At 57.1% G+C, this 54462-nt stretch carries 50 protein-coding genes (1 of these 50 cut by a window edge); 34 read left to right on the top strand and 16 right to left on the bottom strand.

What is annotated here, in order from left to right; translation table 11 throughout:
- The first annotated feature begins 462 nt into the window (after window positions 1-462).
- From RTU33_RS12120 to RTU33_RS12100, 5 genes are all read left to right on the top strand, one after another.
- Entirely contained in the window at window positions 463-1956 is a 1494-nt protein-coding gene (locus tag RTU33_RS12120) for a diguanylate cyclase (RefSeq protein ID WP_312627629.1), read from the top strand.
- An 82-nt stretch (window positions 1957-2038) separates the two neighbouring features.
- Window positions 2039-2803: an EAL domain-containing protein gene (locus RTU33_RS12115; protein WP_312627627.1), complete on the top strand. Its 765-nt coding sequence runs from the start codon at window positions 2039-2041 to the stop codon at window positions 2801-2803.
- Window positions 2804-2970: 167 nt separating this feature from the next.
- A complete protein-coding gene (gene cbpA, locus RTU33_RS12110; protein ID WP_312627625.1) occupies window positions 2971-3903 on the top strand; it encodes a curved DNA-binding protein in 933 nt (310 codons plus the stop codon).
- On the top strand, window positions 3896-4192 hold the full coding sequence (gene cbpM / locus RTU33_RS12105) for a chaperone modulator CbpM (protein WP_312627624.1): 297 nt from the start codon (window positions 3896-3898) through the stop codon (window positions 4190-4192). Before cbpA ends, cbpM begins: the two co-directional genes overlap by 8 nt.
- Before the next feature lie 99 nt (window positions 4193-4291).
- Window positions 4292-5254 carry a nickel/cobalt transporter gene (locus RTU33_RS12100; RefSeq protein ID WP_312627623.1) on the top strand — a complete coding sequence of 321 codons (963 nt, stop codon included), beginning with the start codon at window positions 4292-4294 and terminating at the stop codon, window positions 5252-5254.
- 109 nt (window positions 5255-5363) lie between these two features.
- On the opposite strand, the gene proP is transcribed toward RTU33_RS12100, so the two are convergent.
- Window positions 5364-6866 carry a glycine betaine/L-proline transporter ProP gene (gene proP / locus RTU33_RS12095; protein WP_312627622.1) on the bottom strand — a complete coding sequence of 501 codons (1503 nt, stop codon included), beginning with the start codon at window positions 6864-6866 and terminating at the stop codon, window positions 5364-5366.
- A gap of 732 nt (window positions 6867-7598) precedes the next feature.
- On the opposite strand from proP, the gene kdgT reads away from it, so the two are divergent.
- A complete protein-coding gene (gene kdgT / locus RTU33_RS12090; protein WP_312627620.1) occupies window positions 7599-8594 on the top strand; it encodes a 2-keto-3-deoxygluconate transporter in 996 nt (331 codons plus the stop codon).
- A gap of 92 nt (window positions 8595-8686) precedes the next feature.
- Here the strand turns inward: kdgT and RTU33_RS12085 are convergent, their stop codons facing one another.
- Window positions 8687-9559 (bottom strand): diguanylate cyclase regulator RdcB family protein, encoded by an 873-nt coding sequence (locus RTU33_RS12085; RefSeq protein ID WP_312627619.1) that lies wholly within the window; start codon window positions 9557-9559, stop codon window positions 8687-8689.
- Window positions 9556-11901, bottom strand: coding sequence for a clamp-binding protein CrfC (gene crfC / locus RTU33_RS12080; protein ID WP_312627618.1), 2346 nt, complete (start codon window positions 11899-11901; stop codon window positions 9556-9558). The genes RTU33_RS12085 and crfC overlap by 4 nt, the downstream gene beginning before the upstream one ends.
- 429 nt (window positions 11902-12330) lie before the next feature.
- On the opposite strand from crfC, the gene RTU33_RS12075 reads away from it, so the two are divergent.
- The 13 genes from RTU33_RS12075 (at window position 12331) to phnP (ending at window position 21735) form a co-directional block, all read left to right on the top strand.
- Complete coding sequence (locus RTU33_RS12075; protein ID WP_312627616.1) at window positions 12331-12666, top strand: zinc ribbon domain-containing protein YjdM; 336 nt, start codon at window positions 12331-12333, stop codon at window positions 12664-12666.
- Window positions 12667-12850: 184 nt separating this feature from the next.
- Window positions 12851-13282, top strand: a complete 432-nt coding sequence (gene yjdN / locus RTU33_RS12070; protein WP_312627614.1) for a VOC family metalloprotein YjdN — start codon at window positions 12851-12853, stop codon at window positions 13280-13282.
- Between the two features lie 267 nt (window positions 13283-13549).
- A complete protein-coding gene (phnF, locus tag RTU33_RS12065; RefSeq protein WP_312627637.1) occupies window positions 13550-14275 on the top strand; it encodes a phosphonate metabolism transcriptional regulator PhnF in 726 nt (241 codons plus the stop codon).
- The gene (gene phnG / locus RTU33_RS12060) at window positions 14276-14728 is read left to right on the top strand and encodes a phosphonate C-P lyase system protein PhnG (RefSeq protein ID WP_312627613.1); all 453 of its coding nucleotides are present in this window, start codon (window positions 14276-14278) and stop codon (window positions 14726-14728) included.
- Window positions 14725-15321 (top strand): phosphonate C-P lyase system protein PhnH, encoded by a 597-nt coding sequence (gene phnH, locus RTU33_RS12055; RefSeq protein WP_312627612.1) that lies wholly within the window; start codon window positions 14725-14727, stop codon window positions 15319-15321. The genes phnG and phnH overlap by 4 nt, the downstream gene beginning before the upstream one ends.
- A complete protein-coding gene (locus RTU33_RS12050) occupies window positions 15321-16385 on the top strand; it encodes a carbon-phosphorus lyase complex subunit PhnI (protein WP_312627611.1) in 1065 nt (354 codons plus the stop codon). The genes phnH and RTU33_RS12050 overlap by 1 nt, the downstream gene beginning before the upstream one ends.
- The gene (phnJ, locus tag RTU33_RS12045) at window positions 16378-17223 is read left to right on the top strand and encodes an alpha-D-ribose 1-methylphosphonate 5-phosphate C-P-lyase PhnJ (RefSeq protein WP_312627610.1); all 846 of its coding nucleotides are present in this window, start codon (window positions 16378-16380) and stop codon (window positions 17221-17223) included. The genes RTU33_RS12050 and phnJ overlap by 8 nt, the downstream gene beginning before the upstream one ends.
- On the top strand, window positions 17220-17978 hold the full coding sequence (gene phnK / locus RTU33_RS12040) for a phosphonate C-P lyase system protein PhnK (RefSeq protein ID WP_312627609.1): 759 nt from the start codon (window positions 17220-17222) through the stop codon (window positions 17976-17978). The genes phnJ and phnK overlap by 4 nt, the downstream gene beginning before the upstream one ends.
- Before the next feature lie 103 nt (window positions 17979-18081).
- On the top strand, window positions 18082-18762 hold the full coding sequence (gene phnL, locus RTU33_RS12035; RefSeq protein ID WP_312627608.1) for a phosphonate C-P lyase system protein PhnL: 681 nt from the start codon (window positions 18082-18084) through the stop codon (window positions 18760-18762).
- Window positions 18759-19895 carry an alpha-D-ribose 1-methylphosphonate 5-triphosphate diphosphatase gene (gene phnM / locus RTU33_RS12030; protein ID WP_312627607.1) on the top strand — a complete coding sequence of 379 codons (1137 nt, stop codon included), beginning with the start codon at window positions 18759-18761 and terminating at the stop codon, window positions 19893-19895. Before phnL ends, phnM begins: the two co-directional genes overlap by 4 nt.
- Window positions 19895-20461 (top strand): ribose 1,5-bisphosphokinase, encoded by a 567-nt coding sequence (phnN, locus tag RTU33_RS12025; RefSeq protein WP_312627605.1) that lies wholly within the window; start codon window positions 19895-19897, stop codon window positions 20459-20461. The genes phnM and phnN overlap by 1 nt, the downstream gene beginning before the upstream one ends.
- The gene (phnO, locus tag RTU33_RS12020; RefSeq protein ID WP_312627604.1) at window positions 20451-20882 is read left to right on the top strand and encodes an aminoalkylphosphonate N-acetyltransferase; all 432 of its coding nucleotides are present in this window, start codon (window positions 20451-20453) and stop codon (window positions 20880-20882) included. The genes phnN and phnO overlap by 11 nt, the downstream gene beginning before the upstream one ends.
- Before the next feature lie 94 nt (window positions 20883-20976).
- Complete coding sequence (gene phnP / locus RTU33_RS12015; protein ID WP_312627603.1) at window positions 20977-21735, top strand: phosphonate metabolism protein PhnP; 759 nt, start codon at window positions 20977-20979, stop codon at window positions 21733-21735.
- Here the strand turns inward: phnP and yjdP are convergent.
- Together yjdP and RTU33_RS12005 are read right to left on the bottom strand one after the other, a co-directional pair.
- Window positions 21732-22064, bottom strand: coding sequence for a DDRRRQL repeat protein YjdP (gene yjdP, locus RTU33_RS12010; protein ID WP_312627602.1), 333 nt, complete (start codon window positions 22062-22064; stop codon window positions 21732-21734). The two genes, phnP and yjdP, sit on opposite strands and share 4 nt — an antisense overlap.
- 73 nt (window positions 22065-22137) lie before the next feature.
- Window positions 22138-24417: an ATP-binding protein gene (locus tag RTU33_RS12005; protein ID WP_312627601.1), complete on the bottom strand. Its 2280-nt coding sequence runs from the start codon at window positions 24415-24417 to the stop codon at window positions 22138-22140.
- Window positions 24418-24679: 262 nt separating this feature from the next.
- Here RTU33_RS12005 and RTU33_RS12000 point away from each other — a divergent pair, with 262 nt between their 5' ends.
- From RTU33_RS12000 to RTU33_RS11975, 6 genes are all read left to right on the top strand, one after another.
- Window positions 24680-26200: a sugar ABC transporter ATP-binding protein gene (locus RTU33_RS12000; protein WP_312627600.1), complete on the top strand. Its 1521-nt coding sequence runs from the start codon at window positions 24680-24682 to the stop codon at window positions 26198-26200.
- The gene (locus RTU33_RS11995; RefSeq protein WP_312627599.1) at window positions 26197-27204 is read left to right on the top strand and encodes an ABC transporter permease subunit; all 1008 of its coding nucleotides are present in this window, start codon (window positions 26197-26199) and stop codon (window positions 27202-27204) included. Before RTU33_RS12000 ends, RTU33_RS11995 begins: the two co-directional genes overlap by 4 nt.
- A gap of 111 nt (window positions 27205-27315) precedes the next feature.
- Entirely contained in the window at window positions 27316-28257 is a 942-nt protein-coding gene (locus RTU33_RS11990) for an ABC transporter substrate-binding protein (protein ID WP_312627598.1), read from the top strand.
- A 130-nt stretch (window positions 28258-28387) separates the two neighbouring features.
- Window positions 28388-29083: a D-lyxose/D-mannose family sugar isomerase gene (locus RTU33_RS11985; RefSeq protein ID WP_312627597.1), complete on the top strand. Its 696-nt coding sequence runs from the start codon at window positions 28388-28390 to the stop codon at window positions 29081-29083.
- Between the two features lie 127 nt (window positions 29084-29210).
- On the top strand, window positions 29211-30071 hold the full coding sequence (locus RTU33_RS11980; protein WP_312627596.1) for a ketose 1,6-bisphosphate aldolase: 861 nt from the start codon (window positions 29211-29213) through the stop codon (window positions 30069-30071).
- Complete coding sequence (locus RTU33_RS11975; RefSeq protein ID WP_312627635.1) at window positions 30068-31078, top strand: carbohydrate kinase family protein; 1011 nt, start codon at window positions 30068-30070, stop codon at window positions 31076-31078. Before RTU33_RS11980 ends, RTU33_RS11975 begins: the two co-directional genes overlap by 4 nt.
- A gap of 88 nt (window positions 31079-31166) precedes the next feature.
- Here RTU33_RS11975 and RTU33_RS11970 read toward each other — a convergent pair whose 3' ends face one another.
- A complete protein-coding gene (locus tag RTU33_RS11970; RefSeq protein WP_312627595.1) occupies window positions 31167-31898 on the bottom strand; it encodes a response regulator transcription factor in 732 nt (243 codons plus the stop codon).
- Window positions 31899-32160: 262 nt separating this feature from the next.
- Here RTU33_RS11970 and fdhF point away from each other — a divergent pair, with 262 nt between their 5' ends.
- Window positions 32161-34308: a formate dehydrogenase subunit alpha gene (gene fdhF, locus RTU33_RS11965; RefSeq protein ID WP_312627594.1), complete on the top strand. Its 2148-nt coding sequence runs from the start codon at window positions 32161-32163 to the stop codon at window positions 34306-34308.
- A 125-nt stretch (window positions 34309-34433) separates the two neighbouring features.
- Window positions 34434-35102 carry a tetratricopeptide repeat protein gene (locus RTU33_RS11960; protein WP_409438246.1) on the top strand — a complete coding sequence of 223 codons (669 nt, stop codon included), beginning with the start codon at window positions 34434-34436 and terminating at the stop codon, window positions 35100-35102.
- A gap of 162 nt (window positions 35103-35264) precedes the next feature.
- On the opposite strand, the gene gltP is transcribed toward RTU33_RS11960, so the two are convergent.
- Complete coding sequence (gene gltP, locus RTU33_RS11955) at window positions 35265-36578, bottom strand: glutamate/aspartate:proton symporter GltP (protein WP_312627592.1); 1314 nt, start codon at window positions 36576-36578, stop codon at window positions 35265-35267.
- 417 nt (window positions 36579-36995) lie between these two features.
- Here gltP and acs point away from each other — a divergent pair, with 417 nt between their 5' ends.
- The 3 genes from acs (at window position 36996) to actP (ending at window position 41136) form a co-directional block, all read left to right on the top strand.
- Window positions 36996-38954: an acetate--CoA ligase gene (gene acs, locus RTU33_RS11950; RefSeq protein WP_312627591.1), complete on the top strand. Its 1959-nt coding sequence runs from the start codon at window positions 36996-36998 to the stop codon at window positions 38952-38954.
- A gap of 221 nt (window positions 38955-39175) precedes the next feature.
- Complete coding sequence (locus RTU33_RS11945; RefSeq protein WP_312627590.1) at window positions 39176-39487, top strand: DUF485 domain-containing protein; 312 nt, start codon at window positions 39176-39178, stop codon at window positions 39485-39487.
- Entirely contained in the window at window positions 39487-41136 is a 1650-nt protein-coding gene (actP, locus tag RTU33_RS11940; protein WP_312627588.1) for a cation/acetate symporter ActP, read from the top strand. Before RTU33_RS11945 ends, actP begins: the two co-directional genes overlap by 1 nt.
- A gap of 116 nt (window positions 41137-41252) precedes the next feature.
- Here actP and RTU33_RS11935 read toward each other — a convergent pair whose 3' ends face one another.
- Complete coding sequence (locus RTU33_RS11935) at window positions 41253-41942, bottom strand: LrgB family protein (RefSeq protein WP_312627587.1); 690 nt, start codon at window positions 41940-41942, stop codon at window positions 41253-41255.
- Window positions 41935-42345 carry a CidA/LrgA family protein gene (locus RTU33_RS11930; RefSeq protein ID WP_312627586.1) on the bottom strand — a complete coding sequence of 137 codons (411 nt, stop codon included), beginning with the start codon at window positions 42343-42345 and terminating at the stop codon, window positions 41935-41937. Before RTU33_RS11930 ends, RTU33_RS11935 begins: the two co-directional genes overlap by 8 nt.
- Before the next feature lie 102 nt (window positions 42346-42447).
- Here RTU33_RS11930 and RTU33_RS11925 point away from each other — a divergent pair, with 102 nt between their 5' ends.
- Window positions 42448-43335 (top strand): LysR family transcriptional regulator, encoded by an 888-nt coding sequence (locus RTU33_RS11925; protein WP_312627585.1) that lies wholly within the window; start codon window positions 42448-42450, stop codon window positions 43333-43335.
- 7 nt (window positions 43336-43342) lie between these two features.
- Here RTU33_RS11925 and RTU33_RS11920 read toward each other — a convergent pair whose 3' ends face one another.
- Entirely contained in the window at window positions 43343-44197 is an 855-nt protein-coding gene (locus tag RTU33_RS11920; protein WP_312627584.1) for an SIS domain-containing protein, read from the bottom strand.
- A 216-nt stretch (window positions 44198-44413) separates the two neighbouring features.
- Between RTU33_RS11920 and murQ the strand changes: the two genes are divergently transcribed.
- Window positions 44414-45325, top strand: a complete 912-nt coding sequence (murQ, locus tag RTU33_RS11915; protein ID WP_312627583.1) for an N-acetylmuramic acid 6-phosphate etherase — start codon at window positions 44414-44416, stop codon at window positions 45323-45325.
- 2 nt (window positions 45326-45327) lie between these two features.
- Complete coding sequence (gene murP / locus RTU33_RS11910; RefSeq protein ID WP_312627581.1) at window positions 45328-46767, top strand: PTS N-acetylmuramic acid transporter subunit IIBC; 1440 nt, start codon at window positions 45328-45330, stop codon at window positions 46765-46767.
- A gap of 96 nt (window positions 46768-46863) precedes the next feature.
- Here murP and RTU33_RS11905 read toward each other — a convergent pair whose 3' ends face one another.
- The 4 genes from RTU33_RS11905 to soxR all read right to left on the bottom strand — a co-directional run bounded on the left by RTU33_RS11905 (window position 46864) and on the right by soxR (window position 51874).
- The gene (locus RTU33_RS11905) at window positions 46864-48510 is read right to left on the bottom strand and encodes a Na+/H+ antiporter (protein ID WP_312627579.1); all 1647 of its coding nucleotides are present in this window, start codon (window positions 48508-48510) and stop codon (window positions 46864-46866) included.
- A gap of 227 nt (window positions 48511-48737) precedes the next feature.
- A complete protein-coding gene (gene ghxP / locus RTU33_RS11900; RefSeq protein ID WP_312627577.1) occupies window positions 48738-50084 on the bottom strand; it encodes a guanine/hypoxanthine transporter GhxP in 1347 nt (448 codons plus the stop codon).
- A 392-nt stretch (window positions 50085-50476) separates the two neighbouring features.
- Window positions 50477-51145 (bottom strand): glutathione S-transferase, encoded by a 669-nt coding sequence (locus RTU33_RS11895; RefSeq protein WP_312627576.1) that lies wholly within the window; start codon window positions 51143-51145, stop codon window positions 50477-50479.
- Between the two features lie 267 nt (window positions 51146-51412).
- Entirely contained in the window at window positions 51413-51874 is a 462-nt protein-coding gene (gene soxR, locus RTU33_RS11890; protein WP_312627574.1) for a redox-sensitive transcriptional activator SoxR, read from the bottom strand.
- 86 nt (window positions 51875-51960) lie between these two features.
- Here soxR and soxS point away from each other — a divergent pair, with 86 nt between their 5' ends.
- Window positions 51961-52290, top strand: a complete 330-nt coding sequence (gene soxS / locus RTU33_RS11885; protein WP_312627572.1) for a superoxide response transcriptional regulator SoxS — start codon at window positions 51961-51963, stop codon at window positions 52288-52290.
- Here the strand turns inward: soxS and RTU33_RS11880 are convergent.
- Window positions 52275-53873 carry an EAL domain-containing protein gene (locus RTU33_RS11880; RefSeq protein WP_312627570.1) on the bottom strand — a complete coding sequence of 533 codons (1599 nt, stop codon included), beginning with the start codon at window positions 53871-53873 and terminating at the stop codon, window positions 52275-52277. The two genes, soxS and RTU33_RS11880, sit on opposite strands and share 16 nt — an antisense overlap.
- 306 nt (window positions 53874-54179) lie before the next feature.
- A protein-coding gene (locus RTU33_RS11875) for a diguanylate cyclase (protein WP_312627568.1) crosses the window boundary here: on the bottom strand, window positions 54180-54462 show its 3' end. Its footprint extends 1043 nt past the window's final position; the window shows 283 of its 1326 coding nt (coding positions 1044-1326); the start codon falls outside the window, past its right edge — the gene reads right to left on this strand; the stop codon is at window positions 54180-54182.

Below are 54462 nucleotides of genomic sequence, written 5' to 3'. Positions count from 1 at the left end.
GGTTCGATGATTCGCCGCAAGCGGCTCACCCTTCGGGCCAGCGCAAAAAACGCGCTGTTCAAACGCCTTCGGCGTTAGTCCGAGTCCGGGCACCACTATTTAAAGAACCCGCCCAAAAGGCGGGTTTTTGCTTTTGTGCTTCCGGACTCTGCATCGAATTGGTTCGATGATTCGCCGCAAGCGGCTCACCCTTCGGGCCAGCGCAAAAAACGCGCAATCGATACAACTAATCGGTTTCAACATTTTCTTAGCTTATCGTTTTAATCGATCAATAATGAATATTCGATCGTTTTTGACAATCAAAACGCGAAAGCGTAGGATCTGATCTACTCTATAAGTTATTTACCGTTTTCCTGTCGCCATTTTCATTATTAATAACCGTAATTTATTTCCAACAATTCCTTAACATACTGTGCGATCGATACCCCACAGTCAGCATCATATGAAAGTCTGGAGTAATCTGTGATCGAGAGTTTGAATTTCAGAAGGCCAATTAACATTTGCTTCTCGGTCATAGCCGCGACGTTTATTTTAGTCAGCCTTCTGATTGCCCATTTACAATGGTCAGCATCTGAAGAGGCCTACAAAAAACAAAACAGGGTATATATCAACAATATAGCTGCATTTATGGATACGTATCTGGGTGGCTATCAGAATAGCGTAAGGGAAATGGCGAGAATTGCTGCTGACCAACATAAATTTGAAGACGACGCTGACGGCAGTCGTGAGCTGAGAAGCTGGATGATCGAGCGCCTGCGCATCTTGCCGGATGCAATCTCAATCATTCATGCGGATAGCCAGGGGCGTTTCATTCGCTTGCCCTATATTGAAGGTGCTTCCAGCTGGGATCCACGCAAGGAGCCCTGGTTTACCATCTCAATTGAAGATTCTGACGAAGCACATTTCACGATTAGCAGAGATCCTTTCGCTAACAAAGAGCGAGTGATCACCATATCTCTTCCCGTCATCAATGGCACAGATGGCTCCAATAATGGCGTGCTGGCGCTCAATCTGGATATTGATAAAAGCACAAAGATATTGGATAGCATCGTCCCGCCAACAAAAAGCAGAACCTTTGTGATGAACCGTGATGGAGAAATGGTCATCAACCCAGGCTACCCGATTGATCCGGCAAAACTCAAAGCCCTCGCTCGTTACGCCCGGGATTATCGGGGTGATTTTGTCATGGATTCACACTATTACGCTTACCGTTCCATCGCATCACAATCGTGGCTGGTCGTGCATGAAGTGGATGAAAAAGAGCTTAACGGTCTGCTCTGGAATCAATGCCTCAATATTTTCTGGGGGATGTTGTTTACGCTGGTGGTGCTGTTCTTCTGCTGGTGGGCAACCCGCGCAGCGATGAATACCATTTTTATGCACATTGCCACCAGCATCAGGAACGGCGCAATCAAGCCCGCGGCTGTCGAAGAGATGATATTTGAAGAAATACATAATTCGCGGCAGCGACAGGAAAAAATATCGCATGAAGCCCTGACGGACGCATTAACCGGACTGAAAAATCGACGTTCATTTGATGCTGATGTCGTGCAATATAATAACGAACCGCTGACATACCTCGCCCTCATCGATATTGATAATTTTAAAAAAGTTAACGATACATGGGGCCATGCGGTAGGCGATATGGTGCTTAAAACCGTCTCTGAATTAGGCCTGCGGTTACGCGGGCTGGAGAATATCACCCTCTATCGTTACGGTGGTGAAGAAATAGCCGTTCTGTTTAAAGGTATCTCACAGGAAAAAGCACAAAGTTATCTCGAGAAATGGCGGATAACAGTCAGCACCCGTAAGTTCAGAGAAAATGACCTGAAGATCTCTTTTAGTGCAGGGCTATCTAAAATGGGCGGTGCATCACTTCCCGAGGTGATTGCACGCGCCGATAAGCTGTTATATCAGGCAAAGAAAACGGGTAAAAACAAAATTATTGCCAGTTAGTGTCGATACATTTACTCAGCTCATTTAAGTTGGGCCGTTTTTAGGTCGTTTTACGCTTTGTTGTTGTGATCATGAGGCTGGCATGGAAAAAAGTATTCATTTTGTGATGCAATGTGTCGAAAAAAATAAACTCTATGCGGGTATCGATTTTGTCATTCAACCCATTTTCGATCTCTCACGGTTTGTCTGCATCGGGGGCGAGATCCTGGTGAGAGGAACTCATCGCCGTCATATTGTGCCTCCTCATTTATTTATCGGTGAACTGGAAATGAACGGTGGGATCGTGTCGATGGGCGATTACATCATGGCCCAGGCCTTTCGCTATATTGCTGACCAGCTGCCGGAAGTACGGGACAAACAGCTCTTCACGCTCAATATTTCCTGGGTGCAGCTGCAGGATGCCAGTTTCGCTAAACGTGCATTAAGCATGCTTGCCCGATATAACCTCACGCCGCGCCATATCGTCTTTGAGATTACGGACAGCGATCTCCAGCCCAACGAGCAGGTTAGCCTGAATCTGCACGCCCTGCATGATGCCGGAGCTAACCTGGCATGGGACGGCATCGGCAGTCTGGAGAAACTGCAATCTCGGCTGGCGCTCTATACACCTGATTATGTGAAACTGGATCGAAGCTGTCTCGCCTCCGACAAACTCGGGCATACCTTCACCATGCTGGAATATATTGCGAACTGGGATGTTGACGTCATTATCGAAGGTATCGAAAACTACACCCACGTTTCGACGATGCTACGCCATGGGGTTCAGTATGGTCAGGGCTATCTGTTTTCTCGCCCGGTTAGCAAGGAAGCGTTTCACCAGCAATATATGCAGCCAGAACTCGGATAAGGCATTCCCGATATGTTTCAAAAAACGCCTGAGTAAATAAAGAAAAACCGGGCATCAGCAGCACCGTTTGCGTTTCTCCTCCCTCTTCCACAGGCGTATCCTACACTTACAACGTTAAGTTCTTCAGGGAACCCGTACTGTTTGTATGATGCATAAGAGATAACGCCATGGAATTAAAGGATTATTACGCCATTATGGGCGTGAAGCCGACGGACGATCTCAAGACGATTAAGACCGCCTACCGCCGACTCGCCCGCAAGTATCACCCCGACGTCAGCAAAGAGCCCGATGCCGAAGCGCGCTTTAAGGAAGTGGCCGAGGCTTGGGAAGTACTCAGCGATGAACAGCGCCGCTCGGAATATGACACCCTCTGGCAGCACCGTAACGACCCGCAGTTCCACCAGCAGGCGCACGCCGGCTCCGGTCAGCAGCACGGCTACAGTCAGGAAGAGTTCGATGACATCTTTTCCTCAATCTTCGGCCAGCGCGCCCAGCAATCTCACCAACGCCATACCGCTCGCGGTCACGATGTGGAAATTGAGGTCGCCGTCTTCCTTGAGGAGACGCTCGAGGCCCACACTCGCCCTATCAGCTATAAGCTCCCTGTCTACAACGTGTTCGGCATCGTCGAGCAGGAAATCCCGAAAACGCTCAACGTCAAAATCCCGGCAGGCGTCGGCGACGGGCAGCGCATCCGCCTGAAGGGCCAGGGCACGCCGGGCGAAAACGGCGGACCGGCGGGCGATCTGTGGCTCATCATCCGCATTGCTCCGCATCCGCTGTTTGATATCGTCGGCCACAACCTGGAAATCGTGCTACCGCTTGCGCCGTGGGAAGCCGCGCTGGGAACGAAAGTCACCGTACCGACGCTCAAGGATTCCATTCTGCTGACCATTCCACCAGGCAGTCAGGCCGGGCAGCGGCTGCGCATCAAGGGCAAAGGCCTGGTGAACAAACAGCACACCGGCGATCTGTTCGCGGTGATAAAAATCGTGATGCCGCCGAAAGGCGATGAGAAAACGGCCGCGCTGTGGCAACAGTTGGCAGATGCACAATCCACCTTTGAGCCACGCCAGCAGTGGGGGAAAAATCATGGCTAATGTGACACTCACTTTCACCGTGACGGAGTTTTGTCTGCACACCGGCGTCTCCGAAGAGGAGCTCGACGAAATTGTGGGTCTGGGCGTCATTGAACCCGACACCGGCACTGACAAATGCTGGCTGTTTGACGATCGCGCAGTCACCATCGTGCATCGCGCGCTCCGCCTGCGCCGCGAACTGGCGCTCGACTGGCCTGGCATCGCCGTGACCCTGACGCTGCTCGAGGAGAATGAACGCCTGAAGCAGGAAAACCGGCTGCTGCTCCAGCGGCTTGGGCGCTATCTCTGACGGACACCCTTTGACACAAAGCCAGCCTGCGGGCTGGCCCATTTTCGCCCACCTTCCTTTATACTTCCTCCATTCCTTTGCAGACGACGCATTCTCATCATGACGACTTTTGTTGCCAGACGTGACTGGCGTATCCCGGCAGCCATGGTGCTTATCACCATACTGATAGCCCTCGCCTTCCAGCTGCACGCCCACTGGCCCGCCTTTCTTCAGTGGTGTCTCGCCACGCAAATCACGTTGCACCGCTATCTGGTGATGTACCTGCTGCAGCTAAATAACCACCAGTACAGCGGCGGCCTGTGGCTGCTGGTTGGCTCGTTCATCTATGGTGTGCTGCACGCCATCGGCCCAGGCCACGGCAAGTTTATTGTCACAACCTATCTCAGCACCCACCAGGAGAGCCAGATGGCCGCACGTGTCGTGCCGTTTATCGGCAGCCTGATGCAGGGCGTCAGCGCTATTGCGTTCGTGTTTATTCTGGCGGTAGGAATGAATCTGGCCTCCGGCGATCTCAGTGAAAGCCGCTGGTATATCGAGAAGATCAGCGCCGTGCTGATCGGCAGCTTCGGGGCTTTCGTCATCTGGCAAACGCTGAAAAGCCTTAAGCCTGAGACCATGAATATTCACAGCCTGACGCCAGTACGGGATCACGTTCACGGTGCGGAATGCGGCTGCGGCCATCATGGCGTGGGCACCGATCTCACTCATGCCGACTGGAAAACCCGTGCGGGCATCGTGCTGGCCATCGGCGCGCGCCCTTGCAGTGGAGCGATCATGATTCTGCTGTTCTCCAATGCGCTCGGGATCGTCACCTGGGGGATCATGGCCGTGATGACGATGGCGTTTGGCACTGCGCTTTCAATTTTCGGCCTGTCTCTGGCGGTTCGCTACGCCCGCGAGCGCACGGTGGCGTGGTTTGGTGAGGGTTCGGAGCAGATTCGCTGGCTGGTACCCACGGTGAAAATCATCGGCGGAGCGCTGATTATCCTCTTTGCCGTGGTGCTGTTTTTGACGGTCATTCCGATCAGCGCCAACGGCGACTACATCGCCGCAGGCTGTTAAGAGAATTGCCCGGTGACGCAGGCTTACCGGGCCTACAAAACATCACAGCATGTTGATGTTGTAGGCCGGATAAGCAAAGCGCCATCCGGCAATACAGCGCTTCAGGAAATTATTCGTTAATGCGCGGATGCTGGTCCACCAGCGTTGAGCGTTTCGCCTGCAGCTCTTCAATCTCTGCATCAATATCTTCAATTTTCTGTTCGATATTGTCGTGATGCTCACGCAGAATTTCCTTCGCTTCCTGAATATCCGATGCCGCAGGGGTTGCGCCCTTCAGCGGTCGGTTGGCGGTTTCCTTCATGGTGATACCGGTCAGCAGTCCAACAACCGCAATCACCATCAGGTAATACGCAGGCATCATCAGATTCTGCGTGAACTCCACCAGCCATGCCGCCAGCGTTGGCGTCAGACCCGCAATCAGCACCGAAATGTTGAATGCGCTCGCCAGCGCGCTATAGCGGATATGCGTCGGGAACATCGCAGGCAACGACGACGCCATTACGCCGATAAAGCAGTTGAGGATCACCGCCAGCAGCAGCAAACCGGCAAAAATCAGCGCGGTCACGTTGCTGTTAATCATAATAAATGCCGGAATCGCACAGACGAACAGCAGCACGCTGCCCACCAGAATGAACGGACGACGGCCAAAACGGTCGCTCAGCATCCCGATAATCGGCTGCACAAACAGCATCCCGACCATGATGGCGATAATAATCAGCACGCCGTGGTCTTCAGAGTAATGCAGGTTGTGTGACAGGTAGCTCGGCATGTAGGTCAGCAGCATGTAGTAGGTGACGTTAGTTGAAATCACCATCCCCACGCAGACCAGCAGTGCACGCCAGTGCTTGGTTGCAATCTCTTTAAACGAGACTTTCGGCCCTTCCTGCAGACCCTGACGATCGCCCTGCTCCATTTTATCAACGTGCTGCTGGAACGCCGGGGTCTCTTCCAGCGCATGACGCAGGTAGAGGCCGATGATCCCAAGCGGCAGCGCCAGGAAGAACGGCAGACGCCAGCCCCAGTCGAGGAAGTTATCTTCACCAACAATGGTGGAGATCAGCACCACCAGGCCGGCACCGAGCACGAAGCCCGCAATCGAACCAAAGTCGAGCCAGCTGCCCATAAAGCCACGTTTACGGTCCGGAGAATACTCCGCCACGAAAATCGACGCGCCGGTGTACTCACCGCCTACCGAGAAGCCCTGTGCCATCTTACACAGCAGCAGCAGGATCGGTGCCCAGATACCAATCGTGGCGTAACCCGGTATCAGACCGATACAGAAGGTACTGAGCGACATGATAATAATGGTGATGGAGAGTATTTTCTGACGACCGTATTTATCGCCTAACATCCCGAAGAACAGACCGCCAAGGGGGCGGATCAGGAAGGGAACGGAAAAGGTCCCTAAAGCGGCAATCATCTGAACGCCGGGATCGGCATCCGGGAAGAAGACCTTACCGAGGGCATAAGCCACAAAGCCATAAACACCGAAATCGAACCATTCCATCGCATTACCGAGCGACGCGGCGGTAATCGCCTTGCGCAGCTTGCTGTCGTCGATGATGGTGACATCGCGCAGCGTAATCGGCTTAACTTTTTTCCTTTTTAGCATGTTGTCCTCATTAACTATCGCCGTGAGCGCACACCAGGGGAGACGAACGCAAAGGTTCGCGCGGGTGCGGTAGTGGGGCGGTAAAATGGCCGGGCCCCACATTTCAAGCGTAGCAGGTTTACTTACACTGGCTGCTCACAGCCTGTACAACCGAACCTGTTGACGCCTGCTCTGGCAGTAAAAGATTCTGACCAAAACCTCTATGTATAGTGATACTTCCTTTCTTACCCTAACAGCGTTTATATGTGTGATCAACTTCACGAAAAATGTTGCCCACTGTTAAGTTGATTCATGAAACGTCAAAAAGTTCAAATCAGCCCTAAGCCATTTCTTATTTTTGCCCCGATATTGCAGTTGCCAAAAACGTCGGCCTTTCCGCGCATTACGTATTACTAAGACTTTTATTTACATCTTAAACAACCGCTTTTCACCAACGTTTCTTTACATATCTCTTACCCCCAACAACCTTAAAAATACACGCTTAAGGCTTTTCTCCGAATATGTGATCAATACAACCAAAACACTGTTTTATTTTAATTGAATCACAATTCCAATGATCGCATTATAGCGCCAGAGCAACACCACAGCGCGCTGCGCATAAAACCAGACACGCTACCTCTGCTTAGTTTTAATCATATAAACAAACAGATACCCGATCTCACGTCGGCTATTTTGTTGACCCTATTATTTATGTCTTCCCGGCCTCAAGGCTGTGGGAAGCGAGGACCGGAAATGAAAATCAAAGCCACGATTGAACGCATCCCTGGCGGAATGATGTTAGTCCCGTTGCTGCTCGGGGCACTATTAAATACCCTCGCGCCGGACGCCGGAAATTATTTTGGGTCGTTCACAAAAGGCATGATTGGTGGAACGGTACCGATCCTCGCCGTCTGGTTTTTCTGTATCGGCGCCTCGATTGATTTACGTGCCACCGGTACGGTATTACGCAAATCCGGCACGCTGGTGCTCACCAAAATAGCGGTCGCCTGGGGGGTGGCAATGATTGCCGCAGCCTTTATTCCGGACGAAGGGATTCAGACCGGCTTCTTCGCCGGATTATCCGTACTGGCGCTGGTATCCGCCATGGACATGACCAACGGTGGCCTGTATGCCAGCCTGATGAATCAGTACGGCTCAAAAGAAGAATCAGGTGCTTTCGTGCTGATGTCTCTGGAGTCCGGCCCGCTGATGACCATGGTGATCCTCGGATCCGCAGGCCTTGCCTCCTTTGAGCCGCACCACTTTATCGGTGCCGTACTGCCCTTCCTGATTGGCTTTGCGCTGGGCAACCTCGACCACGATCTGCGCGCCTTCTTCAGCAAGGCAACGCCAGTGCTGATTCCGTTCTTCGGCTTCGCACTCGGCAACACCATCAATCTGAGCGTCATCATGGACACCGGCCTGCTGGGCATTGTGCTTGGCGTGGCGGTGATTATCATCACGGGCATTCCGTTGATCATTGCCGACCGGATGATTGGCGGCGGGAACGGGACTGCGGGCGTCGCGGCCTCTTCAGCGGCAGGCGCGGCGGTGGCAAACCCGGTGATTATCGCTCAGATCAACCCGGCCTTTGAACCGGTTGCCGCCTCGGCAACGGCGCTGGTGGCCGCAAGCGTAATTGTCACCGCGATTCTGGTGCCGATTATTACCGCGCTCTATGCCAAACGCTTCGGCAATCTACCAACAAAGCAGCCGGAAGCTGTGGCAGCAGAATCTCTTCACCATTAATAAGACACACGCCGGGTGGCGGTTCCGCCTTACCCGGCCTACGAAACAGGCAATTTTATCGCATGCCGGGCAAACGAAGTGCCGCCCGGCAATCAAACCTCATCCACAAACAGCTCTTCGATCATCGCGTCCACCAGACGAGCCGCTGAACAAAGCCGTGGCATCCCCAGCGCCACCGGCTGCCAGGTTTGCGTTACCGACCAGCACACGGGTTGACGTACAGCATCGCAGCGGCTGCCAAGCCACGCCAGCATCTCTTTATAATCCATCAGGCCGGGCGACGTGGGCGAAGCCAGCCACTGGTGGTAAAAGTGACGCGTTTCCGTCGCCGCGCCGATGCCTTCAGCGAGATATTGTGACGTCATTTTTCGCAGGCTGTCTCTCAGCAGGCCTCTCACCCCGGCATTCGCCAGCCGCCAGGCATCACCAAATGCGCCCCAGCGCAGCTCCTCCAGCACAATGAAACAGCGCCCTGCCAGCGACCAGCCGTCATACTGTCCGGCATGCCAGCGGGTAAACACCTCGTCGCTGTGCTGGCCCGACTCAACCATCAGCCCACGCTGTGTCAGCGCACGCTGCTTGTATTCGGCACGCTGGCTAAACTGCTCGCTGACCAGGCCATATTGCTGGCGCAGCTCCGGCGAGCCGTGGCTTCTGGTCTGTAAAAGCTGTAAATAGCGGCTCATGCGCGCCAGCGCCAGATGACCGGGATCGAACTGGCTGGCGAGCTTCTCCGCAAGGCCGAGACGCATGACGGGATTATCGCTAAACAGCCCCGCCACGGACCACGGCCGCAGATGGGTCTGTGCCACGATCTCATTCATCAGACGCTCACGAAACTGTTGCTGCTGAGGGGCGAGGGTGTGCTGCCGGGGGTTTTCTATCCCCAGCACCAGATCGACCATAAATCGGGCATGGAGGGATTCAAGCCAGCGGCCCGGCCCCTCCAGCAATCGCGTGTTCATCTCTGTTCAGCCGCAAAAAGGGTTTGAATATCATCGCGCAACAGGCGCGCATCCTCTTCAATCCAGCGTACCGTTGCCAGGCCCTGCGTGAGTTGCTGGCAAAGGGCGATTACCGTGGACTGATGCTGCTGGCGTAACGTCAGGCTCTCCTGCAAACTTTTCTGCAAACCACCCAGGCTTTGTGAAAACTCGGCAAAGAAGGCCGTCATGCCCGCCGTAACAGAGACATCGACATGCGCCGCCAAAGCTTTAAGGATTTGTGCGCAGAAGGTCGACACGCTGTCAATAATTCGCCCCTTAATGGCGTCAACATCAACGATATAGCGCGTTTTTGTCATCACCCAGGTGTCCGAGCCCCAAGTCGGATTGTTCAGCCAGCGGCTGACCGTTTCCCGCACCCCGCCGCGCACGTTGCCCATTGGCAAATCTTCGGTCGCAACGGTGCCGTTAAACCACTGCTGCATAGTGATTTGCAGGGAGTCTGACTGAAATACCGGGAGCGCTATCCGCGTGCGGAACCCGGCTCGCTGCAGCTCCTCTTTTACGTGAGATTCAATCGGCCTGAGCGCGTCGTCCAGCGAGCGGCTTAGCGACGTTTCCAACTGGCCCAGGCGCAGCGACAGCTCGCGAATCAGGCTTTGCTGGCAGGTGAATACCGTGCTTTCACAATCGGCGCGAATAAGGCTAAGCAGACGGTGCGCTTGCGCCTCGTCCTCCAGAATCAACTCACCACGGTTATTCTGCTGCGACCCGTTCACCTCCACTCCGTTGGCAAGACTCATCACCCGCAGATTCTCGACGCTAAAGCAGCGCTCAATCAGCTGTAAAATTTCCTGTTGTTGCCCGCTAATAAAGGCTTCTGCGGCCTCCATCGCCTGCCCGACTTCATGACTTATCTCTTCACTGACCACGCGCTGGCGCCCCCCAAACTGCGCCATATCCTCTTCCAGACGGGCAATATTCTCCTGAAGCTGCCCGGCGGCCATCGTCAGCCCTTGCAGGCGAAACTCCAGGAAATCCCGTGCTTTTTGTGAGTAGTTCAGCAGCTTATGCGAGGCCGAACGCAATGCGAACAGCGAGGCGTTGGCGTGGGCCGCGTGCAGCAGCTTATTGATCGGCTTTTCGAACAGAGAGTCTTCCCACAGCAGATCGGCGGCATGGCGAATATGAGGAACATCATCCAGATCGGCGGTGCGCCAGCGTCGCCCCAGCGCCGCCTCGGCAAAATCCTGCACCCAGCGCTGCTCCTGATGATCGGGCAGTTTTCCGTAGATATTCAGCTCATGGCGGGCACGGTTGGCCAGATAGCCCCACATCGATGACACCGGGAAAATCTGCCCCGGCGTGATAAACCCTTTCATCAGCGTGCCGGAAATCATCGCCCGAACCTGGTCTTCATCGTCGCTGTTGCGATCCTTCTGATCGAACTTATTAACCAGCGCATACAGCGGCACCGACTTGCTGATCGCGGCAATGGCCTGGCGCACTTCCTGATCGGAAATCGACTTCAGCTGGGTGTAGTCCATCACCGCCAGCACCGCGGAGGCGCGGGCCAGCTGTTCGTTGAGCATTTTTTGCAGATGTGGCTGCCCGGCCTCATTTGGCCCTGGCGTGTCCAGAAGCGTCAGTTGCCCGGCGTTTTCACCCAGCCCCGCCAGATGAACAAATTCCACCTCAATCACCGGAATATGCTCAATTGCCGCGTAGTCGGCAAAGGGAAAATCAACGTCCATTGCCCGGGAGAGGCGCACCAGATCGTTGAGGCTTTTCAGACACTGAAAAATAGGCTGCGCGCCGAGATAATGTTTTTCAAACGCGACACCGCCGATAATACGTTCGAGCAGCGCGTTCATGTCCTTATCAATTTCTAACTTAAGCGCCAGCTTTGTTCTGTCGACGTTGCCGAGTCTCTCCTGCAGCTCGTGCATTAAACGTTCTATAGGTTCAACATGAATAAAGTTCAGTACGGGTTCTTTTTGACCCGGCGCATGACGAATAAGCGTTGGTAATGCCGTCATCGGGCGATTACGGTTAGGTAAAACCTCAGTGCCGACAATGGCATTAATGGTGGTGGACTTTCCCGCTTTCATTGTGCCGACAATGGCCAGCACCATTTCCAGACGGGTAATTTTACGCAGCTCGTTATTCAGCATGCCCTGCTGCGTAGTCAATAAATGCGTTCCCGGATGACGTTCGGGCGCCCCCCCAGGCGCCCCCGTCAGGGCCTGTACGTCGCTCAACGCATGGCCCGGAAGTCCGCTCACGGTATCGAGATGTCGTAATGCCAGCTGAAGCAAACGCTCAGCTTCCTGACTCAGTTCAAATATTGTCTGTGTGTACATGGTTAAAGTATTCCCTTAACGCAAATTTTATAACTTTTATTAGTCAGACTTTTTTATTTCCCGATTTTAATTTCTTATATAATTATCCGCACCACGGCAGAATTCGCAGAGCGTAAACAATCAGGAGATATACAGAGTAGCGCCATACGCCACATCCGACAGGATATATTGCGTATAAACTTCCTGACGAAAGAGTAGGGATAAGATAGCGCCGGGTAATAATCAGATATGTGATCTTCACCATAACGTAAACTGCATTTGTCGGCAATTTGGAAACGGAGAAATTTGTACAGACGGAGGCTGATGTTACAAAGCCGAAGGTAAATAGTCCCGACAAGCATGGGGATATGCAGTATAATACTCATACTTTTAGCGCTCAGCGGCAGTTTCTCCGGTCTGTGGCGCATTTTCAATTATTATGAGGTTCCTATGTCTCTGCCACATTGCCCAAAATGCAACTCTGAATATACCTATGAAGACAACGGCATGTTTATCTGCCCGGAATGCGCCCACGAATGGAACGACGCCGAGCCTGCTCAGGACAGCGATGCGCTTATCGTGAAAGACGCAAACGGCAACCTGCTGGCCGACGGCGACAGCGTCACCGTGGTAAAAGACCTGAAAGTGAAAGGTAGCTCTTCGATGCTTAAAATCGGCACAAAAGTGAAGAATATCCGCCTCGTTGAGGGCGATCACAACATCGACTGCAAAATTGACGGTTTTGGCCCGATGAAGCTGAAATCCGAGTTCGTGAAGAAAAACTGATCCCTCGACACGATCGCCCGGTGGCGGCTACGCCTTACCGGGCCTGTGAGATAATGCGGGTTTTATAGGCCCGGCAAACAACGTGCCGCCGGGCATTTCCTCCCCCGCCCCAACTCTTACCGCCTGGTTACTTTTCCATCACATAGCTACACTTACCGGGTCAATTCAGACCGAGGTCGTGGTTATGCCTTTAAGTCCCTACATCTCTTTTGCCGGTAACTGCAAAGAAGCCCACGCTTTTTATCAGCAGGCGCTAAACGCAGAAGTCGGTTACGTCATTACCTTTGGTGAAATGCCAAAATCGGAAAACAGCGACGAAGACTGTCCGTCCGCCCTGTCTTTTCCGCCCGAGGCTATCGCCCACTCCAACGTACGTATCGCGGGCAGCGACATCATGATGAGCGACGGCACGCCCGGCAGCGTCAGCTATTCCGGCTTCACGCTGGTACTCGACACTCAGGACGTCAACGAAGGGAAGCGCTGGTTCGATGGGCTCGCGCAGGGAGGCAAGGTCGAAATGGACTGGCAGGAAACCTTCTGGGCACACGGATTTGGCAAAGTCGTCGATCAATTCGGCGTGCCGTGGATGATAAACGTCGTCAAACAGCAGCAGTAACCTCCTTCAGGGCGAGGCCACTCGCCCTGTCACACGACTCACCTTAACTCTTCATCTCTCAGTCACCGTGCCTTAACGGCGCTGTCATATTGCCTCGTCACGATGTGGACAATTCCCCCTCACCCCGCCCCTCTCCCCGGAGGGGCAAGGGAGAAAAACCACTGCACCTTGTTATACCGAAGCACCTTACTGTTCCCTCTCCCATACAGGGAGAGGGCTAGGGTGAGGGTTACAGGCCAGGCATACGTTGAAGAGGTCTACCTTATGATCAACTTGTCCAGACATCCGACCAGTTATCCGACGCGCTACGAGGAGATTGCCGCGAAGCTCGAGCAGGAGCTGCGCAACCAGTACCGCTGCGGCGACTACCTTCCGGCCGAACATCAGCTGGCGGCACGTTTTGAAGTCAACCGCCATACCCTTCGCCGCGCCATCGATCAGCTGGTGGAAAAAGGGTGGGTTCAGCGCCGTCAGGGCGTAGGCGTGCTGGTGCTGATGCGCCCGTTCGATTACCCGCTCAACGCTCAGGCCCGCTTCAGCCAGAACCTGCTCGATCAGGGCAGCCACCCGACCAGCGAAAAGCTGCTGTCGGTGCTGCGCCCGGCCTCTGGTCACGTGGCGGATGCGCTGGGTATTCAGGAAGGCGACAACGTCATTCACCTGCGCACCCTGCGTCGCGTCAACGGCATCGCGCTGTGCCTTATCGATCACTATTTTGCCGACATGCAGTTCTGGCCTGCGCTGCAGCGCTTCAACAGCGGCTCGCTGCACGATTTTCTGTATGCCGAACTGGGCCTGAGCCTGACGCGCACCCAGACGCGAATCAGCGCCCGTCGCGCCCAGGCAAAAGAAAGCAAGGTCCTCGAAATTCCGAACATGGCGCCGCTGCTGTGCGTGCGCACCCTGAACCACCGTGAAAGCGAAGCGAACGCGGCGGAGTACTCCGTCAGCCTGACCCGCGCCGACATGATTGAATTCACCATGGAGCACTGAATGCCCTTCGATACCGCAACCCGCCAGCGCTGGATGTCGGCGCTGGCCCACAGCGAGCCCGCTGCACTCGCCGCCCGCATGCAGGCGCTACGGCTCTCGCCTGAGTATGAAACCCTGCGCACGCCCGAAAGCGGGCTGGTGCAAATCCAGGCCCGGATGGGTGCCACGGGCTCCCGCTTCTTCGCCGGAGACGCCACGCTGACCCGCGCCGCTGTACGCCTGGCTGACGGGACGATCGGCTACAGCTGGATCCTCGGGCGCGATAAAGCCCACGCCGAACGCTGCGCGCTTATCGATGCCCTGCTGCAAACCGAATCCCGGTTCCGGACCCTGATGGAAACCTTAATTGCCCCGCTGGAAGCCGAACGCGAAGCGCGCATTGCCGCGCGTCAGGCAGAAGTGAACGCCAGCCGGGTGGACTTCTTTACCTTAGTGCGTGGAGACAACGCATGACGCTTTCTACCGAACTGAAAACCGCTTTCCCGCTTCCGGTGCAGGATGCCCAGCACAGTTTTCGCCGCCTGCTGAAGGCCATGAGCGAGCCCGGCGTGATTGTGTCGCTGCATCAACATAAGCACGGCTGGCAGCCGCTCTCACCTGCCACCACCAGCGTACTGCTGACGCTCGCCGATAACGATACGCCGGTGTGGCTCTCCGGCCCGCTGGACAACGACATCGCCCGTCAGAACCTACGTTTTCACACCAACGCGCCTTTAGTGGAACAGCCGCACCACGCGCTGTTCGCCGTGACCGATGCCTCTATCAGCACCGAACAGCTGAATGCGCTCTCGGCAGGCAGCGCCATCGCTCCGGAAACCAGCGCCACGCTGATTGTGCAGCTGAACAGCCTGAGCGGTGGCCGCATGCTGCGCCTGACCGGCGCGGGCATTCAGGAAGAGCGGATGATCGCCCCACAGCTGCCGGCGTGCATTCTGCATGAGCTGACCGAACGCCCGCACCCGTTCCCGCTGGGCGTTGACCTGATTCTGACCTGCGGCGACCGCCTGCTGGCCATCCCGCGTACCACTCACGTGGAGGTTTGCTGATGTACGTTGCCGTCAAAGGGGGCGAAAAGGCCATCGCCGCCGCGCACGCTTTGCAGGAGCAAAAACGCCGTGGTAATCCGGCCCTGCCAGAGATTACCGTGGAGCAAATCGAGCAGCAGCTCAACCTCGCCGTTGACCGGGTGATGACCGAAGGCGGCATCGCCGACCGCGAACTGGCAGCGCTGGCGCTGAAGCAGGCCAGCGGTGATAACGTCGAAGCCATCTTCCTGCTGCGCGCATACCGCACCACCCTTGCAAAACTCGCCGTCAGCGAGCCGATTAACACCGCCGACATGCGCATCGAGCGCCGTATCTCCGCCGTGTACAAGGACGTGCCCGGCGGCCAGCTGCTCGGCCCGACCTATGACTACACTCATCGCCTGCTGGATTTCGCCCTGCTGGCGAACGGCGAAACGCCTGACGTTCGCCCGGGCGATGAACAGCCCGCCGCCTCGCCGCACGTGTTCAGCCTGCTGACCCACCAGGGACTGGCGAAAGCCGAAGAAGATACCGGCGCCACGCCGGACGACATTACGCGCACGCCGCCGGTGTATCCGTGTTCACGCGCTTCCCGCCTGCAACAGCTGATGCGCGGCGACGAAGGCTATCTGCTGGCACTGGCCTACTCCACGCAGCGCGGCTACGGGCGTAATCACCCGTTTGCAGGGGAAATCCGTAGCGGCCACGTTAACGTGGAAATCGTGCCGGAAGAGGTGGGTTTTGCAGTGAACGTCGGCGAACTGCTGATGACCGAATGCGAAATGGTCAACGGCTTTGTCGCCCCGGAAGAGGAAGCACCTCACTTCACGCGCGGCTACGGGCTGGTGTTCGGTCTGAGCGAACGTAAAGCAATGGCGATGGCGCTGATGGACCGGGCGCTTCAGACGCCAGAGTACGATGAGCACGTTGCGGGCCCGGCGCAGGACGAGGAATTCGTGCTGGCCCACGCCGATAACGTCGAAGCCGCAGGATTCGTCTCACACCTCAAACTGCCCCACTACGTCGATTTCCAGGCCGAACTGGAACTGCTTAAACGCCTGCAACAGGAGCGCAACCGTGGCTAATCTCAGCGGCTATAACTTCGCGTATCTCGACGAACAAACCAAGCGCATGATCCGCCGCGCCATTCTGAAAGCCGTCGCCATTCCCGGCTATCAGGTGCCGTTCGGCGGGCGTGAAATGCCGATGCCTTACGGCTGGGGCACCGGCGGTATTCAGCTCACCGCAAGCGTTATCGGCGAAGCGGACGTGCTGAAGGTGATTGACCAGGGTGCCGACGACACCACCAACGCAGTCTCTATCCGTAACTTCTTTAAACGTGTTACCGGGGTCAATACCACTGAAAAAACCGAAGACGCGACGCTTATCCAGACGCGTCACCGCATTCCCGAAACGCCGCTGGTTGAGGATCAGATTCTGATTTTCCAGGTGCCGATTCCGGAGCCGCTGCGCTTTATCGAGCCGCGCGAAACCGAAACCCGCACCATGCACGCGCTGGAAGAGTACGGCGTGATGCAGGTGAAGCTGTACGAAGATATCGCCCGCTTCGGCCACATCGCCACCACCTACGCCTACCCGGTGAAGGTCAACGACCGCTACGTGATGGACCCGTCGCCGATCCCAAAATTCGACAACCCGAAAATGGACAATATGCCTGCCCTGCAATTGTTCGGTGCCGGTCGTGAGAAGCGCATCTACGCCGTGCCGCCGTACACCAAAGTGGAAAGCCTCGACTTCGACGATCACCCGTTCACCGTTCAGCAGTGGGATGAGCCCTGCGCCATCTGCGGCTCGCGCCACAGCTATCTCGATGAAGTGGTGCTCGACGACACCGGCAAACGGATGTTTGTCTGCTCCGATACCGACTACTGCCGCCAACAGAGCGAGGCGCTAAACCAATGAATCAGCCGCTACTTTCGGTCAATAACCTGACCCACCTTTATGCGCCAGGCAAAGGCTTCACCGACGTCTCGTTTGAGCTGTGGCCTGGCGAAGTCCTCGGTATCGTCGGCGAATCCGGCTCCGGCAAAACCACGCTGCTGAAGGCCATTTCCGCACGCCTGGCCCCGCAGCAGGGCGAAGTGGTTTACGAAAACCAGTCGCTGTACGGCATGAGCGAAGGTGAGCGCCGCCGCCTGCTGCGCACCGAATGGGGTGTCGTCCACCAGCACCCGATGGACGGCCTGCGCCGCCAGGTTTCGGCGGGCGGCAACATCGGCGAGCGCCTGATGGCCACCGGGGCGCGCCACTACGGCCACATTCGCGAAACCGCGCAGCAGTGGCTGGAGGCGGTGGAAATCCCGCCATCACGCATCGACGAACTGCCGACGACGTTCTCCGGCGGCATGCAGCAGCGCCTGCAAATCGCCCGCAACCTGGTCACACACCCGAAGCTGGTGTTTATGGACGAGCCCACCGGTGGCCTGGACGTCTCCGTGCAGGCGCGCCTGCTCGACCTGCTCAGAGGCCTGGTGGTGGAACTGGATCTGGCGGTGGTGATTGTCACCCATGATTTGGGCGTCGCCCGCCTGCTGGCAGACCGACTGATGGTGATGAAGGAGGGCCAGGTGGTGGAAAGTGGCTTAACCGACCGCGTGCTCGACGACCCGCACCATCCGTATACCCAGCTGCTGGTGTCGTCCGTATTGCAGAACTGACTTTTTGTCGGGTGGCGGCTTTGCCTTACCCGACCTACAGCGCCATATATTTGTAGGCCGGGTAAGCGCAGCGCCACCCGGCAATCAGAATCACGAGGCCAACATGATTCGCGTTGAAAACCTGAGTAAAACCTTCGTCCTGCATCATCAAAACGGCATTCACCTGCCGGTGCTCTGGAAAGCCGAACTGACCGTCGACGCCGGGGAATGCGTCGTACTGCATGGCCATTCCGGCAGCGGAAAATCAACTCTCTTACGCTCCCTGTACGCCAACTATCTGCCGGACACGGGCCACATTCACGTGAGGCACGGTGATGAGTGGGTCGATTTAGTCACCGCTCCGGCGCGCAAAGTGCTGGAAGTGCGCAAAACCACCATCGGCTGGGTAAGTCAGTTCCTGCGCGTGATCCCACGTATTTCGGCGCTCGACGTCGTTATGCAGCCGCTGCTGGATCTCGGCGTACCTCGCGATGAGTGCTATGTCAAAGCCGCGAGTTTGTTAACGCGCCTGAACGTGCCGGAACATTTGTGGCACCTGGCGCCCTCAACCTTCTCCGGCGGCGAGCAGCAGCGCGTCAACATCGCCCGTGGGTTTGTCGTTGACTACCCGATTCTGCTGCTTGATGAACCCACCGCCTCGCTGGATGAAAAGAACAGCGCCGCCGTGGTTCAGCTTATCGACGAAGCCAAGGCGCGCGGCGCGGCGATCGTCGGCATTTTCCATGATGAAGCGGTGCGCTCCCGCGTCGCCGACCGCCTGTACCCGATGGGAGCCGCAGCATGATTATCAACAACGTGAAGTTAGTGCTGGAAAATGAAGTGGTTCACGGCTCCATTGATATTCAGGACGGCGTGATCCGTACCTTCGCCGAAACCCAAAGCCAGAATCCGCAGGCAATGGACGGCGAAGGCGGCTGGCTGCTGCCGGGGCTCATTGAACTGCACACCGACAACCTTGATAAATTCTTCACCCCGCGCCCGAAAGTCGACTGGCCCGCGCATTCGGCAATGAGCAGCCATGACGCGCTGATGGTGGCAAGCGGCATCACCACCGTGCTGGACGCGGTGGCGATTGGCGACGTACGCGACGGCGGCGATCGCCTGGAAAACTTAGAGAAGATGATCAACGCCGTCGAGGACACGCAAAAGCGCGGCCTCAACCGCGCCGAGCATCGCCTGCACCTGCGCTGCGAGCTGCCGCATTTCACCACCCTGCCGCTGTTTGAAAAGCTGGTCGACCGGGAGCTGGTGTCGCTGGTTTCCCTGATGGATCACTCGCCGGGCCAGCGCCAGTACGCCGACCGTTCGAAATATCGCGAGTACTACCAGGGCAAATATCACCTGACCAACGAACAGATGGCGCGTTTCGAAGCCGAACAAACCGCGCTGGCAGAGGAGTGGTCGTATCCGAACAGAATGGCCATTTCCGAAGCCTGCCGCGCGCGCAATATTGCGCTGGCAAGCCACGACGACGCTACGCACGAGCATGTTGTGGAATCGCATCAGATTGGTAGCGTGATCGCAGAATTTCCCACCACGTTCGAAGCCGCGCACTCTTCCCGCCAGCTTGGAATGAACGTGCTGATGGGTGCCCCGAACATCGTGCGCGGCGGCTCGCATTCCGGCAACGTGGCGGCACATGAGCTGGCCTCACGCGGCCTGCTCGATATTCTCTCGTCTGACTATTACCCGGCGAGCCTGCTGGACGCCGCGTTCCGCATCGCTGACGACGATCGCAATGCGTTCAGCCTGCCTCAGGCGATTCACCTCGTCACGCGCAACCCCGCGCGGGCGCTTAATCTCTCCGACCGTGGCGTGATTGCCGAAGGCAAACGCGCGGACCTGGTGCTGGTGCACCGCAAAGGCGAGCACGTGCATATCGACCACGTGTGGCGTCAGGGCAAGAGGGTGTTCTGATGACGGGAAGAGTTATCTGGTTAGTCGGCCCGTCCGGGTCAGGGAAAGACAGCCTGCTGGCGGCGTTACGCCAGCAGGAGCACGCACAGATGCTGGTCGCACATCGCTACATTACTCGCCCGGCCAGCGCCGGAAGCGAAAACCATATCGCGCTCAGCGAGCATGAATTTTTCACCCGCGCCGAGCGCCAGCTTTTCGCCCTGAGCTGGCACGCCAACGCGCTGTACTACGGCGTCGGCATTGAAATCGACGTCTGGCTGCACGCCGGGTTTGACGTGGTGGTGAACGGTTCTCGCGCCCATCTGCCGCAGGCGAAGGCTCGCTATGCCAGTGCGCTGCTGCCGGTGTGTTTGCAGGTGTCACCCGATGTGCTGCGCAGCCGCCTCGAACAACGCGGAAGGGAAACGCAAAAAGAGATAGCACAGCGGCTCGATCGCGCCGCACGCTACACGCCCACCGGCTGTTTAATGCTGAACAACGACGGCAGTCTGCTACAGTCTGTGGACACCTTTTTGCAAATGATCCGCACCCATGGAAACCAGAAAGAGAGCCAGCATGTCCTGTGACCTTCGCCCCGCAAGCCTCGCCGATACCGAAGCCGTTTATGGTCTGATTTGCGAGCTGAAACAGAAAGCCTATGACCGCAACACCTTCGCGACGGGGTTTGCCGCGAACCTTAACAACCCGCAGCAGCGCTATCAGCTGGCCGAGGTAAGCGGCGAAGTCGTCGGTCTTATCGGTATCCAGATCATGTTCCCGCTGAACCTCAACTGCTGGATTGGCGAGATTCAGGAGCTGGTCGTCCTGCCGCAGATGCGCGGCCTGAACGTTGGTAAACGGCTTCTGGCATGGGCCGAAGACGAAGCCCGCAAAAACGGCGCCAGCCTGATGGAGCTCTCCAGCGGCAAGGTCCGTACCGATGCGCACCGTTTCTACCAGCGAGAAGGGTACGAGCAGAGCCATTTTCGGTTTAAGAAGACGCTGTGAACAATTGCCCGGCGGCACTGCGTTTGCCGGGCCTACGGTTTTGTAGGCCGGGTAAGGCAAAGCCGCCACCCGGCGCTCTCTGACGAGGTGACCCATGAACCTGTCCATCCGCCTGACCGGCACCGGCGGCGCGCAGCTGGTGCCCGCCTTCGGCTGTGAATGCAAAGCCTGCCAGCGCGCACGGCTCAACTCCGATTTTCGCCGTCGCCCGTGCAGCGGTGAAGTGCGCTACAACGGCGCTGTCACGCTACTGGACGCGGGGATCCCTGACCTGATGGACCATCATGCAGCAGGCAGCTTCCGCCAGTTTTTGCTCACCCATTATCATATGGATCACGTGCAGGGCCTGTTTCCGCTGCGCTGGGGCGTGGGTGATAAAATCCCCGTTTACGGGCCGCCGGACGAACAGGGGTGTGACGATCTCTTTAAGCATCCCGGCCTGCTCGATTTCAGCCACGTCGTCGAGCCGTTTGTGGTGTTTGAACTGCAGGGCTTGCAGGTCACACCGCTGCCGCTCAACCATTCAAAACTCACCTTCGGCTACCTGCTGGAATCCGCCCACAGCCGGGTGGCGTGGCTCTCGGACACCGCCGGACTGCCGGAAAAAACGCTGAAATTTTTACTCAACAGCCGCCCGCAGGTGACGATCATCGACTGTAGCCACGAGCCGCGCACGGAGCCGCCGCGCAATCACTGCGATCTGAACACGGTTATGGCGATCAACGAGATCGTACGCTGCCCGCGCGTGGTGCTGACGCACATCAGCCATCAGTTTGACGCGTGGATGATGGACAACCCGCTGCCGGAAGGCATCGAAGCGGGATTTGACGGAATGGACATTGTGGTGGATTAGCGGTCGTACTCTTCCCGCAGCTGGTTCTCTTCGTCGTCAAGCTGACGGCGCTCCTGGTCGAGCTGACGCTGCCTGTCGTCTAACTGGCGACGCCTGTCTTCAAGCTGACGGTAGCGGTCATCATACTGGCGGCTGCGTTCGGTATTCTGCGGGCGATCGCTGTCATCGTCGTCGCGATCGTCGTGATAAACGCGATCGCTGTCCGGTTTGTACGCGTCGTTGATCGCCTGCTGAATGTTGCCGATCGCATCATCAATGATATCGGCATGCGCCAGCTGGCTTGCCAGGGAGAGCGTGCAAAACAGCAGCGCCGTTGCGGGTCGTTTCATCGGATCAGGCTCTGGAGTGAACTGACCTCAGCCTAATCAATGCCCATAACGGCGAGTAGCGGACGAATCTCAATTACGTCTGCGCCTGACGCAGCGCCTGTGCAAGCTGCGTTCGGGTAAAGGGTTTTCGCAGCAGCGCCACGTCCGGCAGCTGCGGGTTGTTTGCCGGACGCAGATCCTGACCGCTGATCATCAGCACGGCGACCTGCGGATGGTAAGTGCGCGCGTGATTCACCACTTCCGCACCGCTCAGCCTGCCCGGCAGCATCAAATCACTTATCAGCATCGCTATCTCTTCTGAGGCATCAAGTAGCGCGATAGCCTGATCGCCGTCGGCGGCCTCCAGCGTCAGCCAGCCCAGCTGGTGCAGCTGTTCGCACAGAGTCTGACGCACGTCGGTTTCGTCCTCCAGCACCAGCGCCAGCCGTTCGGCGGGTAGCTCATCGGCCACGATGGCTTCCGGCAATCGTTCCACTGCCTGTAGCGTCGAACGTGGCAGCTGTAGCCGTACCGTGGTGCCCTGCCCCGGCGCGCTCTCGATTTCCACCCGCCCGCCGGACTGGCGGACAAACCCGTAGACCATCGACAGCCCGAGTCCGCTGCCGCTGCCGGTCTGCTTAGTGGTGAAAAACGGCTCGAACACCTGCGTCTTTACCTCCTGCGACATGCCGATGCCGTGGTCGATCACCTCAATGGCCACCATATCCTGCCTGCGCCCGTCGCTGCGGGTGACGCGCTGGTTCCAGGTGCGAATTTTGATAACGCCGGACTGCCCGTCCATCGCATCGCGGGCGTTCATCACCAGGTTTATAATGGCGTTCTCAAGCTGACCAACGTCGATCCACGCCGACCAAGCCGGGCTTTGGGCCTCAATATCCAGCGTTAGCGTGGAGGGCAAGGAGTGGCGCATCAGTTCGCCGAGGTTCTCCAGCAGTCCCTTCATCTCAACGGCGTGCGGATGCAGCGACTGCTTACGCGAGAACGCCAGCAGGCGCTGGGTAAGCAGGGCTCCGCGCTCGGCGGCTTTCAGCGCCCGGGAGATACGCGCCTCATCGTCTTCGTTCGGCTTCACCAGCTCGAGGCTGCCGACAATCACCGCCAGCAGGTTATTGAAATCGTGGGCCAGGCCACCGGTCAGCTGTCCGACCGCCTTCATTTTCTGGCTGTGCAGCAGGGCATCCTCCAGCCCCTGGCGCTCGATGCGATCGAGCTCCATCTGCGTTGTCTTTTGCTTCAGCAGCCTTGAGGCGTGCTCAAGCGAAGCGGTGTTGCGGGCAAATACGCTGAAGGCACGCGCCAGTTCACCCAGCTCATCGCGCCGCTGCAATGCAGGCACGGAAACGTCCTGCTCGCCGTGGGCCAGCCGCGACATCGCCGAGGAGATGGCGTTCAGGTTCGAGCCCAGGTTGCGATAGATATACCAGCCCGCAAAGCCGGTGATGATCAGCGCCAGCAGGGCAAAGCTGACGATCAGGTCAACAATCGACCCCAGCTCGCGATGGCTTTCGGCCACGCGCTGTTCGGATGAACGCGCCACCTGCATCACGTACTGATTGATGTCGTCGTTGAGGATGGCGACCAGCGCTTTGATGTGGAACATGTACCAGCTGATAGCCAGATCGCTTTGCTCAAGCTTTACGGAGAGCGGCGCCAGCTTGTGCAGCTCAGCGTTAAAGTCCGGCAGGATAAAGGCGATGGGAAGATCGGCGCTTGCCTGCGGCACGCCAGCCATCACCACGTCCAGCTGACGCACCACCGAACGCGGCGTCGGCGTTTCAATCGCCGCCGTCATCAGCCGATCCATTTCCTTCAGCAGGCGCTCATCCAGCGAACCTTCGCCAGGACGCTGGTTAATCGTTTCCAGATGTCGCAGATAGCTCTGATTCTGATAGAGGGAACTTAGCAGAGCGTTACGCTCAAGATGGCGCTGCTGGCCGCGCTGTAGCATCCCTTCCACGCTTTGCTGAAGTTCATTGCTGCGCTGGATAATACGCTGCACCAGCTCCGGTTCATGGCTTGCCAGGGGTGCGGCGGCCAGCTGGTCGAGAGAATGTTTCAGCGCGCTTTGCGTTGCCTGTAAACGCTCCGCTTCACCTTTGTATTCCAGCGCGCCAACGACCTGTGAAAGCCGCACCGCCGCCGTCGCCACGTTCGCCGTATCGCGCGCCAGGTTCATGCTGCTGGTGACGTCATCAAAGGTCTGCTGCTGCACCTGCTCCTGGATCTGACTGGCGTGACGAAAGCCCAGCACCGCCGCCGCACTCACCATCAGCGTCACCGCCACCACCAGCAGGTTGAAAAACAGCAGGCGGCCGCGGGCGCTGGTAAAGAACGAGGGTTGGCGTAGTGGCATGGTATCTCCGTTTGTGAGCTTCGTGCATACCCTCTCCCCGGCCCTCTCCCAAAAGGGAGAGGGAGAAAACCAAACCGGCTCCGGTCGCGTAAGGGAGAATGCCGATCGGTTCCCTCTCCCTCCGGGAGAGGGTCAGGGAGAGGGCTGACTGTGACCCGAATCAAATTCCCCGCACTATGACAAATATGAACGGCCTCTGACATTTTGCATTTACTTTCCTGTGATGGACTGCTGATATCGACCTTCCCTCAGGAGTTGCGCCATGAATCAGACGCCGGTACTTGAGATGCGCAATATCGCCAAAGCGTTCGGCAAGTTTTATGCGCTGAAAGGCGTGGATTTAACGGTATTTCCCGGCGAAATCCACGCCCTGATGGGGGAAAACGGCGCAGGCAAAAGCACGCTGATGAAAATCCTCGCCGGGGCCTATACCGCCACCAGCGGCGAGATCCTGATCGACGGCGAGCCCCGCGCTATCAAAGGGCCGAAAGACGCGCTGGCAGCGGGCATTACCCTGATTTATCAGGAGATGCAGCTGGCCCCAAATCTAACCGTCGCTGAGAACATTTTCCTCGGCAGCGAGCTGTCCCGGGGCGGGCTGGTACAGCGGAGAACCATGGTCGCTCAGGCGCAGGAGGTCATTAACCGCCTCGGCGCACAGTTCAAAGCCACCGATCGGGTAATGAAGCTCACCATTGCCGAACAGCAGCAGGTGGAGATCGCCCGCGCGCTGCACCGCAATAGCCGCATTCTGGTGATGGATGAACCCACCGCGGCCCTCTCCTCCCGCGAAACCCATCGCCTGTTCGAACTCATTTTGCGCCTGCGCGACGAAGGGATGGCAATCATCTACATCAGCCACCGCATGGCGGAAGTGTATGAGCTCTCCGACCGCGTCAGCGTCCTGCGCGACGGGCAGTACGTTGGCAGCCTGATGCGCGACAAGCTCAACGCCTCCGAGCTGGTGCGCATGATGGTGGGCCGCCCGCTGAGCGATCTGTTCAACAAAGAGCGTGATATTCCCCACGGCCAGCCGCGCCTCAACGTTCATCATCTGACGGACGGCGGCAAAGTACAGCCATGCAGCCTGCTGGTGCGCTCTGGCGAAATCGTCGGCCTGGCAGGCTTAGTGGGTGCGGGCCGCTCCGAACTGGCGCAGCTGATTTTCGGCGTGCGTAAAGCCACCGGCGGCGTGATTGAAGTGGACGGCGAACCCGTGCTTATTCACTCCCCGCGCGAAGCTATTGATTTAGGCATCGGCTTCCTCACCGAAAACCGCAAAGAGCAGGGGCTGTTCCTCGAACTGGCTGCGCAGGAAAACATCACCATGGCGACGCTCGAGCGTGACGCGCATTACGGCATGCTCGATCGCAAAAAGGCGCAAAGCATTTCCGACGACGCCATTAAATTGCTGAATATTCGCGTGCCGCATTCCCAGGTGCGGGCGGGCGGCCTGTCCGGCGGCAACCAGCAGAAGCTGCTGATCTCCCGCTGGGTGGCCATTGGCCCGCGCATTCTGATCCTCGATGAACCAACGCGCGGCGTGGACGTCGGCGCGAAAAGCGAGATCTACCGCATCATGAACCAGATGGCGCGTCAGGGCGTGGCCATCCTGATGATCTCCAGCGAGCTGCCGGAAATCGTCGGCATGAGCGACCGGGTGTACGTCATGCGCGAGGGCAGCATTGCCGGTGAACTGCTGAACCACGACATCACCCAGGAAAATATTATGACGCTCGCCACGGGCGTGAACGAATCCCACCACCAGGCGGTACAATCATGACCACGCAAAAAGAGAATTCCGTGCCTTCGCCGCAGCAGGTGGCAAAAACCTCGGCCCGCAAAATGCTGATGGGCGATCTGATGCAGACCGTGGGGATCCTGCCGATCCTGATCCTGATTGTGGCGGTATTTGGCTTCGTTGCGCCGAACTTCTTCACCGAAAGCAATCTGCTGAACATTACCCGCCAGGCGTCGATCAACATCGTGCTGGCGGCGGGGATGACCTTCATCATTCTCACCGGCGGGATAGACCTTTCCGTGGGTTCCATTTTGGGCACCACGGCGGTGGCGGCAATGGTGGTATCGCTGATCCCTGAATTTGCCATGCTCTCAATTCCCGCCGCGCTGATGCTCGGCCTGCTGCTCGGGCTGTTTAATGGCGCACTGGTCGCTTTCGCCGGACTGCCGCCGTTTATCGTCACGCTCGGCACCTATACGGCGCTGCGCGGTGCGGCTTATCTGCTGGCGGACGGCACGACGGTGATCAACTCCAATATCAGCTTCGAATGGATCGGCAACGATTATCTCGGGCCCATTCCATGGCTGGTAGTGATCGCACTGGCGGTGATCGTGGTGTGCTGGTTCATCCTGCGCCGCACCACCCTCGGCGTTCACATTTACGCGGTCGGGGGCAACATGCAGGCGGCGCGCCTGACGGGCATTAAGGTGTGGCTGGTGCTGCTGTTTGTGTATGGCATGAGCGGCCTGCTCTCCGGGCTCGGCGGGGTGATGAGCGCCTCGCGGCTCTACAGCGCCAACGGCAACCTCGGCATGGGCTACGAGCTGGACGCCATCGCGGCGGTGATTCTCGGCGGCACCAGCTTCGTCGGCGGCATCGGCACCATCACCGGCACGCTGGTGGGGGCGCTGATTATCGCCACGCTCAACAACGGCATGACGCTGATGGGCGTCTCCTACTTCTGGCAACTGGTGATCAAAGGGGCGGTGATCATCATTGCGGTACTGATCGACAAATACCGTACCCGACACCATCAAAGTGCATAAACCTGCCGGATGCGGCGTATCCGCCTTATCCAGCCTACCGATCCGTAGGCCTGATAAGCGCAGCGCCATCAGGCACTCACAACAAAAAGTACTCTACATGAGGAAAGTCATATGCGTTTGAAGCCCATTGCTATTGCGCTCTGTGCGGGAGCGCTGCTAACCGCAGCGCCGTTCACCCAGGCCAAAGAGCTGAAGTCCATCGGCGTGACGGTCGGCGACCTTGCCAATCCGTTCTTCGTGCAAATAACCAAAGGGGCTGAGCTGGAAGCCCGCAAGCTGGCTGGCGATAACGTGAAGGTGACGCTGGTCTCCAGCGGCTACGATCTTGGCCAACAGGTCACGCAGATCGATAACTTTATCGCCGCGAAGGTCGACATGATCATTCTTAACGCCGCGGATTCCAAAGGCATTGGCCCCGCGGTGAAACGTGCGAAAGAAGCGGGGATCGTGGTCGTGGCGGTTGACGTGGCGGCCGAAGGGGCCGACGCAACCATCACTTCCGATAACACCCAGGCGGGCGAAATGGCCTGTAAATACATCACCGATCGCCTGAACGGCAAAGGCAACGTGGTGATCATCAACGGGCCGCCGGTGTCCGCCGTGCAGAACCGCGTCGAAGGCTGTCAGACCGAGTTCAAAAAGCACCCTGACATCAAGGTGCTGTCTGACAACCAGAACGCCAAAGGCAGCCGCGAAGGCGGGCTGGAGGTGATGACTTCGCTGCTGGCAGCGAATCCGAAGATCGACGGCGTGTTCGCGATTAACGATCCAACGGCGATCGGTGCCGATCTGGCCGCGAAACAGGCGCAGCGTAAAGAGTTCTTTATCGTCGGCGTCGACGGCAGTCCGGACGGTGAAGAAGCGCTGAAGCGCGAGAACTCGCTGTTTGTGGCAACGCCTGCGCAGGATCCGCAGGTAATGGCAGCAAAAGCGGTGGAAATCGGCTATGACATACTACAGGGCAAACCTGCGCCGAAAGAGCCCGTGCTGATCCCGGTGACGTTAATCGATAAGAAAAACATCGGAACGTATAAGGGCTGGACGGTTAAGTAAGGATTGTGCAGCCACTTCCCCTCACCCCGGCCCTCTCCCCAAAGGGGCGAGGGGAAACGTCAAAACCGCACCGTACAGTTCCCTCTCCCCTATGGGAGAGGGTTAGGGGTAACACGCCAAAGGAGAATCTATGAAACGCTCCGACATCAACGACATACTCGGTCAGACGCGGCAGTTTTTCTCCATGCACGACGTCCACCTGCCCGCGTTTGCCAGCTTCCCGCCAACGAAGTGGCACCAGCTCGACCCGGATGCCTGGCACGAAGTGTTTGCCCTTAAGCTCGGCTGGGACGTCACCGCCTTTGGCGGCACAAATTTTCTGGCGCAGGGGCTGACCCTCTTTACCCTGCGTAACGGCTCGCCCAACGGTATGCCCTATGAAAAGAGCTACGCGGAAAAAATCATGCACGTGCGCGACGGGCAGGTGACGCCGATGCATTTCCACTGGCGCAAGCGGGAAGACATTATCAACCGCGGCGGCGGCAATCTGATTATTGAGCTGTGGAACGCGGATATGAACGCGCAGACCGAAAACACCGACGTCACCGTGACGCTCGACGGCTGTCGGCAAACGCATGCCGCAGGCAGCCAGCTTCGGCTGTCGCCGGGGGAAAGCATCTGCCTGCCGCCGGGGCTTTATCACAGCTTCTGGGGCGAGCGCGGCTTCGGCGACGTGCTGGTGGGAGAAGTCTCCACCGTTAACGATGACGACCACGACAACCACTTCCTGTTTCCGCTCGATCGCTACAGCAGCATTGAAGAAGACGAGCCAGCGCATCTGGTGCTGTGCAATGAATACCGCCTTTTCATTAACCATACCCAATAGATTTCAGGCTGCGGAAAGGCGGCAAGAGAGCAAATCCCGATGCGCTTACCTCAGTAAGTGATTCGGGTTTGTGAACGCCGCCAACGTAACTGCAGCCTGAAAGATGACGGGTATGAAGGAGAACGCTATGCCTCTGATCTCCCTCGCCGACGGCCTGGCCCACGCTCGCGAGCATCGCTACGCGCTGGGCGCGTTTAACGTCCTCGACTCCCATTTTCTACGCGCACTGTTTGCCGCCGCGGAGCAGGAGCGCTCGCCTTTTATCATCAATATCGCCGAGGTGCATTTTAAGTACCTGTCGCTGGAATCGCTGGTCGAAGCCGTGCGTTTTGAGGCTTCCCGGCACGACATTCCGGTGGTGCTGAACCTCGATCATGGCCTGCATTTTGAGGCGGTGGTGCGTGCGCTGCGCCTGGGATTCAGCTCGGTCATGTTCGACGGCTCAACGCTCGATTACGACGAAAATATTCGCCAGACCCGCGAAGTGGTGAAGATGTGCCACGCGGTTGGCGTATCGGTTGAGGCAGAACTGGGCGCGGTAGGCGGAGACGAAGGGGGCGCGCTGTACGGTCACGCCGACGAAGCGTTTTTCACCGACCCAAATCTGGCACGCGAATTCGTCGACAGAACGGGCATTGACGCCCTCGCCGTCGCCATAGGCAACGCCCACGGCAAATACAAAGGCGAGCCGAAGCTCGACTTCGCCCGCCTCGACGCCATTCGCGAGCAAACCGGCCTGCCGCTGGTGCTGCATGGCGGCTCCGGCATCAGCGATGCGGATTTCCGCCGCGCCATTGAGCTTGGCATTCACAAAATCAACTTCTACACCGGGATGTCGCAGGCAGCGCTCGCGGCGGTGGAGCAGCGCATAAACCATCGTCAGCCGATTTATGACGAGTTTGCCGAACTGCTGCTCGGCATTGAAACCGCGATTACCGATACCGTCGCGGAACAGATGCGCATCTTCGGCAGCGCGGGGAAAGCCTGATGGAGCGCATCGGCATTATCGCTGCCGGGAATATGCTGGTCGATCACGTGCATAAAATCGTGCAGTGGCCGGAGCGCGGCTGGCTGGCAGAGATCACCCACAGCGAGCGTTCAACGGGCGGCGCACCGCTGAACGTGCTGCTGACGCTCGCCAAAATGCGCAGCCACCTGCCGCTGCAGGCGGTCGGGCTGGTGGGCGAAGACAGCGACGGCGACTACATCATGGCGATGCTCGACCAGTATCACGTCAACCGTCAGCACGTGCAGCGCACCAGCTTTGCGCCAACGTCAATGTCGCAGGTGATGACCGATCCCAGCGGCCAGCGCACGTTCTTCCACTCACCTGGCGCGAATCGCCTGCTTGATCTGCCCGCCTTCGACAGGCTGGAAGGATCGATGAAGATCTTCCATCTCGGCTATCTGCTGCTGCTCGACAGCCTCGATCTGGCTGATAAAGAGTACGGCACCCGCGCCGCTCGCCTGCTGGCCCAGATGCGCGAGAAAGGCTATGAAACGTCGCTCGATTTGGTGTCGCGTAAGGGCGACCCGCGCTATCAGCCGCTGGTGCGCCCGGCGTTGCAGCACCTCGATTATCTGGTGATTAACGAACTGGAGGCGGGAGAATTTAGCGAACTGGCGATTCGTGCCGAAGAGGGAGAACCGATTATCGACAATATCGCCGCTGCCGCCGCGCTGCTGCTGAAAGCTGGCGTGAAGCAACGGGTGGTGATCCATTGCCCGGAGGGCGCATGGTGTGAAGCGCCGGGCGAAGCAGGGCAATGGGTGCCGTCATGGCGGCTGGAGCAAAGTGAGATTATCGGCAGCGTCGGCGCCGGAGATGCTTTCTGCGCCGGGTTCCTGTACGGCTGCCACGAAAAGTGGGGGCTGAAAGAAAGCGTGCAGTTAGCCCACGCCTGCGCAAGAGCCAGTCTGCAGTGCGCCAACGCAATTGACGGAGCGAAATCGCTCGATGAGCTGCAGCTGTTTATCAGTGAGCATCAGGCCTGAATTACCGGGCGGCGCTTCGCTTGCCCGGGCCTACAACTGCAGCATCAGTTTTTGTAGGCCGGATAAGCGTCAGCGCCATCCGGCAAAACTACGCAGCTTTATCGCTATGCACCACGTCCGCCGCAAATACATATCCCAGCCCGCGCAGGGTTTTAATCAGCGTCGGCTGGTGCGGGTTGGTTTCAATTTTCCGCCGCAGGCGCATGATTAGCACGTCGATGGTGCGGTCAAACACCTCGATGCTTTCGCTGTGGGTGAGTTCCAGCAGCTGTTCACGACTCAGCACGCGTCGGGCGTTTTGCGCCAGCGCCAGCAGCAGACCGTATTCGCCCTGGGTCAGCGCGACCGCCTGCTGTGTGGGAGCGATCAGCTCACAGCGTTCGGTGTCCAGCCGCCAGCCGTTGAAGCTCATGCCGCTACCCTGCCCGCTGCGTACGTCCACCGTCAGCGCGCCGCTGCGGCGTAGCACCGCCTTCAGGCGAGCCACCACAATGCGCGGATTAAAAGGTTTGCCGATGTAGTCGTCGGCGCCCATCTCCAGACCTACCACCACGTCGGATTCGCTGCCCATGCCGGTCAGCATCACCACCGGCAACTCCGGTCGCAGCCGCTGGATCTGCGTGAGCACCTGCAGGCCATTGATGTCAGGCAGCATCATGTCGAGCAGCACCAGCGCGATATCGGCCCGCTGCGCCACGGTCTCCACGCCGGACTGACCGAGATGGCACACGGCCACGTCAAACACGTGCTCGGCGAGGACATCCCGCAGGAGTTCGCAGATTGCCGTGTCGTCATCAATCACCAGTATGACCGGTTTCATCGCCATTCCCCTGCCCAGTTCGCCATGGAGTAAGTCTGGATGATTCTGCGGCGCCCTCCAGCCAATGCCAGCACCAGGTGATGAATCTTTAACCGCCGTCACATCGCAGCGCTTTTCGACACGTCAAAACTGTCGAGTCGCGCAGTTTCGTCATTCACTGGCGCGGCTCGCCCCGCGAATACCCACACAATAAAGAGTGGCATAAAACCTGCATCAGGGAGCCCTGAACGCAATTTGCGACTGGTTAACTGGAGCGAAACCGATGAAAAAAGTCGTCACGGTTTGCCCTTACTGCGCATCGGGCTGCAAGATAAACCTGGTGGTGGATAACGGCAAAATAGTCCGGGCGGAAGCGGCGCAGGGGAAAACCAATCAGGGCACGCTGTGCCTGAAAGGTTACTACGGCTGGGATTTTATCAACGATACCCAAATCCTCACCCCGCGCCTGAAAACCCCAATGATTCGCCGCGAGCGCGGCGGCAAGCTGGAGGCGGTGTCCTGGGATGAAGCGCTGAACTACGTGGCCGAACGCCTGAGCGCGATCAAAGCTAAATACGGCCCGGACGCTATTCAGACCACGGGGTCGTCACGTGGTACCGGTAATGAAACTAACTATGTGATGCAGAAATTTGCGCGCGCCGTTATTGGTACCAATAACGTCGACTGCTGCGCACGCGTCTGACACGGCCCTTCGGTTGCAGGTCTGCACCAGTCGGTCGGTAACGGCGCAATGAGTAATGCCATCACCGAGATTGATAACACCGATCTCGTGTTTATTTTCGGGTACAACCCGGCAGATTCACACCCTATTGTGGCGAACCACGTGATCAACGCCAAACGCAATGGGGCGAAAATTATCGTCTGCGATCCGCGTAAAATTGAAACCGCGCGCATTGCCGATATGCATATCGCACTGAAAAACGGTTCAAATATCGCGCTATTGAATGCGATCGGTCACGTAATCATCGAAGAAAACCTCTACAACGCGACTTTCGTCGCCAGCCGTACCGAGGGCTTTGAGGAGTATCGCAAAATCGTTGAAGGCTATACGCCGGAGTCGGTGGAAGCCATTACCGGCGTGAGCGCGCAGGAAATTCGCCAATGTGCGCGGATGTACGCGGGCGCGAAATCCGCCGCCATCCTGTGGGGCATGGGCGTGACCCAGTTCTATCAGGGCGTGGAAACGGTGCGTTCGCTGACGAGCCTCGCGATGCTGACCGGCAACCTTGGTCGTCCGAGCGTGGGCGTGAACCCGGTGCGTGGTCAAAACAACGTGCAGGGCGCGTGCGATATGGGCGCGCTGCCGGATACCTATCCGGGCTATCAGTACGTCAACAACCCTGCCAACCGTGAGAAGTTCGCCAAAGCCTGGGGCGTGGAAAGCCTGCCTGCGCATACCGGCTATCGCATCAGCGAGCTGCCGCACCGTGCGGCGCACGGCGAAGTGCGCGCGGCGTACATCATGGGTGAAGATCCGCTTCAGACGGACGCTGAACTCTCTGCGGTGCGTAAAGGGTTTGAAGATCTCGAGCTGGTTATCGTGCAGGACATCTTTATGACCAAAACTGCTTCGGCGGCGGACGTCATTTTGCCGTCCACCTCCTGGGGTGAGCACGAAGGCGTTTACACCGCCGCAGACCGCGGCTTCCAGCGCTTCTTCAAGGCGGTAGAGCCGAGGTGGGATCTGAAGACCGACTGGCAGATCATCAGCGAAATCGCCACCCGCATGGGCTACCCGATGCACTACAACAACACCCAGGAAATCTGGGATGAGTTACGTAATCTGTGCCCGAGCTTCAAAGGGGCCACTTACGAAAAAATGGGCGAGCTCGGCTATGTGATGTGGCCGTGCAGCGATGAGTCCGACGCCGATCAGGGCACGTCGTACCTCTTTAAAGAGAAGTTCGACACGCCAAACGGCCTGGCGCAGTTCTTCACCTGCGATTGGGTTGCGCCTATTGATAAGCTCACCGAAGAGTATCCGATGGTGCTCTCCACGGTGCGCGAAGTCGGCCATTACTCCTGTCGTTCGATGACCGGCAACTGCGCGGCGCTGGCGGCGCTGGCCGACGAACCAGGCTACGCGCAAATCAACACCGCAGATGCCGCAAGGCTCGGTATTGAGAATGAAGCGCTGGTGTGGGTGAATTCGCGTAAAGGCAAAATCATCACCCGGGCGCAGGTCAGCGATCGCCCGAACGTCGGGGCGGTGTATATGACCTACCAGTGGTGGATTGGCGCCTGTAACGAGCTGGTGACCGAAAACTTAAGCCCGATAACCAAAACGCCGGAGTACAAATATTGCGCCGTTCGGGTAGAGCGTATCGAGGATCAGCGCGCGGCTGAGCAGTACGTGATCGACGAATACAACAAGCTGAAATCCCGTCTGCGTGAGAGTGCGCTGGGGTGAGGCTGGCTCGTTGATGGTGATGAGGGGTGAATTTTTTCACCCTTTTTTTAGTACAGATGCATCATTTCAATCTTTTTGGTCGCCCTTTATACTGCGTGTCCTCCCTTTCAGATGAAAAAATGATGATGAAACGCTGCGTTTGGTTGCTCTTATTCCCGCTGCTGGCTCAGGCCGACGAGATTGGCTCACAGTACAGAGAGCGGGCTGAAACGGGTGACAGACGCGCACAGTATTATCTCGCCGATACGTATTACAGTTCCGGTGATGAGCAACATGCCCGCTATTGGGCCGAGAAAGCCGCTGAAAACGGCGAGCCGGATGCCGCCGCCCTGCTGGCGCAGATGATGATGAAAACCAATCTGCCCGGTGCCCGAAAGCTTGCGGAACAGGCCACGCTCGCGGGCAGCGCCAACGGGGAAATCATTCTCGCCCACACCTTAGTGAACACGCTTGCAGGTAAGACGGATTATCCGTATGCGCTCTCATTGTTAGAGAAAGCTGCGAAAAAGACGGACAGCGACGCCGCCGTGGATGCACAGATGCTTCTCGGGCTCATTTACGCCAATGGGGGTGAAGTCAGTGAAGATGATGCTAAAGCTACAGAGTACTTCAAGCGTAGCTCGATGCTATCGCGCTCCGGCTACGCCGAATACTGGGCGGGCGAAATGTTCCTCACCGGCGAAAATGGCTTTATCCAGCCGAACAAGCAGAAGGCGCTGAGCTGGTTTAACGTCAGCTGTCTGGAAGGCAATGATTCAGGCTGTGAAGCGCTGGATGCGCTGAGCGGGGAGTAAAACAGCCCGCGCGTTTCTTTAAGGGCATTGTCGGGTGGCGCTTACGCTTACCCGACCTACAAAAAACTGCCGAACGGCGCTTCGTTTGCCCGACCTGCATGAACTATGCAGGCCGGTAACGCGTAGGCCGGGTAAGCGCATGCGCCACCCGGCACTGTTTTGTTAACGATTCGCGGTCTTATCAAATTTACCCAGCATTTCACGCTCGTAGGCCTGCGCTTTTTTGCGGTCAAACTTGTGTTCCCACTTGGCAATCACCAGCACCGCCAGCGCGTTACCCACCACGTTCAGCGCCGTACGCGCCATGTCGAGGATACGATCAACGCCGGCGATAAACGCCAGGCCTTCCAGCGGAATGCCCACGCTGCCAAGCGTTGCCAGCAGCACCACGAACGACACGCCCGGCACGCCCGCAATGCCTTTTGAGGTCACCATCAGCGTCAGCACCAGAATGATTTCCTGGCCGAGCGACAGCTCAATACCGTAGAGCTGAGCGATGAAAATCGCCGCGATGCTCTGGTACAGCGTCGAGCCGTCGAGGTTGAAGGAGTAGCCCGTCGGCACCACGAAGCTGGTGATCGACGAAGGTGCGCCGTAGGCTTCCATTTTCTCAATGATGCGCGGCAGTACGCTCTCGGAGCTTGCCGTGGAGTAGGCCAGAATCAGCTCGTCTTTCAGGATGCGGATCAAAATCCAGATGCTCAGGCCGCACATTTTGGCGACCGCGCCAAGAACCACCAGCGCGAAGAACAGGATGGCGACGTAAACCAGAATCACCAGCTTGGCGAGCGGCCACAGTGAGGCAAAACCGAAGTTAGCCACGGTCACCGAGATCAGCGCGAACACGCCAATCGGCGCATAACGCATGACCATGTGCGTCACTTTGAACATCGTTTCGGACACGGAGCGGAAGACGGTCACCAGCGGTTCACGGTGCGCAGACGGCAGCGACGACAGGCCCAGGCCAAACAGTACCGAGAAGAAGATAATCGGCAGCATGTCACCCTTCGCCATGGAGGCGAAAATGTTGGTCGGCACCAGCGACAGGATCGTGCCCATCAGGCCATGCGCGTGGCTGGCCACTTCCGCCGTGGTGTTCTGGTATTTAGAGATATCGACCGTGGCGAGCGTCGACATATCGATGCCTGCCCCCGGCTGGAACACGTTCGCCAGCGTAATGCCCAGAATGATGGCGACGGTGGTAATAATTTCGAAATAGATAATGGTTTTTGCGCCGATACGCCCGAGCGATTTAGCATCACCCACGCCCGCAATCCCGACCACCAGCGTCGAAATCACAATCGGTACCACGATCATTTTGATCAGGTGAATAAAGATATCACCGGCAGGCGACAGCAGGTTGGCAATCAGCCATTCACGGCTATCGCTTTGATAATGAAGGTAGCTTCCCAGGAGAATACCCAGCACCAGGGCCAGCAGAATTTGCCAGGCCAGGCTGACTTTTGCTTTTTTCATAATTGCAGACTTCCTCAATGCACAGCGGCATTCATGTTAATGAATGTCACCCACTGAAAGGGGGATGATTTGTGTTGCGTATCTGTGTGGAGTTTTTTTACGCGGCGTATGAGTATCACCTGTACGGCATGTCGCGCAAGCCTTTCAGAACGGGGCTTTTGGCTGACAAAAGCGAGATTAGCGCGAATTAAGTCTGTTTACGGTAAATAACCGTTTGTTATAGAAAACTTTTTTTATCCTAAAAAAGTATATATTCATTATCGTGATTATTTTTACTCGAAGATTCATTTGGCTAAATTTCATACACTACAAACAATGCGTGATCTGTCGCCCAAATAATAAACAAAGCCTGTAAAGACTCTATTATTAACGTTTGTTTGACATATATTTAACATTCTAATAAGGAGAGCAAAAGCCATGAGCCAGATCCATAAACACTCTATTCCCGCAAACATTGCGGAAAACTGCCTGATTAACCCGGAACAATATAAGACAAAGTATCAACAGTCAGTCAGCGACCCGGACGCCTTCTGGGGCGAACAGGGGAAAATCCTCGACTGGATCAAACCGTATAACACAGTCAAAAACACCTCCTTCGCGCCCGGCAACGTCTCCATTAAATGGTACGAAGACGGCACGCTGAACCTGGCGGCCAACTGCCTTGACCGTCACCTGGCCGAGCGCGGCGATCAGACGGCCATCATCTGGGAAGGCGACGATGCCAGCCAGAGCAAACATATTACCTATAAGGAACTGCACCGCGACGTCTGCCGCTTCGCGAATGTCCTGACCGACCTGGGCATTAAAAAGGGCGACGTGGTGGCCATTTATATGCCGATGGTGCCGGAAGCCGCCGTGGCGATGCTCGCCTGTGCGCGCATTGGCGCGGTGCATTCCGTTATTTTTGGCGGTTTCTCGCCAGAAGCAGTCGCTGGCCGCATTATCGACTCCAGCTCACGGCTGGTGATCACCGCCGATGAAGGCGTGCGCGCCGGGCGTTCAATTCCGCTGAAGAAAAACGTCGACGATGCGCTGAAAAACCCGAATGTGAAAAGCGTTGAACACGTGGTTGTACTCAAACGCACCGGCGGCAAAACCGAATGGCACGAAGGCCGCGATCTGTGGTGGAGCGACCTGACAGAAAAAGCCAGCGATCGGCACCAACCGGTCGAAGTTGGCGCGGAAGATCCGCTGTTCATCCTGTACACCTCCGGTTCCACCGGCAAACCGAAAGGCGTGCTGCACACCACCGGCGGCTACCTGGTTTACGCGGCAACCACCTTCAAATACGTCTTTGACTATCATCAGGGCGACATCTACTGGTGCACCGCCGACGTGGGTTGGGTCACCGGCCACAGCTACCTGCTGTACGGGCCGCTGGCCTGCGGCGCGACCACGCTGATGTTCGAAGGCGTGCCAAACTGGCCGACGCCCGCTCGCATGAGCCAGGTCGTCGACAAGCACAAGGTCAATATTCTCTATACCGCGCCGACTGCGATTCGTGCGCTGATGGCCGAAGGCGACAAAGCAATTCAGGGCACCGACCGCTCAACGCTGCGTATTCTGGGCTCCGTCGGCGAACCGATTAACCCGGAAGCCTGGGAGTGGTACTGGAAGAAAATCGGCAACGAGAAGTGCCCGGTAATGGACACCTGGTGGCAGACCGAAACCGGCGGCTTCATGATCACCCCGCTGCCAGGTGCTACGGAGCTCAAAGCAGGCTCGGCAACGCGTCCGTTCTTTGGCGTGCAGCCTGAGCTTGTCGATAACGAAGGCAACAGGCTGGAAGGTGCAACCGAAGGCAACCTGGTCATTACCGATTCCTGGCCGGGTCAGGCACGCACACTGTTTGGCGACCATGAGCGCTTCGAGCAGACCTATTTTTCAACCTTCAAAAACATGTACTTCAGCGGCGACGGCGCGCGCCGTGACGAAGACGGCTACTTCTGGATCACCGGCCGCGTCGATGACGTGCTGAACGTTTCCGGTCACCGTCTTGGCACCGCTGAGATTGAGTCAGCGCTGGTGTCGCATCCCAAAATCGCCGAGGCGGCGGTGGTCGGCATTCCGCACAGCATTAAAGGTCAGGCGATTTATGCCTACGTCACCCTGAACCACGGCGAAGAGCCGAGCCCGGAACTGTACACCGAGGTGCGTAACTGGGTGCGTAAAGAGATTGGCCCGCTGGCGACGCCGGACGTGCTGCACTGGACCGACTCGCTGCCGAAAACCCGCTCCGGCAAAATCATGCGCCGCATTCTGCGCAAGATTGCCGCCGGGGATACCAGCAACTTTGGTGATACCTCAACGCTTGCCGATCCGGGCGTGGTGGAAAAACTGCTCGAAGAGAAGCAGTCCATTTCGGTGCCTTCTTAATCACGGCTGAATTGCCCGGCGGCGCAAGCTTGCCGGGCCTACAAAACGTAGGCCGGGTTAACGACAGTGCCACCCGGCAATGCATTGCTTTACCAGCAAGGTGAGAGTGTTTTTCCGTATGCCACTCTCCTCCCATTCTTGTCCTGATAAGGACAAGAGCACAGTACGGTGTTCTGTTTGCCCTACATAAAAAACTAGTATCTACCTCTGGAGACTCTGTGATGAATCAAGATATCTGTCAGCAGATAGAAGACAGCGCGCATTTCAGGGAGTTAGTCGACAAACGGCAACGGTTTGCCGCCATTCTGTCCGTTATCATGCTTATCGTGTACGTCGGTTTTATTCTGCTGATCGCCTTCGCGCCCGGCTGGCTTGGCACGCCGCTGCACGCGGGCACCAGCGTCACCCGCGGCATTCCCATCGGCATTGGCGTTATCGTGATCTCTTTCCTTCTGACGGGCGTATACGTCTGGCGGGCCAACGGGGAGTTCGACAAACTGACCAAAGCGGTGATGCGTGAGGTGAAGGCATAATGAAAAAGCTACTGACGGCGCTGGCCGCCACTCTTCCGCTGGCGGCGAACGCTGCCGACGCCATCACCGGCGAGGTGCAGCGTCAGCCGACAAACTGGGAAGCCATCATCATGTTCCTGGTGTTCGTGGTGCTGACGCTCTACATCACTTACTGGGCCTCCAAGCGCGTACATTCACGTAACGATTACTACACTGCGGGCGGTAACATCACCGGTTTGCAGAACGGACTGGCGATTGCCGGGGACTTTATGTCCGCCGCGTCGTTCCTCGGGATCTCTGCGCTGGTCTACACCTCCGGCTACGACGGGCTGATTTACTCGCTTGGCTTCCTCGTTGGCTGGCCAATTATTCTGTTCCTGATCGCCGAACGCCTGCGCAACCTCGGGCGCTACACCTTTGCCGACGTGGCGTCCTATCGCCTGAAGCAAGGGCCCATCCGCACCCTTTCCGCCTGCGGTTCGCTGGTGGTAGTGGCGCTGTATCTGATTGCGCAGATGGTCGGCGCGGGCAAGCTCATCGAGCTGCTGTTCGGCCTCAACTACCACGTCGCCGTGGTGCTGGTGGGCGTGCTGATGGTGATGTACGTGCTGTTCGGCGGCATGCTGGCGACCACCTGGGTGCAGATCATCAAAGCAGTGCTGCTGCTGTTCGGCGCAAGCTTTATGGCATTTATGGTGATGAAGCACGTTGGCTTTAGCTTCAATAACCTGTTCACCGAAGCGATGGCGGTGCATCCGAAAGGCGCGGCAATCATGAGCCCGGGCGGGCTGGTGAAAGATCCGATTTCCGCACTCTCTCTCGGCCTCGGCCTGATGTTCGGCACCGCCGGGCTGCCGCATATTCTGATGCGTTTCTTCACCGTCAGCGACGCCCGTGAAGCACGTAAGAGCGTGTTCTATGCTACTGGCTTTATGGGCTACTTCTACATCCTGACCTTTATCATCGGCTTCGGCGCGATCATGCTGGTCGGCGCGAACCCGGCGTTTAAAGACGCGGCGGGCCAGCTGATCGGCGGCAACAACATGGCGGCGGTGCATCTGGCAGATGCGGTCGGCGGCAACCTGTTCCTCGGCTTTATTTCGGCCGTGGCGTTTGCCACCATTCTGGCCGTGGTTGCTGGTTTAACGCTGGCGGGGGCATCAGCGGTATCCCACGATCTTTACGCCAACGTCTTCCGCAAAGGCGCGTCCGAGCGTGATGAGCTGCGGGTATCGAAAATCACCGTGCTGATTCTTGGCGTAGTGGCAATCCTGCTGGGCATTTTGTTCGAGAAGCAGAACATCGCCTTTATGGTGGGCCTGGCGTTCTCCATCGCCGCGAGCTGTAACTTCCCGATCATTCTGCTGTCGATGTACTGGTCGAAGCTGACCACTCGCGGCGCGATGATTGGCGGCTGGCTCGGCCTGCTGACGGCGATTGTGCTGATGATCCTCGGCCCAACTATTTGGGTGCAGATCCTCGGTCACGAAACAGCCGTGTTCCCGTACGAATATCCGGCGCTGTTCTCTATCGCCGTGGCATTCATCGGGATTTGGTTCTTCTCGGCAACGGACAACTCAGAAGCCGGGCTGCGCGAACGCGAGCAGTTCCGTGCCCAGTTTATCCGTTCCCAGACCGGACTCGGCATCGAACAGGGCCGCGCGCACTAAAGAAATGCCCGGTGGCGCTGATTGCCAGGTGGCGGCTAACGCCTGACCTGGCCTACAAACCGGGCCTGCAATCAGCCAGGCCGGGTTAACGCAGCGCCACCCGGCAATGAGGACTTTCAGAACATCACCCACGCCACCAGCGGGGCGGCGAGCACCGTAGCGACGCCGGAAAGCATCATCACCAGGCTTGCGACAACCCCTTCCTGCGGGCCTAACTCATAGGAACGTGCCGTTCCGGCACCGTGCGAGGCGGCACCAAACCCGGCCCCTTTCGCCATTCCTTCACGGATTGCCAGACGCATAAACAGCGCATCCCCCACTGCCATGCCGAACACGCCGGTGATCACTACAAACAGCGCCACCAGTTCAGGCTGTCCGCCAATCGGCTTAGCGGCCGCCAGGGCAAAAGGCGTGGTGATAGAGCGCACGGCGAGGCTGCGCTGAATTTCATCGGGTAGAGTAAACAGACGGGCCAGCCACACGGAACTGGTCACCGCGACAACCACCGCAGTCGTCACGCCCGCGGCGAGCGACATCCAGTGACGCTTTATCACCGCGAGGTTGTCATACACCGGCACCGCAAAGGCTATCGTCGCCGGGCCAAGCAGCCACAGCAGCCAGTGCGCTTCGCCCATGTAGTTTTGATAAGAGATGTGGCCGAAAATCAGCATCAGCACCAGCAGGATCGGCGTGAACACCAGCGGCATCAGCGGCAGTTTGCGAAAACGTCGATACAGACGTTTATTGGCGTAATAGAGCCCGAGGGTAATCGCGAGGCACAGCAGGCTCAGCGTTAAGCTATTCATGCTTCATCCTGCTTAATTCAAAGCGATAGACTTTATCCACCACCCACGCCGTTGCCCCCAGCACCAGCATCGTGCTCAGCGCGATCACCAGAAAGATTTTCCAGCCGTCGACCATCAGCAGCTGCGCGTAGTTAACCACAGCCACCACGGCAGGCACGAAGAAGAGCAGCATTTCCGCCAGCAGCCAGCGGGACCCGGCACGCACCCAGCTAAGGGGGAGAACGCGGCAGATAATCAGCGCCAGCATCAGCACCAGCCCCACCAGGTTGGCGGGCAGCGGCAGATGCCCCCACGCCACCAGATGCTCAGCCAGAACAAACAACCCGGCATACAGAACCACCTGCACCGGAACCTGAAGATGATGCAGGACAGCAGGCGTTACGCGCCCTGAGGCCACAGCCATGAAAGGAATTCCTGAAAAAAGTGAAGGCGCTCAGTATAGTGAGCCGCCGACTGCGACTGAAATGAATTAAAATCATTGAAGGTATAGTTTCGAGGAATGATCATGGATATCAGAACGCTGCGCTATTTCGTTGAAGTGGTTCGCCAGCAAAGCTTCACCCGCGCGGCAGAGAAGCTGTTTGTCACCCAGCCCACCATCAGTAAGATGCTGAAAAATCTGGAAGATGAGCTCAACTGCACCCTGCTCATTCGGGATGGCCGCAAGCTGCTGCTGACCGATACCGGTCGCGTGGTCTTCGAGCGCGGCGTGGCCATTCTGACCGAATTTCGCCAGCTGGAAGCGGAACTCAGCGACATCAATCATCTGCATAAAGGTCTTTTGCGCCTCGGCATTCCGCCCATGGTTGGAATGCTGATGGCCGGGCCAATCAGCCTTTTTCGCCAGAGCTACCCCGGCGTCGAGCTGAAAATTGCCGAATTTGGCGGCCTGACGGTACAGCAGGCGGTGGTCAATGGCGAACTCGACGTGGCCATGACCGCCCTGCCCGTGGACGAAGAGAGCGGTCTCGCCACGCTGCCATTGTTCAGCCACCCGCTGTGCGTGCTGGTGCCGCGCTCCGGCGAGTGGTTAAACATGGAAACCATCGGCCCCGAGCAGCTGGCCGCGCATCCGCTGTTAATTTACAACGAAGACTTCGCTCTTAGCCGCCAGCTGATGCAGCTCTTTTCTGAACACGACGTCAAACCTCGCATCGCGGTACGCAGCGGGCAGTGGGATTTTCTGGCGGCAATGGTGCAGGCGGGCGTGGGCGTGGCGATTTTGCCGGAACCCATTTGCCAGCGGCTCGATAAAAACACATTACGCTGGATCCCCCTCGACAGCCCGCTGCACTGGCAGCTGGGGCTTATCTGGCGTGAAGGAACTTACCTTTCCCACAGCGCACAGGCCTGGCTCAAGTGCTGCGAAGGGTTTTGGCAGCCCGGCGGCTGAGCCGCCGTTACAGCTTATCGACCAGCGTCCGGCTCTGAGAAATCAGCTCCCGACGCCCTTCATCCCCCTGCTGGAGCAGGCACACGAACAGCAAATCAATCAGCGTATGCTGGGCGGTACGCACAGAAATCGACGAACTGTGGGTTTTGCTGCCGTCGGCCAGCGTATCGAGGCACAGATCCGCCGCCTGGCGAAGCGGCGACTGATGCAGGGAAGTCAGCGCAATGACTTTCGCCCCGCGCGCTTTTGCCGCTTCGGCAGCGACCTGTACTTCCCGCCGGTTGCCGGAAAACGATATCGCAATCTGGACATCGGCGGCGGTCAATGATTGCGCCACGGTGATCTGCACGTGACTGTCCATCTCATGCATTACCGGATAGCCGATTTTCATCAGCTTGTACGCCAGGTCTTTGGCGATCAGCGACGACCCGCCAATGGCGATTATCTGCACGCGTCCGGCAACGCGGATCAGATCCACGACCCTCTGAAGTCTGGCGAAATCAATCCCGTTGGTGGTATCGCGCAATGCCTGCTGCTTTTCCAGCAGCAGTTTCTCCGCTATCTGCGGGAAGGTGTCTTCACTGTTGATTTCATTGTGAATATAGGCAACGTCGTTTTTGCGTTCGGTGCTTTGCTGCCCCCACTCTTCCACCAGCGCGATTTTAAAATTGGTGTAGCCCTTGAAGCCGAGTTTCTGCGCAAACTTGATGATGCTCGACTGGCTGATGCCCAACACCTGCGCCAGCTCCGGCGAAGAGAACTGTTTAACGCGGCCCGGGTTATCAAGAATGAAGTCCGCAATCTTGCGCTCGCCGGGAGTGAACAGCGATTTATTATGCAGGATGGTATTGATGTGTTTCATAAGTCGATAACCAGACGCTTAGTTTTGGGGGTTCACCCGGGTGTAAAATACTATGTCATTCCCTTCGGCTTTACACCCTTATCCTGTTTCAGACTATGAACGCCGCCCACGGTGACTGAGATCACAGATCGCCAAATGGGATAAAATATTACTTTTAGCATTTATTATTGGAATATATTATTCCAAACATTAAGCACGTTATTCATCGAGGCCGTTATGAAAATTGATTTATCCACCCTGACCACCGAAAGCCGCAACCAGGCGAGTGAAAACATCGATAACCTGTCCACCCTGGACATGCTGAAAGTGATCAACGCCGAAGATAAAAAAGTGGCACTGGCAGTGGAAGAGCAGCTCCCTGCGATCGCCCAGGCCGTCGATGCCATCACCCAAGCGTTCGCCTGCGGCGGCCGCCTGATTTACTGTGGAGCGGGCACCTCGGGCCGTCTTGGCATTCTCGATGCCAGCGAATGCCCGCCAACCTACGGCACGCCGCGTGAAAGGGTGGTGGGGCTGATTGCCGGTGGCCACACCGCGATTCTGCAGGCGGTTGAAAACGCAGAAGATAATGTCCAGCTCGGCGAACAGGATCTGCGCGACCTTGCGCTGAACGAGCGCGACGTGGTTGTCGGTATCGCCGCCAGTGGCCGCACGCCGTACGTCATCGGCGCGCTGAAATACGCCCGCAGCGTGGGTGCCACCACGGGCGCTATCGCCTGCAATCGCGGCAGCGAAATTGGCAAGCTGGCCGATATCGCTATAGAACCCCTGGTCGGCCCGGAAGTGGTGACCGGCTCTTCCCGTATGAAGGCAGGCACCGCGCAAAAACTTATCCTGAATATGCTGACCACCGGCGCAATGATCCGCTCCGGTAAAGTGTTCGGCAACCTGATGGTTGACGTGGAAGCGACCAACGCCAAGCTTCTCCAGCGCCAGGTGAATATCGTGGTGCAGGCGACCGAATGCGATGCCGCCACCGCCGAAGCTGCGCTGAATGCCTGTAACCGCCACTGTAAAACCGCCATCGTGATGATCCTGGCGGGACTCAGCGCGGCAGAAGCAGGCGAAACGCTCGCTAAAAATAACGGCTTTATTCGCAGCGCCATTCAGGGCATCGGGAGCAACTAACCATGGCGAAAATAACAGCCCCAATGATTGAGCAACTGCTTCGGCTGGCAGGCGGTAAGACCAACATCAGCGTCTGCGGAAACTGCATGACGCGCCTGCGCCTGACGCTTCGTGACCGTGATGCCGCCGATATCGCGCAGCTGAAAGCCGTACCGGGCGTGCTCGGCGTTATCAACGGCGACGATCAGCTGCAAATCATCCTCGGCCCGGGCAAAGCACAAACCGCCAGCGAAATGATGAATGAGATGCTGAAAGCCGAAGGCGGCGAAAGCGAGGCGCCGGCAGCGCAAGCCGATCTGAAGTCCCAGGCGAGCCAGAACAAAGCCAAAATGAAGAGTAAGCAGAACAGCGCGGTGCATAACTTTTTAACCAAGTTTGCCACCATCTTTACCCCGCTGATCCCGGGCTTTATCGCCGCAGGCCTGCTGCTCGGCATCGCCACGCTGCTGCAGCAAATTTTCACTACGCCTGCCAGCTGGCTGGTTGACCTGATTGCCTACATGAAGGTGTTCAGCATCGGCCTGTTCACCTTCCTGAGCATTCTGATCGGCTTTAACACCCAGAAAGCCTTTGGCGGCTCGGGCGTGAACGGCGCGATCATCGCTTCGCTGTTTATTCTGCGCTACGTGCCGGAAGGCAAAGTGGGCTACTACGCAGGGATGCAGGACTTCTTCGGCCTGGCGATCGATCCGCGCGGCAACATCATTGGCGTGCTGTTGGCCTGTATTCTCGGTGCGTGGATTGAGCGTCAGGTGCGCCGGTTTGTCCACGACTCGCTGGACATGATCCTCACCTCGGCCATTACGTTACTGATTACCGGGGCGATTACCTTCACCGTGATCATGCCGATTGGCGGCGAGCTGTTCAAAGGGATGTCCTGGCTGTTCCTGCACCTGAACGGTAACCCGTTCGGCACGGCGATTCTCGCGGGCCTGTTCCTGATTGCGGTGGTGTTCGGTATTCACCAGGGCTTCGTGCCGGTGTACTTCGCGCTGATGGACGCGCAGGGCTTCAACTCTCTGTTCCCGATTCTGGCGATGGCCGGTGCCGGACAGGTCGGCGCGTCGCTCGCCCTGTTCTTCCGCGCGAAACACGGCTCTATGCTGCGCACCCAGATTAAAGGCGCCATCTTCCCGGGCCTGCTCGGCATCGGTGAACCGCTGATTTACGGCGTCACGCTGCCGCGCCTGAAGCCGTTCGTGACCGCCTGCTTCGGCGGCGCGGTAGGTGGGTTCTTTATCGGTCTGGTGTCCTGGATGGGGCTGCCGGTTGGTCTGAACACCGTGTTCGGCCCGTCAGGCCTGGTGTCGATTCCGCTGATGACGTCTTCACAGGGGATTTTCGCCGGGATGGCGGTGTACGTCGCCGGGATCCTGATTTCTTACGCAGCCGGTTTTGTGCTGACCTGGTTCTTTGGCAGTAAAAACGTCGACCTGCAATAACGGTCGGTGGTCTCCCCCCTTTGAGCCGCCCTGAGGGCGGCTCTTTTTTTGCCCGGAGGCACTGTGTTTAGCGGGCCTGCGTTTGCTTCAGTATTGTTACTGATCTTCAATCAATAGCGCTTCCAGCAAATCGAGATCGTGCAGCAGCTTTTGCAGCGTTTCGTTGCTGATCTGGCGAGTGGCGCGCAGGTGGTAGAGCTCACCGCGCTCTGAACGCAGCGCCGCAAGGCGGAAGCGGCGCTCAAGGCTCTCTTCCAGCATTGAGGTTTCCACATCGTTACGCCCGTCGGCGCGACGGCGCAGGTTACCAATCACGCGTGAGCTCACTTCGGTCAGCAGCTGATTGTCGATATTCTCTTTCGTGTCCTGAGCCAGACGCTCTTCCATTTTCTGAATGGCGACTATCGCCACGTCCGCCGTTGCGGCACGCGCCAGGCGCTCTTCTTTGTGCTGCTGTGAGTGGTCGGCCACTTCGAGATGGCGCAGCAGGACAGGCATCAGCACCACGGCAACAAACAGCGAGAACAGAATCACCCCTGCGGCCAGGAATACCAGCTCGTAGCGAGCCGGGAAGACGTTGCCATCAGATAACAGAAGCGGAATCGAAAGCACACCGGCAAGCGTGATAGCGCCGCGAACGCCCGCAAAGGTGGCAATCAGCAGTTCACGGGTGCTCCAGCTGCCAAACTCCATCGGCTTTTTCTTCAGGAAGCGCTGGCTGAAGCGCTGCATGGTCCACAGCCAGCCGAAGCGCACCAGCATCAACGCGGCATAGATCAGAATGATGTCCGTAAACAGCATCCAGGTTTCCACGTTCGGATCGGCCTCAGCCGCCACCAGTGAAGACTCAAGGATCCCCGGCAGCTGCAGGCCTAACAGCAAAAACACCATGCCGTTAAACACAAACTCCAGCATCGCCCAGGTGCTGTTAGCACGCAGGCGCATCGCCAGCGGCGCAGTACGCATAACGCCGGAGCGGGTAATGGTCATCCCGGCGGCAACGGCGGCCAGAATGCCCGATACGCCGATGTGTTCGGCAATCAGGTAAGAGGCAAAAGGCAACAGGAACAGCAGGACAATCTGCGTAGCGGGTTCGTCACCGCCCCAGCGGCTGAGGAAGCGCAGCGAGCGCCCGTACAGCCAGCTGACGATAAAGCCCGCCAGGATGCCGCCGGTCGCCACTTTGACGAATTCCAGGGCTGCACCGCCGACGGTGAACACCATGGTTCCCATTATCACGGCGACGGCAAACTTCAGCGACACCAGACCCGAAGCGTCATTCATCAACGCTTCGCCCTGTAAAATACCCATGATTTTTTTTGGGATACGGCCTTCACCGACGATACCGGAAAGCGCCACCGCATCGGTCGGCGACAGCACGGCTGCCAGCGCAAATGCCGGAATAAGCGGGATACCCGGCACCACCCAGTAAATCAGGAAACCGATGCCCACCACCGTCACCAGCACTAACGCCAGCGCCAGGCCAAAAATCTCTCGTCCGTGCTCGATAAATTCACGGGTCGGCGTCTTCCAGCCGTCGGCGAACAGCAGCGGTGGAATGAAGAGGACGAGGAAAAGCTCCGGATCAAACTCAACGTGCAGACCAAAGGTTGGCCACGCCAGCGCCGCCCCGATGAAGATTTGCATCAACGGCAGTGGAACCTGGAAGGGCAGAACTCGGGTAACGACCCCGGAGAGAGAGACCACGAGGGTCATAATCAGTATTGTGAAGAATATTTCCATGCTATCCCTGTTTGCGAAGTCTTAATTCTTGTGCTGTGTCTGATAATACGCCTTCCAGCTTATCGCAAAGCACAACAGGATGTTCCCTAAAATGGTAAAAGTTAAATGATTCATTGAGTTGAATGACATTTTGTGCATTCTTCGTCGCAGATCTTCTGCCCTGTTCTCCTCAGAAAAAACAAAAACGGGCGGCCGAAGCCACCCGTTTTGACGTGCAGGAAACGGGCTTAAATCGCCCAGCCGCCCGCGTAGAAGGCGACCAGCGCCAGGGCAATCACCACGGTACCGATGTTCAGCTTGCGCCATTCGCCAGAGACAACACGGCCGATAACCAGAGTCGCGAAGCCAATCATAATACCGGTCACGATGTTACAGGTCAGCACGATGAACACCGCAGTGATCAGGCCCGCCATTGCGTCAACAAAATCGGCGAAGTCGATTTTCGCCACGTTGCTCAGCATCAGCAGACCTACGTACATCAGCGCCGGAGCGGTGGCGTAGGCAGGCACCAGATAGGAGAGCGGAGAGAGGAACAGGATCAGCAGGAACAGCACGCCGACGGTGATCGCCGTCAGGCCAGTTTTGCCGCCCGCCGCCGTTCCCGCTGCGGATTCGATGTACACCGCCGCAGGCGCTGCGCCCACCAGGCCGGAGAACACGCTGCTCAGGGAGTCAGTGGTCAGTGCTTTACCGCCGTTGATAATCTGCCCGTCTTTATCCAGCAGGTTGGCCTGACCGGCTACCGCACGGATAGTGCCCGTGGCATCGAACACGGCGGTCATCACCAGCGCCAGCACGCTTGGCAGGACGACAGGGTTTAGTGCGCCCATGATATCGAGGCTGCCGATCAGGGAATTACCGTGCTCATCGCTGAGAGAAGGCATAGCGAAGACGCCGGAGAAGTGCACGCTCGGGTCAAAAATCAGGCCAACAACGGAAACGCCGATAATGGTCAGCAGGATGCCGCCCGGCACTTTCAGCTTTTCAAGGCCGATAATGACCGCAAGACCGATCAGCGACATGATCACCGGGAAGCTTGCGAAGTGACCTAGCGCCACCGGCAGGCCGTCCAGCGGGTTTTTGATGACCAGACCGACGCCGTTGGCCGCAATCAGCAGCAGGAACAGGCCGATACCGATACCGGTGCCATGCGCAACGCCCTGCGGCAGGTTGCGCAGGATCCAGCTACGAATGCCGGTTGCGGAAATAACGGTAAACAGCACGCCCATCAGGAACACGGCACCCAGCGCAACCGGAATGCTGATGTGCTGGCCGAGCACCAGGCTGAATGCGGTAAACGCGGTCAGCGAGATGGCGCAGCCAATCGCCAGCGGCAGGTTGGCCCACAGGCCCATCACCAGGGAGCCAACGCCGGCAACCAGGCAGGTCGCCACGAAGACGGCCGCCGGCGGGAAGCCTGCTTTTCCAAGCATGCCCGGTACGACAATAACGGAGTAGACCATGGCCAGGAAGGTGGTTAATCCGGCAACGATCTCCTGGCGAACGGTACTGCCACGAGCTGAAATTTTGAACCAGGCGTCCAGACCGCCGGTACGCGCTGAAGGCGTAGACATAGAAAACATCCCCTGAGAGTTTTTATCATTCGTCCGTCTGCGTGAGGGACAATCCACTGCCCGCTAAGCGTCATCTCCCTGTGCTACATCGCGGCTAAGGGGGGCCACAAAAAAGCAAACGATTAACTCCGCGCAGACAAAAACGGTGTTCAATGTGACCTGCCCTGCGGTTTATCCATGAGAAAGCCAGGGCTGGCAAAAAAGGCAAACGATTATCTGGCTTTTACGCTGCCCTTTTCAACTGATGTTTACGTCATTTCGCTAAATTTCGCTTATGACGGCGAAGAAATAGCCAACGTGTGCGCAAACGATATCGTCGGTGCGCAATCTGGCAACAATTTTACGGCATATTCTTTTCATTTCGCCCGGCCATTGGTTTTTATGATGCGTCATCAGCCGCCGGGAAAGTCGAGCGGACCGCCCTGCTGAATGGCGCGCTGCCAGGCCGGGCGTTCTTCAACCCGCTTTTTCCATGCCCTCAGATGAGGCAAATCGCCCTGCCCGCCTCGCGCCAGCAGCGCCATCGCCGGATAGCTCATCTGAATATCCGCCATGCTCAGCTGTTCGCCGGCAAACCAGGTATTCTGCGCCAGATGCCCTTCCATAAAGGCCGCGTGAGTTGCCAGCTGCTTGTTAAGGTACGCCTTCTGTACGCCCTGCCCCAAAATTTTCCCGACCGTACGCAGCCCGATGGGCACCGGCGGCTTGCCCAGGCTGCCAAAAACCAGCTTCATCAGCAGCATCGGCATCAGCGAGCCCTCGGCGTAATGCAGCCAGAAGCGATACTGAAGCCTCTCCTGTGGACTCTGCGGCTTCAGGCGCTGCTCCGGATCGTGCGATTCCTGCAGATATTCGAGAATCGCGCCCGACTCGGCGAAGATCATGCCGTCGTCTTCCAGCACTGGTGATTTGCCGAGCGGGTGCACTTTTTTTAGCGCTTCTGGCGCTAACATCGTCGGTTCGCGCTGGTAGCGCACGATGTGGTAGGGCAGCTCCAGTTCTTCCAGCGCCCAGAGTACGCGCTGGGAACGCGAAAGATTCAGATGATGCACCGTCAGCATGGCGGCCTCCTGTCAGTTGTTCAAAATAACTATAGGAACTGTGGCGCAAGGCGGGAAAAATTTCGGCGAAAAAAAACCCTTCTGACTGGCAAAAAGGGAGTTTAGGCTTAGACTTAAAGTGTCAGTACAAACCGGAACCTCCTACCCACTTTTGATCGACTGAGGCGTACTGATGTCGGGGGAAACCCTCCCGTGTACCAGCGGGATAGAGAGAAAGACAAAGACCGGAAAACAACTAAAGCGCCCATTTGTGGCGCTTTAGTTTTTTCAGTCGTTCTCTTCCGGAAAGTGCGCGCCGGGCCCTTTTTCGCCAAGCATATCGCCGGGGTTACGCAGCGGGCAGTCCCGATGCGAAAGACAGCCGCAGCCGATACAGCCATCAAGCTGATCGCGCAGCGCAGTCAGAGTATGGATACGCTCATCCAGTTCTTCACGCCATTTTGACGACAGCTGCTTCCAGGCTTTAGGACTGAGATTGTGTCCTTCCGGCAGGACCCCCAGCGCATCGCTGATGGTCGAGAGCGGAATGCCGATACGCTGAGCAATCTTGATAATCGCCACATAGCGCAGCACATCACGGCGGTAGCGCCGCTGGTTGCCGCCGTTGCGCGTGCTTTCAATGAGCCCTTTGCTTTCATAGAAATGCAGCGCCGAGACGGCCACGCCGCTACGTTTTGCCACTTCGCCCGGCGTCAGCAGCGATTTTATGCGGGGAGATTTCTTTTCCATAAAGCGCTTTACCTCAAGTTAACTTGAGGAATTATACTCGCCCGCAGACCAAACGACGAATCGAAAATGTGAGAGAGAGGCTGCTTATGTCCCATCACGACATCATTGAAACCTTGATTGAATGGATTGATGACCATATTGATCAACCGCTTAACATTGACGTGGTTGCCAGAAAATCCGGCTATTCGAAGTGGTATTTACAGCGGATGTTCCGCACGGTGATGCACCAGACGCTGGGGGAATATATTCGTCAGCGCCGGTTACTGATGGCCGCAGAAGCTTTGCGTACCACGAAGCGGCCGATTTTTGATATTGCAATGGATTTGGGTTACGTGTCTCAGCAGACGTTTTCGCGGGTCTTCCGCCGGGAGTTCGACCGCACCCCGAGCGACTATCGCCATCAGATTTCGGCGTGAACGGCTTTCGGGTTATCCCACGGCGCTGAGCCTTGCTGCCACTGAACAAACTCGTGCGGCGGCATGGCTTTCGCAAAGTGCCAGCCCTGACAGAACTGCACCCCACGCTTGAGAAGCCAGTTAACCTGCTCGGCAGTTTCCACCCCTTCCGCAATGGTTTTCAGCCGCAGGCTTTGCGCCATCTCGATGATGTGTTCGGCAATCAGGTGGCTGGTGCTGTTGGTGGTTAGCGTGTCGACAAAGGATTTGTCAATTTTCAGGATATCGACGTTCAGGGAATAGAGGTTGTGCAGGTTGGAATAGCCAGTGCCAAAATCATCGATCGCCACTTCGTAGCCCGCCTGGCGGAACGCCTGAATGACGGGTGTGGTTTTCGGCACATCAATAAACCCACGTTCTGTGACCTCAATTTTGATCTGCTGGGCGCGAACGTGATACTGCTGAGCTTTATCGGAGATCATCGCAATCAGCCGCGAGGAATGGAAATCCGATGCCGAGAGATTAATCGAAACATAGAGTTGTGGATTGCTTTGCAGGAAATCGCCCAGGTCAATGAACACCGATTCCACCACGTAGTCCGTCACCTGCTCAATTAAGCCCTCTTTTTCTGCCAACGGAATAAATTCCGACGGGCTCATTACCGGGCCATCAAAACCAGGCCAGCGAAGTAATGCTTCAGCACCGACGCATTCATTATTTTTGATATCAATAATTGGCTGATAATGCAGACATAGCTGTTGTTTATTCAGCGCCCTCTGCAAAAGCCGTTTCGGGGAATTAAAGCGCTGCCGCGAACGGGTCCAGACCAGCAGAATCAGAATGCTGCAAATCAGCCCCAGCGGTAATGTCAGTGTCGCCTGGTGGCGCAAATTCTGGTAATAGCGAGAATCTGAAGTTGAAATAATAATGGCAATTGGCCGACGTTCAGAAAGGGCGATGGTATAAAACCGGCCATCGCGCTGGAAGGCATAATCCGCGTCGCGGATCAGCGGTTTTAATGTTGCCGGGTCAGTATTTTCACTGACGGAGAAAAAGGCATTGGTTTTGGTGTCGTATACTCCGAACGTCAGAGTGCTGTCGTCAGAAACAATCTCTCCCCACGAAAGAGGGTTAATGACCGCCACATAATTCCCTTGCTGCATATAGGTCATTTTGTAGCCGGGATAAAACGGAGTATCACGGTAATAATAAATAGCAACGCCAGGGTTGCGTCGGTACTCAGGAGCGGGCATCTGCCAGGGTTGATTAGGCCGCACCGTCGTTGAACAGATAAACCGATCGTTTTGCGCGTAAATTAAATCTTCAACATACAGCCGCCCGCGAATGATATTTAACATCTGCTGTTGATGTTCAGGCGTGCAAATAGCGCCGGTATAACGCTTCGCGGCGTCCTTTGCGAGGTCGGCCTGGCGGATGACGGATTCGGTTTTATTCAGGGCAATGTGGGCAAACGTCTGGAGCTGGCTATGCGTTTCAGACTCGGCGCGGAGCTGCGAAAACCAAAGCGCAAGCATCACCGGCAGGAGCACGACGATGATCACCCCCAAGCCCCTCAGCACGTTGCTTCGCGCACTCTGATTCATATTCAGCCTGATATCCCTGCATTTTATGTGCCTGATATTCAGGCTGGACGCTTTCTGACAGATGATTACGTTGCATGAATCAATCAACATTAGCAACCGTCTTTTGCCCCCAAAAATCGAATATTGGGTTATGACGATAATATTTTTCCGTAAGGCAAACTAAAAGATGTGCCGACGTTTTTATTAAGTCAGCTATTTATTAAACATTCATTAAGAATATTGTTTAAAAGTCAGGCAAAACAGAATTAAGCAAAAATTATTAATGGAAATAGCAGGTACTGAGCAAAATGATGCCCGCTTCCCGGATTATGAGGTCAGCGAAGCAACCACTGTTTTACCGCGTCCGGTACGTTTAGCATCATAAAGTGCGTTATCAACAAGGCTTAATAGCAGCGCGCGTTCATGATTATTTTGCGCCACCGCCAGCGCCCCGGCGCTGAAAGAGAGGTTGATCGTCACTTCACCGATCGTAAAGGGTTGCGAACAGAGTTGGGCGCGCAGCTTGTCTGTGAACGCAACGGCCAGATCGGTATCAGACACGGGAAGCAGTAAAAGGAACTCTTCTCCACCCAACCTACCGAGCCTCGGT

The sequence above is a fragment of the Scandinavium sp. genome, from assembly GCF_032012665.1.
GTDB lineage: Bacteria > Pseudomonadota > Gammaproteobacteria > Enterobacterales > Enterobacteriaceae > Scandinavium.
Note: the sequence above shows the minus strand (reverse complement) of the source record. Positions and strands in the feature narration are given on the sequence as shown.

Bases quoted from the DNA above. Each gene is read 5' to 3' on its own strand.
- RTU33_RS11960 (WP_409438246.1), top strand. From the start codon at position 34,434: ATGAAACGCTGCGTTTGGTTGCTCTTATTCCCGCTGCTGGCTCAGGCC.
- RTU33_RS11980 (WP_312627596.1), top strand. From the start codon at position 29,211: ATGCCTCTGATCTCCCTCGCCGACGGCCTGGCCCACGCTCGCGAGCAT.
- RTU33_RS12115 (WP_312627627.1), top strand. From the start codon at position 2,039: ATGGAAAAAAGTATTCATTTTGTGATGCAATGTGTCGAAAAAAATAAA.
- cbpA (WP_312627625.1), top strand. From the start codon at position 2,971: ATGGAATTAAAGGATTATTACGCCATTATGGGCGTGAAGCCGACGGAC.
- RTU33_RS11945 (WP_312627590.1), top strand. From the start codon at position 39,176: ATGAATCAAGATATCTGTCAGCAGATAGAAGACAGCGCGCATTTCAGG.
- RTU33_RS12100 (WP_312627623.1), top strand. From the start codon at position 4,292: ATGACGACTTTTGTTGCCAGACGTGACTGGCGTATCCCGGCAGCCATG.
- RTU33_RS12005 (WP_312627601.1), bottom strand. From the start codon at position 24,417: ATGCCACTACGCCAACCCTCGTTCTTTACCAGCGCCCGCGGCCGCCTG.
- murQ (WP_312627583.1), top strand. From the start codon at position 44,414: ATGAAAATTGATTTATCCACCCTGACCACCGAAAGCCGCAACCAGGCG.
- acs (WP_312627591.1), top strand. From the start codon at position 36,996: ATGAGCCAGATCCATAAACACTCTATTCCCGCAAACATTGCGGAAAAC.
- RTU33_RS12075 (WP_312627616.1), top strand. From the start codon at position 12,331: ATGTCTCTGCCACATTGCCCAAAATGCAACTCTGAATATACCTATGAA.
- phnH (WP_312627612.1), top strand. From the start codon at position 14,725: ATGACGCTTTCTACCGAACTGAAAACCGCTTTCCCGCTTCCGGTGCAG.
- RTU33_RS11970 (WP_312627595.1), bottom strand. From the start codon at position 31,898: ATGAAACCGGTCATACTGGTGATTGATGACGACACGGCAATCTGCGAA.
- phnL (WP_312627608.1), top strand. From the start codon at position 18,082: ATGATTCGCGTTGAAAACCTGAGTAAAACCTTCGTCCTGCATCATCAA.
- phnP (WP_312627603.1), top strand. From the start codon at position 20,977: ATGAACCTGTCCATCCGCCTGACCGGCACCGGCGGCGCGCAGCTGGTG.
- phnG (WP_312627613.1), top strand. From the start codon at position 14,276: ATGCCCTTCGATACCGCAACCCGCCAGCGCTGGATGTCGGCGCTGGCC.
- kdgT (WP_312627620.1), top strand. From the start codon at position 7,599: ATGAAAATCAAAGCCACGATTGAACGCATCCCTGGCGGAATGATGTTA.
- ghxP (WP_312627577.1), bottom strand. From the start codon at position 50,084: ATGTCTACGCCTTCAGCGCGTACCGGCGGTCTGGACGCCTGGTTCAAA.
- soxR (WP_312627574.1), bottom strand. From the start codon at position 51,874: ATGGAAAAGAAATCTCCCCGCATAAAATCGCTGCTGACGCCGGGCGAA.
- RTU33_RS11985 (WP_312627597.1), top strand. From the start codon at position 28,388: ATGAAACGCTCCGACATCAACGACATACTCGGTCAGACGCGGCAGTTT.
- gltP (WP_312627592.1), bottom strand. From the start codon at position 36,578: ATGAAAAAAGCAAAAGTCAGCCTGGCCTGGCAAATTCTGCTGGCCCTG.
- phnM (WP_312627607.1), top strand. From the start codon at position 18,759: ATGATTATCAACAACGTGAAGTTAGTGCTGGAAAATGAAGTGGTTCAC.
- crfC (WP_312627618.1), bottom strand. From the start codon at position 11,901: ATGTACACACAGACAATATTTGAACTGAGTCAGGAAGCTGAGCGTTTG.
- murP (WP_312627581.1), top strand. From the start codon at position 45,328: ATGGCGAAAATAACAGCCCCAATGATTGAGCAACTGCTTCGGCTGGCA.
- proP (WP_312627622.1), bottom strand. From the start codon at position 6,866: ATGCTAAAAAGGAAAAAAGTTAAGCCGATTACGCTGCGCGATGTCACC.
- RTU33_RS12085 (WP_312627619.1), bottom strand. From the start codon at position 9,559: ATGAACACGCGATTGCTGGAGGGGCCGGGCCGCTGGCTTGAATCCCTC.
- RTU33_RS11925 (WP_312627585.1), top strand. From the start codon at position 42,448: ATGGATATCAGAACGCTGCGCTATTTCGTTGAAGTGGTTCGCCAGCAA.
- RTU33_RS11990 (WP_312627598.1), top strand. From the start codon at position 27,316: ATGCGTTTGAAGCCCATTGCTATTGCGCTCTGTGCGGGAGCGCTGCTA.
- RTU33_RS11895 (WP_312627576.1), bottom strand. From the start codon at position 51,145: ATGCTGACGGTGCATCATCTGAATCTTTCGCGTTCCCAGCGCGTACTC.
- RTU33_RS12000 (WP_312627600.1), top strand. From the start codon at position 24,680: ATGAATCAGACGCCGGTACTTGAGATGCGCAATATCGCCAAAGCGTTC.
- RTU33_RS11930 (WP_312627586.1), bottom strand. From the start codon at position 42,345: ATGGCTGTGGCCTCAGGGCGCGTAACGCCTGCTGTCCTGCATCATCTT.
- actP (WP_312627588.1), top strand. From the start codon at position 39,487: ATGAAAAAGCTACTGACGGCGCTGGCCGCCACTCTTCCGCTGGCGGCG.
- RTU33_RS11880 (WP_312627570.1), bottom strand. From the start codon at position 53,873: ATGAATCAGAGTGCGCGAAGCAACGTGCTGAGGGGCTTGGGGGTGATC.
- RTU33_RS11935 (WP_312627587.1), bottom strand. From the start codon at position 41,942: ATGAATAGCTTAACGCTGAGCCTGCTGTGCCTCGCGATTACCCTCGGG.
- phnO (WP_312627604.1), top strand. From the start codon at position 20,451: ATGTCCTGTGACCTTCGCCCCGCAAGCCTCGCCGATACCGAAGCCGTT.
- yjdN (WP_312627614.1), top strand. From the start codon at position 12,851: ATGCCTTTAAGTCCCTACATCTCTTTTGCCGGTAACTGCAAAGAAGCC.
- cbpM (WP_312627624.1), top strand. From the start codon at position 3,896: ATGGCTAATGTGACACTCACTTTCACCGTGACGGAGTTTTGTCTGCAC.
- phnK (WP_312627609.1), top strand. From the start codon at position 17,220: ATGAATCAGCCGCTACTTTCGGTCAATAACCTGACCCACCTTTATGCG.
- soxS (WP_312627572.1), top strand. From the start codon at position 51,961: ATGTCCCATCACGACATCATTGAAACCTTGATTGAATGGATTGATGAC.
- yjdP (WP_312627602.1), bottom strand. From the start codon at position 22,064: ATGAAACGACCCGCAACGGCGCTGCTGTTTTGCACGCTCTCCCTGGCA.
- RTU33_RS11905 (WP_312627579.1), bottom strand. From the start codon at position 48,510: ATGGAAATATTCTTCACAATACTGATTATGACCCTCGTGGTCTCTCTC.
- RTU33_RS11995 (WP_312627599.1), top strand. From the start codon at position 26,197: ATGACCACGCAAAAAGAGAATTCCGTGCCTTCGCCGCAGCAGGTGGCA.
- RTU33_RS12050 (WP_312627611.1), top strand. From the start codon at position 15,321: ATGTACGTTGCCGTCAAAGGGGGCGAAAAGGCCATCGCCGCCGCGCAC.
- phnN (WP_312627605.1), top strand. From the start codon at position 19,895: ATGACGGGAAGAGTTATCTGGTTAGTCGGCCCGTCCGGGTCAGGGAAA.
- RTU33_RS11920 (WP_312627584.1), bottom strand. From the start codon at position 44,197: ATGAAACACATCAATACCATCCTGCATAATAAATCGCTGTTCACTCCC.